Origin of the sequence: Rhodococcus zopfii NBRC 100606 = JCM 9919 (genome assembly GCF_001895025.1) — a bacterium.
Lineage (GTDB): Bacteria > Actinomycetota > Actinomycetes > Mycobacteriales > Mycobacteriaceae > Rhodococcus > Rhodococcus zopfii.
In genome coordinates this window covers 57,672-115,342 of the sequence record NZ_BCXI01000028.1, presented here as the reverse complement: position 1 = coordinate 115,342, position 57,671 = coordinate 57,672, and the positions used below count along the sequence as shown (strand labels likewise).

At 69.0% G+C, this 57,671-nt stretch carries 48 protein-coding genes and 1 pseudogene (2 of these 49 cut by a window edge); 12 read left to right on the top strand and 37 right to left on the bottom strand.

Annotated features, from left to right (window positions below):
- Positions 1–378, top strand: partial view of an acyltransferase family protein gene (locus RZ1_RS17960; RefSeq protein ID WP_072813847.1) — the final stretch only. The gene continues 1,683 nt to the left of window position 1, outside the view; 378 of the gene's 2,061 nt are visible here — the last part of the coding sequence; its start codon lies off the left edge, out of view; its stop codon occupies positions 376–378.
- A gap of 50 nt (positions 379–428) precedes the next feature.
- Positions 429–2,741 (top strand): glycogen debranching protein GlgX, encoded by a 2,313-nt coding sequence (gene glgX / locus RZ1_RS17955; protein WP_072813846.1) that lies wholly within the window; start codon positions 429–431, stop codon positions 2,739–2,741.
- A 249-nt stretch (positions 2,742–2,990) separates the two neighbouring features.
- On the opposite strand, the gene RZ1_RS17950 is transcribed toward glgX, so the two are convergent.
- Both RZ1_RS17950 and RZ1_RS17945 read right to left on the bottom strand, forming a co-directional pair.
- Positions 2,991–4,790: an ABC transporter ATP-binding protein gene (locus RZ1_RS17950; RefSeq protein ID WP_072813845.1), complete on the bottom strand. Its 1,800-nt coding sequence runs from the start codon at positions 4,788–4,790 to the stop codon at positions 2,991–2,993.
- Positions 4,787–6,562 (bottom strand): ABC transporter ATP-binding protein, encoded by a 1,776-nt coding sequence (locus RZ1_RS17945; protein ID WP_072813844.1) that lies wholly within the window; start codon positions 6,560–6,562, stop codon positions 4,787–4,789. Before RZ1_RS17945 ends, RZ1_RS17950 begins: the two co-directional genes overlap by 4 nt.
- 422 nt (positions 6,563–6,984) lie before the next feature.
- On the opposite strand from RZ1_RS17945, the gene treY reads away from it, so the two are divergent.
- Entirely contained in the window at positions 6,985–9,369 is a 2,385-nt protein-coding gene (treY, locus tag RZ1_RS17940) for a malto-oligosyltrehalose synthase (RefSeq protein ID WP_072813843.1), read from the top strand.
- 45 nt (positions 9,370–9,414) lie between these two features.
- On the opposite strand, the pseudogene RZ1_RS17935 reads toward treY, so the two are convergent.
- Together RZ1_RS17935 and RZ1_RS17930 are read right to left on the bottom strand one after the other, a co-directional pair.
- Positions 9,415–10,239: pseudogene (locus tag RZ1_RS17935) on the bottom strand (ABC transporter permease).
- Positions 10,236–11,231 carry an ABC transporter ATP-binding protein gene (locus RZ1_RS17930; RefSeq protein ID WP_238071817.1) on the bottom strand — a complete coding sequence of 332 codons (996 nt, stop codon included), beginning with the start codon at positions 11,229–11,231 and terminating at the stop codon, positions 10,236–10,238. Before RZ1_RS17930 ends, RZ1_RS17935 begins: the two are co-directional and overlap by 4 nt.
- Before the next feature lie 58 nt (positions 11,232–11,289).
- On the opposite strand from RZ1_RS17930, the gene RZ1_RS17925 reads away from it, so the two are divergent.
- A complete protein-coding gene (locus RZ1_RS17925) occupies positions 11,290–12,138 on the top strand; it encodes a TetR/AcrR family transcriptional regulator (protein ID WP_072813842.1) in 849 nt (282 codons plus the stop codon).
- On the opposite strand, the gene RZ1_RS17920 is transcribed toward RZ1_RS17925, so the two are convergent.
- The 5 genes from RZ1_RS17920 to RZ1_RS17900 form a co-directional block, all read right to left on the bottom strand.
- Positions 12,139–12,396 (bottom strand): chorismate mutase, encoded by a 258-nt coding sequence (locus RZ1_RS17920; RefSeq protein WP_072813841.1) that lies wholly within the window; start codon positions 12,394–12,396, stop codon positions 12,139–12,141.
- A 74-nt stretch (positions 12,397–12,470) separates the two neighbouring features.
- The gene (locus RZ1_RS17915; protein ID WP_072813840.1) at positions 12,471–13,304 is read right to left on the bottom strand and encodes an ABC transporter permease; all 834 of its coding nucleotides are present in this window, start codon (positions 13,302–13,304) and stop codon (positions 12,471–12,473) included.
- Positions 13,301–14,083 carry an ABC transporter permease gene (locus RZ1_RS17910; protein ID WP_072813839.1) on the bottom strand — a complete coding sequence of 261 codons (783 nt, stop codon included), beginning with the start codon at positions 14,081–14,083 and terminating at the stop codon, positions 13,301–13,303. Before RZ1_RS17910 ends, RZ1_RS17915 begins: the two co-directional genes overlap by 4 nt.
- Positions 14,080–15,045, bottom strand: a complete 966-nt coding sequence (locus tag RZ1_RS17905) for an ATP-binding cassette domain-containing protein (RefSeq protein ID WP_072813875.1) — start codon at positions 15,043–15,045, stop codon at positions 14,080–14,082. Before RZ1_RS17905 ends, RZ1_RS17910 begins: the two co-directional genes overlap by 4 nt.
- 123 nt (positions 15,046–15,168) lie before the next feature.
- The gene (locus RZ1_RS17900; RefSeq protein WP_478013426.1) at positions 15,169–15,768 is read right to left on the bottom strand and encodes a TIGR00725 family protein; all 600 of its coding nucleotides are present in this window, start codon (positions 15,766–15,768) and stop codon (positions 15,169–15,171) included.
- Between RZ1_RS17900 and RZ1_RS17895 the strand changes: the two genes are divergently transcribed.
- Positions 15,767–16,669 carry an alpha/beta fold hydrolase gene (locus RZ1_RS17895; RefSeq protein WP_072813837.1) on the top strand — a complete coding sequence of 301 codons (903 nt, stop codon included), beginning with the start codon at positions 15,767–15,769 and terminating at the stop codon, positions 16,667–16,669. The two genes, RZ1_RS17900 and RZ1_RS17895, sit on opposite strands and share 2 nt — an antisense overlap.
- A 6-nt stretch (positions 16,670–16,675) precedes the next feature.
- Here RZ1_RS17895 and RZ1_RS17890 read toward each other — a convergent pair whose 3' ends face one another.
- On the bottom strand, positions 16,676–17,296 hold the full coding sequence (locus RZ1_RS17890) for an FHA domain-containing protein (RefSeq protein WP_072813836.1): 621 nt from the start codon (positions 17,294–17,296) through the stop codon (positions 16,676–16,678).
- A gap of 73 nt (positions 17,297–17,369) precedes the next feature.
- On the opposite strand from RZ1_RS17890, the gene RZ1_RS17885 reads away from it, so the two are divergent.
- Positions 17,370–17,774, top strand: a complete 405-nt coding sequence (locus RZ1_RS17885) for a YchJ family protein (protein ID WP_072813835.1) — start codon at positions 17,370–17,372, stop codon at positions 17,772–17,774.
- Positions 17,775–17,884: 110 nt separating this feature from the next.
- Here RZ1_RS17885 and RZ1_RS17880 read toward each other — a convergent pair whose 3' ends face one another.
- On the bottom strand, positions 17,885–18,523 hold the full coding sequence (locus RZ1_RS17880) for a TetR/AcrR family transcriptional regulator (protein ID WP_072813834.1): 639 nt from the start codon (positions 18,521–18,523) through the stop codon (positions 17,885–17,887).
- 89 nt (positions 18,524–18,612) lie between these two features.
- Here RZ1_RS17880 and treZ point away from each other — a divergent pair, with 89 nt between their 5' ends.
- The gene (gene treZ / locus RZ1_RS17875; protein ID WP_072813833.1) at positions 18,613–20,373 is read left to right on the top strand and encodes a malto-oligosyltrehalose trehalohydrolase; all 1,761 of its coding nucleotides are present in this window, start codon (positions 18,613–18,615) and stop codon (positions 20,371–20,373) included.
- Between the two features lie 55 nt (positions 20,374–20,428).
- On the opposite strand, the gene RZ1_RS17870 is transcribed toward treZ, so the two are convergent.
- The gene (locus RZ1_RS17870; RefSeq protein ID WP_072813832.1) at positions 20,429–21,934 is read right to left on the bottom strand and encodes an MFS transporter; all 1,506 of its coding nucleotides are present in this window, start codon (positions 21,932–21,934) and stop codon (positions 20,429–20,431) included.
- A 109-nt stretch (positions 21,935–22,043) separates the two neighbouring features.
- Between RZ1_RS17870 and RZ1_RS17865 the strand changes: the two genes are divergently transcribed.
- On the top strand, positions 22,044–22,583 hold the full coding sequence (locus RZ1_RS17865; protein WP_072813831.1) for a TetR/AcrR family transcriptional regulator: 540 nt from the start codon (positions 22,044–22,046) through the stop codon (positions 22,581–22,583).
- A gap of 5 nt (positions 22,584–22,588) precedes the next feature.
- On the opposite strand, the gene ilvA is transcribed toward RZ1_RS17865, so the two are convergent.
- A complete protein-coding gene (ilvA, locus tag RZ1_RS17860; protein ID WP_072813874.1) occupies positions 22,589–23,896 on the bottom strand; it encodes a threonine ammonia-lyase IlvA in 1,308 nt (435 codons plus the stop codon).
- Positions 23,897–24,088: 192 nt separating this feature from the next.
- The gene (locus tag RZ1_RS17855; RefSeq protein ID WP_072813830.1) at positions 24,089–24,523 is read right to left on the bottom strand and encodes a nitroreductase family deazaflavin-dependent oxidoreductase; all 435 of its coding nucleotides are present in this window, start codon (positions 24,521–24,523) and stop codon (positions 24,089–24,091) included.
- Between the two features lie 118 nt (positions 24,524–24,641).
- On the opposite strand from RZ1_RS17855, the gene RZ1_RS17850 reads away from it, so the two are divergent.
- Entirely contained in the window at positions 24,642–24,866 is a 225-nt protein-coding gene (locus tag RZ1_RS17850; protein WP_072813829.1) for a hypothetical protein, read from the top strand.
- A gap of 27 nt (positions 24,867–24,893) precedes the next feature.
- Here RZ1_RS17850 and RZ1_RS17845 read toward each other — a convergent pair whose 3' ends face one another.
- Positions 24,894–26,471 carry an FMN-binding glutamate synthase family protein gene (locus RZ1_RS17845; protein ID WP_072813828.1) on the bottom strand — a complete coding sequence of 526 codons (1,578 nt, stop codon included), beginning with the start codon at positions 26,469–26,471 and terminating at the stop codon, positions 24,894–24,896.
- Between the two features lie 293 nt (positions 26,472–26,764).
- Between RZ1_RS17845 and mgtA the strand changes: the two genes are divergently transcribed.
- A complete protein-coding gene (gene mgtA / locus RZ1_RS17840; RefSeq protein ID WP_072813827.1) occupies positions 26,765–29,398 on the top strand; it encodes a magnesium-translocating P-type ATPase in 2,634 nt (877 codons plus the stop codon).
- Between the two features lie 58 nt (positions 29,399–29,456).
- Here the strand turns inward: mgtA and dnaE are convergent, their stop codons facing one another.
- Positions 29,457–32,993: a DNA polymerase III subunit alpha gene (gene dnaE, locus RZ1_RS17835; protein ID WP_072813826.1), complete on the bottom strand. Its 3,537-nt coding sequence runs from the start codon at positions 32,991–32,993 to the stop codon at positions 29,457–29,459.
- A gap of 194 nt (positions 32,994–33,187) precedes the next feature.
- Between dnaE and RZ1_RS17830 the strand changes: the two genes are divergently transcribed.
- The gene (locus tag RZ1_RS17830) at positions 33,188–34,444 is read left to right on the top strand and encodes a TPR repeat domain-containing protein (RefSeq protein WP_072813825.1); all 1,257 of its coding nucleotides are present in this window, start codon (positions 33,188–33,190) and stop codon (positions 34,442–34,444) included.
- Between the two features lie 635 nt (positions 34,445–35,079).
- Here the strand turns inward: RZ1_RS17830 and rarD are convergent.
- The 5 genes from rarD to lspA all read right to left on the bottom strand — a co-directional run bounded on the left by rarD (position 35,080) and on the right by lspA (position 38,691).
- A complete protein-coding gene (gene rarD, locus RZ1_RS17825; protein WP_072813824.1) occupies positions 35,080–36,006 on the bottom strand; it encodes an EamA family transporter RarD in 927 nt (308 codons plus the stop codon).
- A 138-nt stretch (positions 36,007–36,144) separates the two neighbouring features.
- Positions 36,145–36,489, bottom strand: a complete 345-nt coding sequence (locus RZ1_RS17820) for an Rv0313 family protein (RefSeq protein WP_072813823.1) — start codon at positions 36,487–36,489, stop codon at positions 36,145–36,147.
- 64 nt (positions 36,490–36,553) lie between these two features.
- The gene (locus RZ1_RS17815; RefSeq protein WP_072813873.1) at positions 36,554–37,210 is read right to left on the bottom strand and encodes a hypothetical protein; all 657 of its coding nucleotides are present in this window, start codon (positions 37,208–37,210) and stop codon (positions 36,554–36,556) included.
- Positions 37,211–37,222: 12 nt separating this feature from the next.
- Positions 37,223–38,131 carry an RluA family pseudouridine synthase gene (locus RZ1_RS17810; protein ID WP_174565220.1) on the bottom strand — a complete coding sequence of 303 codons (909 nt, stop codon included), beginning with the start codon at positions 38,129–38,131 and terminating at the stop codon, positions 37,223–37,225.
- A 17-nt stretch (positions 38,132–38,148) separates the two neighbouring features.
- Positions 38,149–38,691, bottom strand: a complete 543-nt coding sequence (gene lspA / locus RZ1_RS17805) for a signal peptidase II (protein ID WP_238071820.1) — start codon at positions 38,689–38,691, stop codon at positions 38,149–38,151.
- Positions 38,692–38,814: 123 nt separating this feature from the next.
- Between lspA and RZ1_RS17800 the strand changes: the two genes are divergently transcribed.
- A complete protein-coding gene (locus RZ1_RS17800) occupies positions 38,815–39,768 on the top strand; it encodes a hypothetical protein (protein WP_072813820.1) in 954 nt (317 codons plus the stop codon).
- A gap of 94 nt (positions 39,769–39,862) precedes the next feature.
- On the opposite strand, the gene RZ1_RS17795 is transcribed toward RZ1_RS17800, so the two are convergent.
- The 16 genes from RZ1_RS17795 to mraY form a co-directional block, all read right to left on the bottom strand.
- The gene (locus RZ1_RS17795; protein ID WP_072813872.1) at positions 39,863–40,357 is read right to left on the bottom strand and encodes a WKL family lipoprotein; all 495 of its coding nucleotides are present in this window, start codon (positions 40,355–40,357) and stop codon (positions 39,863–39,865) included.
- Between the two features lie 135 nt (positions 40,358–40,492).
- Positions 40,493–41,803 carry a DNA polymerase IV gene (locus tag RZ1_RS17790; protein WP_072813871.1) on the bottom strand — a complete coding sequence of 437 codons (1,311 nt, stop codon included), beginning with the start codon at positions 41,801–41,803 and terminating at the stop codon, positions 40,493–40,495.
- 110 nt (positions 41,804–41,913) lie between these two features.
- Positions 41,914–45,069 (bottom strand): isoleucine--tRNA ligase, encoded by a 3,156-nt coding sequence (ileS, locus tag RZ1_RS17785; RefSeq protein WP_072813819.1) that lies wholly within the window; start codon positions 45,067–45,069, stop codon positions 41,914–41,916.
- Positions 45,070–45,359: 290 nt separating this feature from the next.
- Positions 45,360–45,581, bottom strand: coding sequence for a hypothetical protein (locus tag RZ1_RS17780; protein WP_072813870.1), 222 nt, complete (start codon positions 45,579–45,581; stop codon positions 45,360–45,362).
- Between the two features lie 43 nt (positions 45,582–45,624).
- A complete protein-coding gene (wag31, locus tag RZ1_RS17775) occupies positions 45,625–46,476 on the bottom strand; it encodes a DivIVA-like cell division protein Wag31 (protein ID WP_072813818.1) in 852 nt (283 codons plus the stop codon).
- A gap of 257 nt (positions 46,477–46,733) precedes the next feature.
- Complete coding sequence (locus tag RZ1_RS17770; protein ID WP_072813817.1) at positions 46,734–47,024, bottom strand: YggT family protein; 291 nt, start codon at positions 47,022–47,024, stop codon at positions 46,734–46,736.
- 111 nt (positions 47,025–47,135) lie between these two features.
- Positions 47,136–47,807: a cell division protein SepF gene (locus RZ1_RS17765; RefSeq protein ID WP_072813816.1), complete on the bottom strand. Its 672-nt coding sequence runs from the start codon at positions 47,805–47,807 to the stop codon at positions 47,136–47,138.
- A 32-nt stretch (positions 47,808–47,839) separates the two neighbouring features.
- Complete coding sequence (locus tag RZ1_RS17760) at positions 47,840–48,580, bottom strand: YggS family pyridoxal phosphate-dependent enzyme (protein ID WP_072813815.1); 741 nt, start codon at positions 48,578–48,580, stop codon at positions 47,840–47,842.
- Positions 48,577–49,332, bottom strand: coding sequence for a peptidoglycan editing factor PgeF (gene pgeF, locus RZ1_RS17755; RefSeq protein ID WP_072813814.1), 756 nt, complete (start codon positions 49,330–49,332; stop codon positions 48,577–48,579). Before pgeF ends, RZ1_RS17760 begins: the two co-directional genes overlap by 4 nt.
- Positions 49,329–50,513 carry a cell division protein FtsZ gene (gene ftsZ, locus RZ1_RS17750; protein WP_072813813.1) on the bottom strand — a complete coding sequence of 395 codons (1,185 nt, stop codon included), beginning with the start codon at positions 50,511–50,513 and terminating at the stop codon, positions 49,329–49,331. The genes pgeF and ftsZ overlap by 4 nt, the downstream gene beginning before the upstream one ends.
- Positions 50,514–50,708: 195 nt before the next feature.
- Positions 50,709–51,347: a cell division protein FtsQ/DivIB gene (locus tag RZ1_RS17745; RefSeq protein ID WP_072813869.1), complete on the bottom strand. Its 639-nt coding sequence runs from the start codon at positions 51,345–51,347 to the stop codon at positions 50,709–50,711.
- A 95-nt stretch (positions 51,348–51,442) separates the two neighbouring features.
- Entirely contained in the window at positions 51,443–52,975 is a 1,533-nt protein-coding gene (murC, locus tag RZ1_RS17740; protein ID WP_072813812.1) for a UDP-N-acetylmuramate--L-alanine ligase, read from the bottom strand.
- Complete coding sequence (gene murG, locus RZ1_RS17735) at positions 52,972–54,114, bottom strand: undecaprenyldiphospho-muramoylpentapeptide beta-N-acetylglucosaminyltransferase (protein WP_072813811.1); 1,143 nt, start codon at positions 54,112–54,114, stop codon at positions 52,972–52,974. The genes murC and murG overlap by 4 nt, the downstream gene beginning before the upstream one ends.
- Positions 54,111–55,589: a putative lipid II flippase FtsW gene (gene ftsW, locus RZ1_RS17730; protein ID WP_072813868.1), complete on the bottom strand. Its 1,479-nt coding sequence runs from the start codon at positions 55,587–55,589 to the stop codon at positions 54,111–54,113. Before ftsW ends, murG begins: the two co-directional genes overlap by 4 nt.
- Positions 55,590–55,663: 74 nt before the next feature.
- Positions 55,664–57,292, bottom strand: a complete 1,629-nt coding sequence (gene murD, locus RZ1_RS17725) for a UDP-N-acetylmuramoyl-L-alanine--D-glutamate ligase (RefSeq protein WP_083583753.1) — start codon at positions 57,290–57,292, stop codon at positions 55,664–55,666.
- Between the two features lie 4 nt (positions 57,293–57,296).
- Positions 57,297–57,671 carry the final stretch of a phospho-N-acetylmuramoyl-pentapeptide-transferase gene (gene mraY, locus RZ1_RS17720; protein ID WP_072813810.1) on the bottom strand. Its footprint extends 705 nt past the window's final position, so the window shows 375 of its 1,080 coding nt (coding positions 706–1,080); its start codon lies off the right edge, out of view; the stop codon is at positions 57,297–57,299.

Sequence of the window (57,671 nt, the reverse complement as noted above, 5' to 3'; positions counted from 1 at the left end):
TGGTACGTGGCGCTGTGGGAGACGCTCACCTCGTACGACATCCAGGTTCTTGCGATCCGGGATACCCCGTGGCTGCAGGACGACGGCATCCCGTACCGCGCGTCGGATTGCCTCGCGCGGGGCGGCGACGCGTATGCGTGCGGGGTCGCGCGGGCGGATGCGCTCGACGTCGTCGATCCGGCTCGGGAAGCGGCGGCGCACTTGCCGACCGTCCATCCGCTGGATCTGTCCGATGTGGTGTGCCGCGCGGATCGCTGCCTGGCGGTGGAGGGCAACGTCCTGATCTACCGCGATCGCGACCACCTCACCACCGTGTACGTGCGCACCTTGGCGCCCGAGCTGGGCCGTCAGCTGCGCACGATCACCGACTGGTGGTGACGATCCGCTCACTGCGAGCACCGAGGACGTTCCGATTAGTGTTGGCCGGTATGGAACCCAGCGAACCGACCGCGACCGGTGACTCCCCCGACCAGGAGATACTGGTCTGGCCCGGTAGCCCGTACCCGCTGGGCGCCACCTACGACGGTGCCGGCACGAACTTCGCCGTGTTCTCGGAAGTCGCCGCGAAGGTGGAGTTGTGCCTGATCGCCCGCGACAACATCGAGACACGTATCCCGCTGGAGGAGGTCGACGGGTACGTGTGGCACGCGTATCTGCCGATGATCGCGCCCGGGCAGCGCTACGGCTACCGCGTGCACGGACCGTACGACCCGGCGCGAGGCCTGCGTTGCGATCCGAGCAAGCTGCTGCTCGATCCGTACGGCAAGGCATTCGACGGCTCGTTCGACGGTGACCCCTCGCTGTACTCGTATGCGGTCGCGGGGCCGGAGACGGACAGCGAAGCATCCGGCGCGGAGATTCCCGATGATGCGGCCACCGAAGATGCCGTGACGGGGGACGCCGACGGCGCAGAGCCCGCAGCCCCGGACACACCCGCCGAGGGCGGCGAGAGTGTCGACGAACAGCCCGACGAGGCCGGGGGATTTCCGCAACTCGATTCGCTCGGTCACACCATGACCACGGTGGTGATCAATCCGTTCTTCGACTGGGCCACCGACCGCCCACCGCGCCGGCCCTATCACGAGACGATCATCTACGAGGCACACGTCAAGGGCATGACGGCGTCGCACCCCGGCGTCCCGGAACAGTTGCGGGGAACCTATGCGGGACTGTCGCATCCGGTGATCATCGACCATCTGCGCGAGCTCGGGGTGACCGCGATCGAACTGATGCCGGTGCACCAGTTCATGCACGACCAGGTGCTACTCGACCAAGGGTTGCGAAACTACTGGGGTTACAACACGTTCGGATTCCTGGCCCCGCACACGGACTACTCGTCGTCGGCGAAGCCCAGCGCCGTCGTCGCGGAGTTCAAGGCGATGGTGCGCGCGTTCCACGAAGCGGGCATCGAGGTGATTCTCGACGTCGTCTACAACCACACCGCGGAAGGCAACCATCTCGGCCCGACCATCGCGTTCCGCGGCATCGACAACGCCGCCTACTACCGGCTCGTCGACGACGACAAGACCCACTACATGGACTACACGGGCACCGGAAACAGCCTCAACGCCCGCCACCCGCACACCCTGCAGTTGATCATGGATTCGCTGCGGTACTGGGTGACCGAGATGCACGTGGACGGGTTCCGCTTCGATCTGGCGTCGACGCTGGCCCGGGAGCTGCACGATGTGGACCGGCTGTCGGCGTTCTTCGATCTGGTGCAACAGGACCCGGTCGTCTCGCAGGTCAAGCTGATCGCCGAACCGTGGGACGTCGGCGAGGGCGGCTATCAGGTGGGCAACTTCCCCGGGTTGTGGACGGAATGGAACGGCAAGTTCCGCGACACGGTCCGTGACTACTGGCGCGGCGAACCGGCGACACTCGGCGAGTTCGCATCCCGGCTGACCGGTTCGTCGGATCTGTACGAGGCGACCGGACGGCGACCCGGCGCGTCGATCAACTTCGTCACCGCCCACGACGGGTTCACACTCGCGGACCTGGTGTCCTACAACGAGAAGCACAACGAGGCCAACGGCGAGGACAACCGCGACGGCGAATCGCACAACCGGTCATGGAACTGCGGCGCCGAAGGTCCCACCGACGACCCGGAGATCCTGGCGTTGCGGGCGCGGCAGCAACGCAACATCATGGCGACGCTGATGTTGTCGCAGGGCACCCCGATGCTCGCCCACGGCGACGAACTCGGGCGCTCGCAGCGCGGCAACAACAACGTCTACTGCCAGGACAACGAACTGGCGTGGATGGATTGGTCACCCGAGAGTGTGGATACGGACATGCTTGCGTTCACCCGCAACGTGATCCGGTTGCGCCGCGATCATCCCGTGTTCCGGCGGCGTCGATTCTTCGAGGGCCGGCCCATCCGCAGCGGCGACCAGTCCCGCGACATCGCGTGGCGCACGCCCGCCGGCGACGAGATGACCCCCGAGGACTGGGACAGCGGATTCGGCAAATCCCTCGCGGTGTTCCTCAACGGTGACGGCATCCCCGAGCCGGATCAGCGCGGGCAGCGCGTCGCCGACGACTCGTTCCTGCTGTGTTTCAACGCCCATCACGAGCCGATCGATTTCGTCGTCTCGTCCGGGCCCGACGATCCGGACTGGACTGCGGTGCTCGATACGGACAGCCCCGACGGCCTGCGTGAGTTGGCGGTCGCGCCGGGCGGGTCGGTGCAGGTGCAGGCCCGTTCGCTGCTGGTGCTGCGGCGGCCACGTAGCCACTGACCCGTGTCGTCCCACCCGACGAGATCGCCGGATATGTTTACGCGACGGAGACGGTCCGAGGGTGGCGATCATCCGCCGGACTGCTCGCATCGGGCGTTCATGCGATTCTGCACAGCCTCGTGCCTGCCGCGACACCGCGCTCGATGAGTGTTTCGGCACCCTCCGATGGCGTAGGAGCCGACGACGCCACCACCCTGCGCAGACCTGCAGGCCCAGATGCGCTCGGCCTCGATCTCGTCGAACCGCGGCCTACCGCCCAGCCCGGCCCCTCGACCATGCGGCCCACAACCGCGCGTACCGACCGTCGCGTCGTAGGAGCTCGTCGTGCGAGCCTTCCTCGACGACAGCGCCGTGATCCATCAGCACGACCCGGTCGGCGGAGGCGGCCTGACTGAGCCGGTGCGCGACGATCAGCGCCGATCGTCCCTCGAGCGCGGCCGCGGCGGATGCCTCGAGCACACCGGCACCGGCACTGCCCGCATCGGCGGTCGCCTCGTCGAGGATCACCAGCGCCGGATCGAGCAGCACCAGCCGGGCCAGCGCGACCTGCTGCACCTGCAGGGGTGACAGGTCGTGTCCGCCGGCGCCGACGATCGTCTCGATGCCCTCGGGCAGCAACTGCACCCACTCCCACGCGTGAACGCGCCGCAACGCCTCCCGGACCTGCCCGTCGGTGGCCTCCGCTGCCGCCATCCGCAGGTCGTCGGCGAGCGTCCCCGCGAACACGTGCACCTCCTGCGTCACGAGTGCGACGCGACGCGCGCGTTCCGATTCGTCGAGTTCCGCAAGGCCGGCACCGGCGAACCGCACGTCGCCGTGCCGGGGCCGGTGGATGCCCGCGAGAACCGCCGCGAGGGTGGTCTTGCCCGCACCGGACGCGCCGACCAGCGCGACGTGCTCGCCGTCCGCGATCGTCAGGGACACGCCCTCGAGCACCGGGGGCTTACCCGGGTACGCGAACGTGATGTCGCGGGCATCGAGGATCCGCTCCTGCGGCGTCGGCGCCGACACGCCGCCCGCACCGTCGTCGGACCTGAACCGCTCCCCCTCGACGGTCACCCCGACGATGCGCGCCAGCGACGCGGCCGCGGACTGCAGGTCGTCGGTCACCAGCAGCAGGTCGCCGATCGGGCCGAACAGGCGCAGGAAGAAGAGCATCGCCGCCGTCGCAGCACCGACGGTGAGCGCCCCGTTCCCGACGAGCAGATAACCGAGACCGAGAATCGTTGCCATTCCGACGAATTCGGCGAAGTTGAGGAGGGCGAAGAACCGATTCTGCACGAGCCGGGCTCGCATGCTCCACCGGACCACCTCCCACGAACGCCGCTCGATCCCGTCGAGCAGCCGCCCGGTCAACCCGAACGCCCGGGCGGAGTCGAGACCACGGACGGCACCGAGCACCTCGTGCGCGCGTTTCGCCATCGCCGCGCGCTCGGCCGTGTACACGCGCGGCGCCTCACGGACATACCGCCGCACCGCGAGCACATGAACCGGCAGCACCACCACGACGACGGCCAGAAACCGCCAGTCCAGCGCGGCCAGGCCGACGATCGTCGCAACGATCGTGAACAGCGATGTCGACAACGCCGGAACACCCTGCGAGATCGCGGTGCTCACGACGTCGACGTCGTCGGTGGCACGCGAGACGAGATCCCCGGTGCCGGCCGACTCCACCCGCGACAGCGGGAGTCGCAGCGCCGCGGCCAGCATGCGTTCGCGGAGCCGGGCGAGCACGGTTTCGAACAGCTGCGCCGACGCGGCGACGCCGGACCCGGTCAGCCCGGCCCCGGCGGCGGTCGCGACGGTCATGATCACGGCGAGGCGCCCCACCTCCGCGGCACCCCCGCCGTCGATGGCGATGTCGACCGTCCGGCCCAGCGCCCACGGCATCACGAGTCCGAGGACCGCGGCCGCCACCAGCAGCGCGACCACCCCGGCCAGGCGTACCCGGCTGCCGGACAACGCGGCGAAGAAGTGCATCGTCGTGGTGCGCGCGTCGGCGACGGGAAGCGGGCCGCCCGCTGCCGTTTCGGGAACGGTGGTGGTCATCGGGCGGCCTCCACGGGTGTGCCGGCCGGTCCGGCCGGGGGCAGGGCAGGTGCGTCGTCGGCGGTGCCGCGATGGACGAGACGCCCGCCCGCCAGGACGATCACCTCGTCGGCGGCGGACAGGTGTGCCGGGGCGTCGGTGAACACCAGGGTCAGGCCCCCGGCGCGGGCCCGAGCCAATCGCTCGGCGACGTTCGCCTCGGTGACGGAGTCGACGGCCGTGGTGGGGTCGACGAGCACGAGCACCGAGGAGTCCGCGGCGATCGCCCGGGCCAGCGCGACACGCTGGCGCTGACCACCGGACAGCAGCCGACCCGCTTCCCCGACCGAGGTCTCGAGACCGTCCGGCAAGGCTTCCACCACATCGTCACAGGCCGCGGCGAACACGGCGCGGGTGATTCGGGATTCGCGGTCCGCAGCATCCGGATCGACGGCGGCGGCGATGTTGTCGAGCACGGATCCTTCGAACAGCGCGGCGTGGTGCGGCGCGACGCGGACGGTCGCGATCGCGGTGTCCTCGTCGAGATCGAACAGGTCGGTGTCACCGATCCGGACGGAACCGGATTCGGGTGGGGCCGAGCGGGACAGCACGCCGACGAGCGCCGCGGTGGTCGGTGCGTCGGCGACCACCGCGACCAGCCCGGTCGCAGGCAGGTCGAGATCGAGGTCGCGCACCGGTCCGTGGGTTAGCGCATCGAGGCGGAGCGGACCCGACGCCGTATCTCCGGTGGTGGTGCCGATCGTGATCGACGGAGGCGCCTGGAGCACGGTCAGGATGCGGCGGGCCGAGGCGACCGCGGCCGCCCACACCGACCCGGCATTGGTGCCGAGAGCACCCAGCGGCCCCATGACGAACTGGGTGAGGCCGACGACGGTGATCAACTGTCCGACGGTGAGGCCACCGCCGACCGCCATCAGACCCGCTGCGACACCGATCGCGACGACGAACAGTCCCGAAACGGATTCGATCGCGCCGAGGTAGACGCCTTCGGAACGGGACGCGGCCAGCACCCCGCTCAAGGCGCGTCTGCTCGCGGCGCCGTAACGGCGAGCGGCGACCCGCTCGGCGCCGATGCCCTTGACCACACGGAATCCGGTGACGAGGTCGGTGGCGGTGCCGGCTGCTCGCGCGGCCATCTCCTGCTGATGTTCGCTGCGGGCGCGCAGCGAACCTCCGGCGCGGTCGAGTATCCACAGGATAGTGGGGGCACCGAGCAGCACCGCGACCCCGAGTGGCCACGAGATGGTCAGCAGCACGATGCCGGTGAAGACGACCGCGGCGATCTGGCCGATCGGGTACACGCCGATCGCGGACGCCATCGCCAGGCGCTGCACGTCCGATGTCGCGATCGACAGGGACACCCCGGGGAGCCGTGGCGGCCCTGCCATGCCCCGCGGATCGAGGATGCGGTCGGTGACGCGGGTACGCAGTTGGTGCTGCACCGCCTGCATTCCGAGCAACCCGATCCGGGATCCGATCCGGAACGAGAACGACAGCATCGCGAACACGGCGCCGAGCGCGACCAGCCACAACACGAGTTGGGTACCGTCCTGCGTCGCGATCGCCCGGTCGATCGCCGACCCCATGACGACCGGGACCAGCGCCTCGCCGACCTGGTGACCGATCATCAGCACCGCTGCGGGAAGCGTCATCCGGCGCGCCGCGAAGATCGTACGGACCGTCAACTGCCGTGCGGTGGTGTCCGCGTCGACCGGGATCGGTGGGGTCGGCACCGGTTCGGCGCGGTCGAAGGTCAGCGGGCGCAGCTTCATGGTTCCTCGGGGGTCGTGGTGGTTTCGCCTGCGGCCCACGCGGAGTCGGTACACACGGTTCGTGCCGCCACCCCGACGGGGGCGACGGCACAGCCACTAGGACACAGGCGTTTGCGGTCACTTGCCGACAGCGGCAGAGAACCGCGGACCGTACTCCTCGATGACCCACCCGGGACTGATCGGGGACGGGAAGGCGGCCTCGGTGCCGGACCGAAAGTGACCCTGCTCCCACGGGTGGGCGGTCGGCACGCAGCGATACCGCGATGGGAGCCGACTTCCATTCCGCCATCCTTGAGTTAGGTAAGGTTTAGATAAGAGCAGCTCAGGTTAACAGCGCGGACGCACCGCCTCAATCTCTTCCCCCGCCGGGTTGCGGTCGGCGTCGCGCGCGCTCGCGTCACCCGAACTAAGGTCTATTGGCCATGGAGCCTCCTGCACACCGGCGCGTTCCCGACGCTCCGGCCACGGTCCCGGTGCGGGCGACCTACCGCCTGCAGTTGCGGGGCGACGCACTGCGATTCGACGACGCCGCGGCGCTCGTCGACTACCTCGACGAACTCGGGGTCAGCCATCTCTATCTGTCTCCCGTCCTCACCGCCACGGTCGGATCGACACACGGCTACGACGTCACCGATCCGGCCACGGTCTCCGACGCTCTCGGCGGACGCGCTGGGCTCGCGGCTCTCGCCGCACGGGCACGCTCCCGCGGCATGGGACTGGTGATCGACATCGTGCCCAACCACGTGGGCGTCGCCGACGCCCGGCAGAACCGCTGGTGGTGGGATCTGCTGCGGTACGGACAGAACTCCCGGTACGCCCGGCACTTCGACGTCGACCGGGAATCGGACAACGGCGCCGACGGGAAGATCGCGCTGCCCGCGCTGGGCGCCGGTGACGGTCCCGACGACCTCACCGTCGACCGCACCGGACCCGAGCCGACGCTCGCCTACTACGACAAGCGGTTTCCGGTCACACCCGGCACCGACACCGGTTCCGCCGCCGAGGTTCACGCCCGGCAGGCCTACCGCCTGGTGCCGTGGAATTCCGGGCTGGTGGGCTATCGGAGGTTCTTCACGATCGACGATCTCGCCGCGGTGCGCGTGGAGGATCCTGCCGTGTTCGACGACGCGCACGCACAGGTCGCCGAGTGGGTGGCGGACGGACTGGTCGACGGGCTCCGCGTCGACCACCCGGACGGGCTAGCGAACCCGGCCGGCTACCTCGCCCGGCTCCGCACGCTGCTCGGGCCGGAACGCTGGCTGGTGATCGAGAAGATCCTCGGCGCCGAGGAACCACTCGACCCGACGCTGCCGGTGGACGGCACCACCGGTTACGACGCGTTGAACGAGCTTGCTGCCGTATTCGTCGATCCGCGTGGCGAATCCGCGCTGACCGACCTGTCCCGCACATGCACGGGCACGGCCGAGGACGCCGCATGGTTCCACGAGCAGGAGACGCGGTCGAAACGCGCCGTCCTGACCGACGGGCTCGCACCCGAGATGCGCCGGCTCGTGCGTGCGGCGCAGCGCGACGCGGGCACGACCGGCATCGAGGCGGAGCCGCTGCGCGAGGCGGCGGTCGCGGTCGCGGCGGCACTGCCCGTGTATCGGGCGGACTATGCGCCCCTGGCCGGGCTGCTGCCACGGATCGTCGGCGAAGTCGCGAATTCACGCCCGGACCTCGAACCTGCGCTGCAACTGCTCGCCCGGGCGCTGGCCGCGGGGGGCGACGCGGCGGCTCGATTCGGGCAGGTGTGCGGCGCCGCAACCGCGAAGGCGCTGGAGGATCGGCTGTTCTATCGCGCGTCACGGCTGATCGCGTTGCAGGAGGTCGGGGGGCATCCCGGGCGGTTCGCGATGCCGATCTCGCAGTTCCACCTGGCCTGGCAGGAACGGGCCCGGCGGTGGCCGCGGGCGATGACGTCCCTGTCGACGCACGACACGAAACGCAGCGAGGACGTCCGGGCGCGCATCTCGGTGCTCCCTCAGGTCGCGTCGCAGTGGGCGGCTCACCTCGCCGAGTGGGACAATCTCGCGCCGAGCCCCGACCCGGCATTCGGATCGTTCCTGTGGCAGACCCTGTTCGGGGTGTGGCCCGAGGACGGCACGGTCCGCGCCGAGCTGCGCGGACGGATCCACGAGTACACGCGAAAGGCACTGCGGGAAAACGGAACACGCACCACCTGGACGCAGGTCGACGACGAGTTCGAGGCGGCGGTCGCGGCATGGATCGATTCGGTGATCGACGGTCCGGTACACGGCGCGATGACCGCTTTCGTCGGCTCGGTCGCACCGCACGCCGCCGCGGTCTCGCTCGGCCAGAAACTGCTGCAACTGCTCGGACCCGGAATCCCCGACGTGTATCAGGGCACCGAACTGTGGGACGACTCGCTCGTCGACCCCGACAACCGGCGCCCGGTGGACTTCGATGCCCGCCGTCGGCTCCTCGCGGACCTCGACGCGGCGCCGCCGAAGTTCCGGGTCGTGCGCGAGGCACTGCAGCTGCGCCGGGCACGTCCGTCGAGTTTCGTCGACGGCGCGTACCTGCCGCTGCTCGCGTCGGGCCCGGCCGCCGGGCACGTCCTGGCGTTCGGACGCGGACCGGCCGCAGGTGATCTCGACGTGATCGCCGTGGCGACACTGCACACCGTGCCGCTCGGCGATATCGGCTGGGGTGGAACGGTTCTCGATCTCCCAGCGGGAACCTGGACGGACCGCCTCACGGGCCGGACGCTGGTCGGCTCGGTGCCGGTGAGCGAGCTGCTCGGAACGCTGCCCGTCGCGGCGCTCGAACGCACCGACGGTTGACGTCCTCCCCGGCGCACTCGACGTGTCCGTGCCAGGCACCTCGGCTCAGATCGTCCGGTCGACCGTGCGGATGCCGACCCACAACCCGACCGCGCAGGTGGCGAACGCGGCGACGAAGCCCCACGCGACGTCGCTGTCCCACAGCGTGCCGGTGAACAGCGCCCGCTCGGCGTCGACGACATAGGTCAGGGGATTCACCTTGGCCGCCGCCTGCATCCACCCGGGGCCGGCGTCGAGCGGCAGCATCATGCCCGCAAGCAGCAACAGCGGGAAGATCACGGACTGCTGCACGCCCCAGAACAGCCATTCCCGGCCCTTCGCGGCCAGGCCCAGCGCGTAGGACAGCGCCCCGAGGCCGACCCCGAAGACGCCGAGGATCAGCAGGCCCACGAGTACCTGCACCGGATAGAAGGTGAGGCCGAACGGGATTGCGACGACCGTGATGAGCAGTGCCTGCACGACGAGCGGCGCGAATTCTTTGAGTGCGCGCCCGACAAGGATCGACGACCGGTCCAGCGGAGTCGCGAGAATACGTTCGTAGGCACCGGTCATCAACTCGTACAAGAGGTTTCCGCCGACCATGCCGGTACCGAAGATCGCGATCATCACGAGGACACCAGGCAGGAATCACTGCAGTGCCGACTCCCCGTCGACCCCGCCGGCGCCGAGCATGCCGTCGAGGAGCGGTCCGAAGAGCGCGAGGAACACCAGCGGTTGCAGCAGCGAGAAGATCAGCGAGAACGGATCGCGGAGCACGACGAGGATCTCGCGGGTGAACACGGCCGCGGTGTCGTGCAGCCATTTGCGTAGCCGGGAGCGTTCGTTCAGGACGTCGGATTCGGCCGCGGTCCGGTCGATCACGTAGGTCATGCCGCCTCCTCGCGCAGGGACCTGCCGGTCAGATTCAAGAACACGTCGTCGAGCGAAGCGGGCTTCACGTCGGTGGATGCGACAGACACGCCCGCGGTGTCCAACGCCCGCATCAGCGGCGGGACGAGTTCCGGGCCGTTGTGCGTGGCGAGCACGAGCCGCACCGCGCCCGCGTCGGACACCGATTCGGTCACCGCCGCGACGACGGACGGGAGCACCGACCGTGCGGTCGCAGGGCTGTGCCCCGGAGCGAGCTCGACGGTGACGACGTCGTCGGCGTAGTCGCGCTTCAGCACCTCGGGCGCGGCGTCGGCGATGACGGTGCCGTGGTCGATCAGCACGATCCGCTCGGCCATCGCGTCCGCCTCGTCGAGGTAGTGGGTGGTGAGCAGCAGCGTCATGCCGTTCTCCTCGCGCAACCGCAGGACGTGTTCCCACAGGTTCGCGCGGGCATGCGGATCCAGGCCCGTGGTGGGCTCGTCCAGGAACAACAGGCGCGGATGGTTCATCAGGCCCATCGCGACGTCGAGCCGGCGCCGCTGCCCTCCGGACAGGGATTGCACGGTACGTTTTTCCAGGCCCGTCAGCTCGAGCGCCGCGAGCAGATCCGTCGCGCGCCGTTTCGCGACGTCGCCGGGGACGGAGTAGAACCGCGCCTGGTTCCGCAGCTCGTCGCCCACCCGGTACGAGTAGCCGCCGGCGCTGCCCTGCCCGACGTACCCGATGCGGGCGCGCACCGCGGCGGGTTCGCGCACGACGTCGCGACCGGCGACCTCGGCTGTTCCGGAGGTCGGCGTGAGCACCGAGGTCAGCATCCTGATCGTGGTGGATTTCCCGGCGCCGTTGGGGCCGAGGAAGGCCACGAGTTCCCCTTGGGCGACATCGATATCGACGCCCTTGACCGCCTCGACAGTCTCTTTCCTGCGACGAAAGGTCTTCGTGAGTCCCCTCGCCCGAATCGCATATTCCGTACGGTGTACCGATTCAGTCACGAGATCGACGGTACGCTGTACGAGATACACGCGCAACGGCATTTCCCGAGGAGTTCGAGTGGGCGAGACCGACCCGGCCGACAGCACCGCACCCCCGGCGGGCAACAAGCGATTCGCTCCGCTGTGGGATCCGCCGGCGCCCCCCACACGCGGCCGGCCCCCGCGAGTGAACCGCACGCAGGTGGTCGATGCCGCGGTCACGATCGCCGACGAGAGCGGGCTCGACGCGGTGTCGATGCGCTCGATCGCCCGGACGCTCGGCGTCGGCACGATGACCCTCTACTCGCACGTGCCGTCCCGGGACCATCTGATCGACGCGATGATCGACCGCGCCTACGCCGACTTCACCCTGCCCGATCCGGCGCTTCCGTGGCGGCCCGCGCTCGAGGCCTACGCACGCGGATACTTCTCGCTGCTGCGGGCCCATTCCTGGCTGCTGACCGTGAACACCTGGCGAATGCCTCTGGCGCCACACGTCTTCGACGCCGACGAGGCCGCCTTCCGCATCCTCGTCGACACCGGCCTCACGGCAAACCAGGTCGTCGAGACGATCGGCATCGTGAACCAGACCGTGTCCGGGTTCGCGCGCGCCGCCGACGCCGAGGTCACCGACGAACGCGACCAGGGCACCGACTACGAGGCGTACTGGTCCGCGCAGTCCGACTTCTGGGAGAACACCTTCGACCCGGCCCGCTATCCGACGATGACACGGTTGTGGACCGTCGGGGCGTTCGACGACGCCGCCACGCCGTTCGATCTGCGCATCGGCGCGCTGCTCGACACGATCGAGCTGCTCATCGAGCGGTCGAGCGGCTCCGGTAGTGCCGTGCCGTCGTTCGACGACTGCACGCGCATGCCCGGAACCGACCCGGCCGGGTGTGCGGGCACCGACTCGGCCGGCGCATAGTCAGCGCAGCCGCAGCAGGCTCATCGCCAGGGCGGTCCCGGATCCACCGAGTTCGGCGGTGTAGCGGCGGATCACGTCGAGATCGTGCGCGTGGGTCACCCGCGGCGATCCCGCGTCGACGCGCGCCGTCGCGATGCGCCGGGCCAGTTCCGTGCGCTGCAGCACGGCAGCGAGAATGTCGGCGTCGAGCCGATCCATCTCGTCGTAGAGCCGGTGGACGTCGAGTTCGGCGACGCCGGGTTCGATGATCGCGGTCACGTCATCTTCTCCTTCTGGTGATGGGAACCGATATTCGCTCCGACCGGGTGACGGGAACGTTCACCCGGTCACGGTCAGCACAGTGCGCGGCGGTACCTGCGCACGAGGGGGATCGCGCATCCGGCGATCAGCACGACCGACCACGTGAGTGTCCGGACGAGCGGTTCGGCGACGGGACCACCGAGCGAGAACGCCTGCATGGTCTCGACGGCCGCGGTCATCGGCTGGTTCTCCACGAGGGGGCGAATCCAGCCGGGATAGGCACTCACCGGAACGAAGCCCGGGTTGAAGAACAGCAACAGCGTGCACAGAAGCGAAATAGCTTCGACGACACCGGTATTCGACCAAGTGAGACCGACGGTGGTGACGAGGACCGCGAAGCCGACGCCGAACATCACCGGCACCGCCACGAATCCGAGCGCGGCGAGGGCGCCGGCGAGGGCGCCGGCGTGGAACCGGAATCCGAGCGCCATTCCGATCCCCACGATCACCGTGGTGGTCGCGGCGATCCGCACCGCCTCGGCGACCGAACGCGACAACAACGCCGACGCCCGGTGAACCGGCAACGTCCACAACCGTCCCGGCAGGCCCGCCTCGCATTCGCGGCGGAGAGTGATCGTTCCGGCGAGCGAGCCGAGCAACGCGCTCATCACCGCCACCATGGGTACCGTGCCGTACAGCGCGTCGTGTCCGGCGAAGGCCGTGACCTGCCGGCCCAGCACGACGTCGAGCATCACCAGCATCGCGACCGGATAGGCCAGGGTCTGCACGACGGTCATGGGATCCCGCCGCCAGCGGGTGAGCAGGCGACGGGACTGCAGCCAGGTGTGCGGCAGCAGCATCCGGATCGAGTTCTCCGCCGCAGGGTCGGCTGTCGTCACAGGAATCGTCGACGTCGTCGTGGTCATGCTCGCCTCCCGGTGACTCGCACCGACATCCATCCGGCGACCCCGAGCAGGGCGCCCAGCCACAGCAGCGTCGGAACCAGCAGGTGGGCGTCGAAGGTGCCGTCGGCCAGTGCGCGCAGCGTGATCGAGAACTGCGAGACCGGCTGATTGCGCACGATCGGCTGGGCCCAGTGCGGAAACTGTTCGAGGGGAAGGAATCCGCACGAGAACATGCCCAGGACCAATTGCGGAACGGCCAGCGCGCGGGTGGTGGCCTCGGGGCTGCGGGACAGCGCTCCCAGGAGATCGGCGGCGAAGGTGAGAGCCACCCCGATGGCCAGTGCCGTCGCGCAGAATGCAAGGGCGGCAGCAGGTCCGGCGTCGAACCGGAATCCGATCGCGTGGCCGCAGACCACGGCGACGACGAGCGCGAGAACGCAGCGCACGGTGCTCGCCGAGACCCGCGCCGCCACCGGAACACCCGCGGGGATCGGCATCGCCGCGAAACGCCGATCGACGCCGCGCACCGTGTCGGTCGCCGCGACGAACGCGGCGGTGATCGCGGTGAAGGACACCGCCTGCAAGGCGAGCAAGGGCATCAGGAACCGCCCGTACTCGACGCCGCCGCCGGAGAATCTCGTGACCACCGCGTGCAGCGGGACGTAGAACCCGAGGGTGAACACCACCGGTGCGATCAGCGCGGTCACCATCGATCCGCCGCGCAGTGCCGATCCCACACCGCGGGCAGTGAGGATCCACCACTGCCGAAGCGGCGTGTATTCGGGTGCGAGACTGCTCATGCCGCGACCTCCAGCGGCGCCGATCCGGTTCCGGTGAGGGCGAGGAACACCTCGTCCAGCGATGGGCGGCGCAGCGCGATGTCCGCGATCCGGAGGTGCCGGGCGTCGATCGCGGCGGCGACCCGAGCGAGAGTGCCTGCCCCGTCGAGCGCGGGGATGGAGACCCGATCGGTGCCGATCTCGACGGTCCCGGCGGGCGCGAAGATCCCGACGACGTCGGCGATCTCGGGGACGTCCCGCGGGCGCACCGGAACCACCTCGCAGACGCTGCCACCCACGCGGTCCTTGAGCCGGGCGGCCGTGTCGTCGGCGACGACGACGCCCCGGTCCACGACGACGATGCGGTCGGCGAGGAGGTCGGCTTCCTCGAGATATTGGGTCGTCAGCAGCGTCGTGATGCCCCTGGCCTTGAATCCGGAGACCAGATCCCACACCCGTTGCCGACTGCGTGGATCGAGCCCGGTGGTGGGTTCGTCGAGGAACACCACCTGTGGCGGGACGACAAGGCCGCACGCGATATCGATGCGGCGGCGCATGCCACCGGAATATCGGCCGACCGCCCGGTCCGCGGCGTCGTCGAGGTCGAACTCCGCGATCAGCTCGCGGGCGCGGGCGCGGGCGGCGCGTCGGGGCAGTCCGAGCAGCCGCGCGAACAGCACGAGGTTCTCGAATCCGGTGAGCGCGTCGTCGAGCGCGGCGTACTGCCCGGTGAGCATGATCGACCGCCGGACACCGGCCGCGTCGGCGACCACGTCGTGTCCGGCGACGACGGCCCACCCGGAGTCCGGACGCAACAGTGTCGAGAGGATGTTCACCACGGTGGTCTTGCCGGCCCCGTTCGGACCGAGAACTGCGAGGACTTCACCCGGAGCGGCGGCGAAGCTCACTCCGCGCAACGCCGGGATCGGGCCGAAGCTCTTGGTGACGTCTTCGACGAACAGGGACGGTGTTCGGTCCGGCACGGGGTCCTCCTGGCTGACGGCGGAAAGGCGTGATGTCCACGTTCTCCCGGCCGCGTCCTCCGCGATACCCACCCCAGAGGTGGTCCGGCACCACCTCGGTGACCTCCGTTTCCCCGGCAGCGTCTACTGCCGGCCCTCGAGCGGGTCCTTGCGCCAGAGCAGGGCGTGCAGGCATTCGACGGCCTCGTCGGGGTCGGCGACGGCCAGCACGCCCGGGCCTGGCATCTGCCAGCCCCCGATCGATACCACGGGGACTCCGGTCCGGACCGCGAGCGCGATCTCGCTCATGGTGCCCCAGCTTCCGCCGACCGCGATCAACGCATCGCTCGTGCGGACGAGCAGGGCGTTGCGCATCTCCCCCAGCCCGGTGGGAATCGACACCGTCAGATAGGGGTTGCCGTCGCCGCGTTCGTCGCCCGGCAGCAGCCCGACGGTGGTGCCGCCCGCCTCGATCGCTCCGCGCGACGCCGCCGCCATCACTCCGCCCAATCCGCCGGTCACGACGACCGCGCGCCGCCCGGCCAGCAACCCGCCGACGCGGCGGGCGACGCGGCGCTGCTCCGGGGTGGCGTCGCCGGGCCCGACGACACCGACATACCGCTGCTCCTGCATCTTTCGATTGTCCACCAACCCAAGGTGTTGTGGAGCCCACTCCGGGGGTGCGGACTTCCACCGCCGGGATCGGTCGTGGTCGGCGCGGTGCGGGCGCACCCTGATCGCCATGACCACCATTCGCAGTACCCGGCTCGTCCGGCGCGTCACGGTACTCGCGGACGACGGGGTGCCACTGGCCGTCCGAGAGGTCGGAGCCGCCACGGCGCCGCTGACCGTCGTGTTCGTCCACGGACACTGCAATCACACGGAAAGCTGGTCGCCGCTGCGGGATTCGCTTCTGCGCCTGACGGGCTCGTCGGTGCGGATGGTGTTCTTCGATCACCGTGGGCACGGCCGGTCCGGTGGCGCTCCCGCCGAGACGTACACCGTCGAGCAGGTGGGCCGGGATCTGGGAGCGGTACTGCGCGCGGTGGCGTCCGAACCGGTGGTGCTGGTCGGGCATTCGATGGGCGGCATGGCGATTCTGTCCTACGCGCGACAGCATCCGCACGAGATCGGCCGCCGGGTGGCGGGGATCGGCCTGATCGCTACGGCGGCCGGCGATCTGCACCGGTCCGGGCTCGGCCGGTATCTGCGCAGCCCGGCGGTGGAGCTGTTCCATCGGGCGGTGACCCGGGCGCCGGGCATCATGCAACGAGCGCTCCGGTTCGGCGGGCGCATGGGCGGACCGCTGGTGCGGGCCGCGGATCGTCGCGGCCCGGACAGCCGCTTTGCGGCGTTGATGAAGATCCTGCACAGCGACACGTCGGTGGTGACGATGGCCGGGTTCCTGCGTTCCTTCGCGGCCCTCGACGAGTCGGCGGCCCTGACGGTGCTCGCGGCGGTGCCGGCGCTGGTGCTGTGCGGTTCCACCGACGAGTGGACCCCGTTCGAACTGTCGGCCGGGCTGGCGTCCCGGCTGCCGCTCGCGGAGCTGGTGCGCGTCGACGGGGCCGGGCACTCGGTGATCGCCGAGCGGGCCGAGGAGGTCGCACACGCGCTGGCCGCGCTGTTGCGGCGGGTCGGCTGAGCAAGCTCAGAGGTCCCGTTCGGTGATGATGCCGCTGTGCAGGGCCAGCTCGGCGAGCCGCACCCGTTTGAGGTTCTGCGGCAGGTCCTCGACACCGAACTTGGTGAACAACGCGCGCAGGTGCGTCTTCACGGCGTCGACGCTCAGGTAGAGCTCCGCGGCGATCGCCTGGTTCGAGGCGGGGCTGGCGAATGCGGCACCGTGCTTGTACGGGCGGCACAGCGCGAGCAGCACACCGCGCTGCGTTTCGGTGACCGACCGGACCGTCGGCAGCTCCGACGCGACGCGGGTCGCTTCGTCCGGCCCGACCCCGATTTCCTGGAAGGTCAACCGGATCGAACCGATACGGATGCTGTCGCCCTCCCTCAACCGCCGCCGGCCGGTGATCCGCTCACCGTTGACGAACGTTCCGTTGCGCGACAATCCGTCGTCGACGATCGTCCAGTGCGTCCCGATCCATTCGACGACCGCGTGCAGTCGCGACACTTCCTCGTCGCCGGTGAACGGGACGTCCGAGTCCGGTGACCGGCCGATGGTGACGCGCGGCGTCGCGGGCGACAGCTCGTAGCGATGCTGCCGTCCCTGCCTGTCGATGTAGCTCAGTCGTGACTCGATACCGACGCTCACTGCGACCTCCCGAAGACGGAATCAATCGTGCCCGTCGGCGATTGCCTCGGCAAGAGCGGCGATAATAGGGCTCGTGAACCGTCGACGTACCCGAGTCCCTACCGCCGATTCCCCGTGCCCGTGTGGTGGCGGGTTGCCGTTCGGTGAGTGCTGCGGGCCGCTCCTGGACGGTGCGGACGCACCGACCGCGGAGCGGTTGATGCGGTCGCGGTACACGGCGTTCGCGGTCGGGAACGTCGAGCATCTGAACCGCACGTGGCATCCGGCGGGCCGTCCGGCCCGGCTCGAGCTCGATCCGGGCCAGCGGTGGACCGGGCTCGAGATCCTGCGCACGACCGGCGGCGGTTTCCTGCACACCGAGGGCACCGTCGAATTCCGCGCCCACTACACGTACGACGGCGTCGAGGACACACTGCACGAACACAGCCGGTTCGTGCGCGAGGACGGTCGCTGGGTGTATCTGGACGCCCTGCCCTGACTGTGCCCCGCGGAGGGGGCTACCCTCCGCACCCGCTCGGGCGCCGGTCGCTTCCCTGTGCCGATCGTGTCGGCGTACGACCGGGATCCGAGCGGATGCGCTCTCCCGCCTCACCGCAGGAGCGTCGCGCGCAGGGTGTCCGTCAACCACGACCGGTACTGCTCGACGTCCCAGCCGCAGCTGCGGCGCAGCAGCGCGTGCACCTGGGGTGAGCTGAGCGTGAAGAGCACATCCGCGGCGTGCTCGACGCGCACCCCGTCGCGGAGCAGACCGCTCGCGCGCAGGCCCTCGGCGATCGTGCGGGCGTTCTCGGCCGTCGCGCGGGCGTCCTCGTCGGCGAAGCGCCGCATGTCCGGGTCCGCGCCCGAGGACTCCACCGACGTCATGAGCAGGCCCCCGGCCCGTTCGAGCATGTCGGTGCCGAACCCGACCACGTGCTCGAGGATCAGGTCGGCGTCGGAACCCCGGTGGGCGGCCGGCCTCCTCGGCGGACCGGTGGTGTCACCGGTGCCGGCCACCGCGTTGTCGAGGGCGTCGCGGAACAGTTCCGATTTGCCGCCGGGAAACGCGGTGAACACGGTCCGGACCGCGACCCCCGCCTCCTCGGCGATCTGCTTGACGGTGGTGCTGACGTAGCCGTCGCGGACGAACAACCGCGCACCCGCGGCACGGATCGTGGCGCGGGTACGGCGGGCGGCTTCTTCCCGAAGCGGGGACGTGTACGTCCGCTTCGCGGTGTTCTCGGACATCGGAGCAACCCTAACCCATCGGATGCACCCACTGTGCATCCGAATCGTGTGGAGCTGCGCGTATCTCGCGGAGCGGGCATGCTGGATCCGTGCGCACCTTCGAGGTCTGGGCCCCGCTTCCCGAATCCGTCCGCCTGCACATCGACGGCACCGAACATCCCATGGTCCGCGACAGCCACGGCTGGTGGCGCACCGAGGTCGACGCCTCCCCCGGCGATCGCTACGGCTTCGTCGTGGACGGCAGCGGAACGGACGACGAGACCGTGCTGCCGGATCCGCGCTCGCCGCGGCAACCCGACGGCGTGCACGGCCCGTCCCAGCTGCACGAGCTCGATCCCGCGGTCTGGACCGACTCGGCCTGGACGGGCCGGCAACTGCCGGGCAGCGTCGTCTACGAGCTGCACATCGGCACGTTCACCGCCGCCGGCACGCTCGACGCGGCGATCGAACATCTCGACGAACTCGTCGACCTCGGAGTCGGCTTCGTCGAACTGATGCCCGTCAACGCGTTCAACGGCACCCACGGCTGGGGTTACGACGGGGTGCTCTGGTACGCGGTGCACGAACCGTACGGCGGGCCGGACGCGCTGCAGCGGTTCGTCGACGCCGCGCACGCGCGCGGGCTCGGGGTCGTGCTCGACGTGGTGTACAACCATCTCGGCCCGTCCGGGAACTATCTGGGCCGCTTCGGCCCCTATCTCACCGGCGGCGCCGGGACCTGGGGCGAGACGGTGAACCTCGACGGTCCCGGGTCGGCGGAGGTCCGTCGCTACATCATCGACAACGCCCTGCGCTGGTTCCGCGACTTCCACATCGACGCACTGCGGCTGGACGCGGTCCACGCGCTCGTGGATCACACCGCCACGCATGTGCTCGAGGATCTCTCCACCGAAACCTTCCGGCTTTCGGTTCATCTGGGGCGCCCGCTGACGCTCATCGCCGAAAGCGACCTCAACGATCCGCGCTTGATCACCCCGCGATCCGCGGGTGGGTACGGACTACACGCGCAATGGGACGACGACATCCACCACGCCGTGCATGCGGCGGTGTCCGGCGAACGGCAGGGCTACTACGGAGATTTCGGGTCGCTGGAGTGCCTGGCCCGTACCCTGCAACACGGCTTCTTCCACGCCGGAACGTACTCGAGCTTCCGCGGTCGCGTCCACGGGCGCCCGCTCGATGTGCGCCGCACTCCGGCCAGTTCCCTGCTGGCCTACACGTGCACCCACGATCAGGTGGGCAACCGCGCGCGCGGCGACCGGCCGGGCCGGTATCTCGATCACGGACAGCTCGCCGTCAGGGCCGCGCTCGTGCTCACCTCCCCGTACACGCCGATGCTGTTCATGGGCGAGGAGTGGGGTGCGACCACCCCGTTCCGGTACTTCACCTCGCATCCGGAACCGGAGCTCGCCGCGGCGGTGATCGACGGCCGGCGACGGGAGTTCGCCGAACACGGCTGGGACACCGGCGACGTGCCCGACCCGCAGGATCCGGAGACCTTCCACGGTTCCGTGCTGAACCGGGCCGAGCGCACCGAGCCGGAGCATGCCCGGCTGCTGGCGTGCTACCGGGATCTGCTCGCGTTGCGCCGGTCCCGTGCCGAGCTGACCGATCCGTGGCTCGAGAACCTGCAGGTCGACTACGACGAAGACGAGCGCTGGATCGTCGTGCACCGCGGGAGGATTCGCGTCGCCTGCAATCTCGGAGCCGAGCCGATCACCGTTCCGGTCGGCGGTGTCCCGCTGATGTGGTGGGACGAACCGGTCGTCAACCGGACGCGCTCGGCCGCGCTGATCCCCGGCCATTCGTTCGCGGTGCTCGACGGCGACGTCGACCACCACGACCGGTGAGCTCGCCGCGGCGCCGCATCGTCACAGCGCCGCTCCGTCTCAGCGCCGCTCCGTCTCAGCGCCGCAGCATCCGCCATGTGAACAGTGCGGTCACCGCGAGGATGACGGCGGTGGCGGCCGAGGCGCTGTGCATTCCCGCGACGAACGCCTCGCGCCCCTCCTCGAGCAGCGCACGAGCCGCGGTGTCCGGCAGGTGCCGCGCCGTCTCCACGAGATTGCCGAGGGTGTCGAGCCCCTCGTTCGAGGGGAACAACTCGGCGAGGCGGCCCTGGTAGGTCGCGCTGACGACGCTGCCGAGCACTGCCACACCCAGCGCCAGCCCCAGTTCGTATGCGGTTTCGGACACCGCGGATGCCGCGCCCGCACGATCCGGCGGCGCGGCGGCCACCACGAGATCGGTGGTGAGAGTCAGTGCGACGCCGACGCCCGCGCCGACCAGGGTGAAGCCGGCGACGAACACTCCGGCGCCGCCGTCGGCACCGAGCGCGAGCAGCGCCCCTGCCCCGGCTGCGGCAAGGCCGAGTGAGCATGCCAGGACCCCGCCGATCGGGAGCCGGCGGGTGAGCGGTCCGGCGGCGAGCGAGCCGAGCGCGCTGGCGGCGGTTCCCGGGAGCATGAGCAGTCCGGCGGTCAGGGGGCTCACGTCGAGCACGAGCTGCAGATATTGCGATCCGAAGAACAGCACCCCGGCCAGCGCGAACACCGAGAGCAGGTTGGCCGCCACAGCGGTGGAGAAGGTCCGCTCGGCGAACAGCGACAGGTCCAGCAACGGCGAGGTCGTGGCGCGCTGACGGTGGACGAAGAACAGCGCCGCGAGGACGCCGATGCCACCGGCAATCAGGTATTCCGGTTGCGGGCCGTGCAGCGCGGACTCCTTGACCGCGTAGACCAGTGGCAACACGGCGGCCAGCGACGCGATCGCGCCGACGAGATCGAAGCGGCCCGGCGCCGGGTCCCGGGACTCGGGGATCAGGCGCGGCGCGGCGATGACGAGGACCGCCATGATCGGCAGATTCACGAGAAACACCGAGCCCCACCAGAAGTGCTCGAGCAACCATCCGCCGACGAGCGGTCCGGCCGCGGCGCCTCCGGCCGCCATCGCGCTCCACACGCCGATCGCGAGTGTGCGCTGACGGGCGTCGGCAAACATGTGCCGGATCAGGCCGAGCGTCGCGGGCATCAGGGTGGCTCCGGCGATACCCTGCAGAACCCGCGCCGCGATGAGCATCTCGGGATCGACCGCCCAGGCGGCCAGCACGGAGGCGGCGGCGAATCCGATCGCACCCACCAGCAGCAGGCGTCGGCGCCCGATGCGGTCGCCGAGGACGCCCATGGTCACGAGCAGACCCGCGACGGCGAACGAGTACACGTCGATGATCCACAGCAGTTGCACGCCGGTGGGGGCGAGATCGGCGCTGATGAACGGCAGGGCGAGATCGAGCACGGTCGCATCGATCGCGATGAGCAGCACCGCGCACGCGAGCACGGCGAGGCCCAGCCAGGTGCGGGCGTCGGCCCGCGCCGGGGCGTCGGTGATTGCGGTGCCGGTGTGTTCGCGCATGACTACTTCCTGGGAATACGGGGGTTACTGAACCGTCCAGCCGGTACAGCAAATGCCAGGGTAGCAGCGGACCGTCCGGCCGGTACAGTCGATTGACTAGGCTCACACCATGGCCTCCGACACCCGCGACCGGATCCTCGACGCACTCGAACGCACGCTGCTCGACGTCGGCCTCACCCAGGTCACCCTCGAATCGGTGGCCGCCGCGGCGGGCGTGTCGAAAGGTGGCCTGCTGTACCACTTCCCGACCAAGGAGGCGATGCTCGCCGCCCTGGTGCGCCGGCTCGGCACCCGCAGCGACGAGCAACTCGCCGAAGCCGTCGCCGGCGGCACCCGGGTCGCCGAGTGGTACCTGGCCTACCCGGACGACCTCGGCGACGCCGCGGAGATCTCACTGTTTCGATCGATGGTGGCTGCGATGCGCAGCGCCGACGGTCAGCACGACGAGGTGCAACGCGCCGTCGTCGACGTGATGCGGTCGTGGGACGACGGGCTCCGGGCCGAGTTCGACGATCCCGTCACCGCCGAGATCGTACGGCTCGTCGGCGACGGCATCTACCTCGGCGCCCTGCTCGGACTACCGCGGCCGGACCCCGAGCTGCACCGCGCGATCATCGACCGGCTGCTCAGCCGCGACGACCCACGCTGATCGGCTCAGGTCAGGTAGCGGTACGCGGGCGAGCCCGGTTCGAGCCGCTGCACCTGCAGCCGCGATGCATCCATGCGCGCAAGCAACGGGGCAAGACCGTCGGCCCCACCGAGCTCGATACCGACGAGTGCGGCACCCGTCTCCCGGTTGTTGCGCTTGACATATTCGAACAGGGTGATGTCGTCGTCCGGTCCGAGCACCTCGTCGAGGAACCGCCGCAACGCGCCGGGCTCCTGCGGGAAGTCGACGAGGAAGTAGTGCTTGAGTCCGCGGTGCACCAGCGACCGCTCGATGACCTCGCCGTACCGGGAGACGTCGTTGTTGCCTCCGGAGATCAGGCACACGATCGTCGAACCCGGCTCCGCGGCGATGTGTTCGAGCGCCGCGACCGAGAGCGCGCCGGCGGGTTCGGCGATGACACCCTCGTTCTGATACAGCTCGAGCATCGCGGTGCAGACCGCCCCCTCGTCGACCTGGGTCATCCCGAAGGGACCGGTGCCGAGCGTGTCCTGGCGGATCGTCGCGACCAACGGCAGGTTCGCGTGCGACACCACCTCGGCGCCCAGACCGGACACCACCGAGTAGGGCACGTCCCCGATCCGCTGGACCGCGGCGCCGTCGACGAACGGTTCGACCTCCGGCAGCGTCACCGGACCGCCCGCGACGAGCGCGGCGGTCATGGACGCGGCACCGGCCGGTTCCACCCCGACGATCGAGGTGCTCGGCGACTTCTCGTGCAGGTAGGCCGCGATGCCCGCCAGCAGTCCCCCGCCGCCGACCGGCACGACCACCAGATCCGGCGCTGCCGGCAACTGCGCGAGGATCTCGCGGGCGATCGTGCCCTGCCCGGCCGCGGTGCGGACGTCGTCGAACGGCGCGACCATCGTCGCGCCGGTGCGCTCGACGTCGGCTCGGGCCGCTGCGGCGGCGGCATCGAAGGTGTCGCCGATGGGGATGAGCTCGACGAACTCGCCGCCGTGGACACGGATCCGGTCACACTTCTGCTTCGGGGTGCGCGCCGGGACGTAGATGCGCCCGGTGATGCCCATGGAGCGGCACGCGTACGCCACGCCCTGCGCGTGGTTTCCGGCGCTGGCCGTCACGACACCCGCCGCCCGTTCGGCGTCGCTGAGCTGGGCCATCACGTTGTAGGCGCCGCGCAGCTTGAACGAGCGCACCCGCGTGAGATCCTCACGCTTGAGGTAGACGTTCGCGCCGGTCAGAGCAGACAGTCGCGGGCAGTGTTCGAGTGGAGTCGGTGCCACCGCCGGGGAAATTCGCTCCGCTGCCGCATCGATGTCGGCCACGTTCATCACGGGCGCGTGTGTCGGTTCTGCGGTGTGCGGGTAGGTGGTCACCCGTCAATGCTGCCACCCGCGTCGCCGATCATCCAAAGCAGTACCCGTCACGACGTGAACCGGGACGGGCGTGGCGGGTGGCGAAGGTTCGGCTTCGCCACCCGCACGACCTCCCGGCACACTGCAGTCGGGCGGCTGCCGTCCGGGCTACCGGGGTTCGAGAACGAACACGGGGATCTGACGGTCCGTCTTCGTCTGATAGTCGGCGTAGTCGGGGAATGCCGCGACCGCGCGTTCCCACCACACGGCTTTCTCCTCACCGTGGACCTCGCGGGCGGTCATGTCCTGCACCCGGGGACCGTCGCGCAGTTCGACGCGCGGGTCTGCGAGGACGTTGTAGTACCAGACAGGGTTCTTCGGTGCGCCGCCCAGCGATGCCACGACCGCGTAGGCGCCGTCGTGCTCGACGCGCATCAGCGGTGTCTTGCGCAGCTTGCCGGTCCTGGCGCCCCGCGTGGTGAGGATGACCACCGGCATGCCGTTCATGGTGGTGCCCGCGGTACCGCCCGACGACTCGTACTGTTCGACCTGGTCCGCGGCCCACTTCGACGGGCTGGGTTCGTATTCTCCGATCAGGGGCATACGGACCAGTCAACACGCTTCTGTGAGACGACACACGGCAGGCGGAAAGTTCGTTGACCCGAATTCTCGACTGAGACTACCCTGAAGGCAGACTTTCCGAGACCGTAGGAGCATCTTGATGGCCACACTCGGCACCCCCGCTCGCCCCGCCCGGCACGTCGCCGGCATCGATCTCGCCGGGACCGAGTGGCCGCTCTACAAGATCGAAGCCGTGATCGTCGGCGCCCTGATGCTGCTCGCACTGTTCGTCATCACCGGTTCCGCGCAGACGGCCGTGCTCTCCGCGGCGGCGGCCGCGACCGTCACGTGGTGGGTCCGGCTGGCCTACTACCGCCGCGCATAGGGCCCGCGCACAGACCCCCGTCGTCGGTCAGGGCTTCGTCTGTGCACCGGGCGATCCGGTGCCGCCCGGGCCCTGGCTGGGGGAGGCAGTCATGATGCGGGCGATCGCGTCGCGGTCGGCGACACCGGGAAGACCCCAGCCCTCCCGATAGCCGTACAACTCGGCGAGTGTCACCGAACGCCGATTGCCGTCCGCGACTTCGACGTCCTCTGCGGTGATCAGGCTCGGATGTGCCACGCCGCACGCCTCCGCGACCTTCAACACCTCGCGCCGCAACGCCCGCAGATACTGTTCGACCCGTTCGGCCTTCGACGGGACGTCCAAACCTCTTGACAGCCAGGCATTCTGGGTGGCCACCCCGGTGGGGCACCGGTCGGTGTGACACTTCTGCGCCTGGATACAACCCACCGCGAACATCGGCTCACGAGCGACGTTGACCATGTCGCAACCCAGAGCCATTGCCGCCACGGCATTGTCAGGCATCCCGAGTTTGCCCGATCCGATGAAGGTCACGCGGTCGGCGACCCCGGCCTCGGCGAATTGCCGATAGACCCGGGCGAAACCGCTGCGGAACGGCAACGACATGGAATCCGCGAACACGAGCGGCGCCGCCCCTGTACCGCCCTCGCCGCCGTCGACGGTGACGAAGTCGACGCCGCGATGACCGTCGCGCATCGCATCGGCAAGCAACCGCCAGAACGCCGGGTCGCCGACCGCCGACTTGACCCCGACGGGGAGACCGGTGGCCGAAGCGAGCATCTCCACGAAATCGAGCATGCTGTCGACATCGTGGAAGGCCGTGTGCCTGGACGGGCTCACCACGTCGCGACCCACCGGCACACCGCGGATCTCGGCGATCTCCGCCGTCACCTTGGCGCCCGGCAACAGGCCGCCGAGGCCGGGTTTGGCGCCCTGACTCAACTTGATCTCGATGGCCTTGACCGGTGCCGACTCGGTGAGCGCGAGAAGCCGGTCGAGGTCGAATCGGCCCTCGCTGTCGCGGCAACCGAAGTACGCGGTGCCGATCTGGAAGATCAGATCAGCACCGTTGCGGTGGTACCGCGACAGACCGCCCTCCCCCGTGTTGTGCATGCACCCGGCCGCGGCCGCCCCTTTGTTCAAAGCCACCACGGCCGCCGACGACAACGATCCGAAACTCATCGCCGAGACGTTGACGAACGATTCCGGCCGGAACGCCTTCGCACGACCGCGTGGTCCCCCGAGGATCTTCGCCGACGGAACCGTCAGTCCTTCGCCGCTGTGAGGCGCTCCGGACGGCGCGATCCGCGAGAACGTGCGGTGCTTGATGATCGTGTATCCGTCGGTGAACTCGATGTCGTTGTCCGTGCCGAAGCCGAAGGTGTCGTTCTCCCTCTTCGACACGGCATACACCCAGTGCCGTTGGTCGCGGGTGAACGGACGCTCCTCGTCGTTGCGGGTGACGATGTACTGACGCAGTTCGGGGCCGAGAGACTCCAGCAGGTATCGACCGTGCCCGATGACGGGAAAGTTCCTCAGCAGCGCGTGCCTGCGCTGCAGCAGGTCGTACGACGCCACCGCAGCCAACGTGGCAGCCGGGATTCCGAGAGCCTTCGACCAGTCCATGGACCCACCGTAGGACCGTTGCCACGCACGTACATCGAGATGCGCAGATACCGGTCCCCGCCGTGTTCACCGCGGTTCAGGCACTACCACCGATCCCGTTCATGATCTTCGCCTCGCAAGAATGCCCGAGGATTGACGCATTCCATGCTGGGTCGGCGACCGTCGTAGCGTTCGAGTACTGCACTACCCGAATACCGAGCGCACAATCACGCTCGACCATCGGCGGCTCACGCAGCCGGACCGCGGGGTACTTGTTACGCTCCCGAGGTCCTGCAGCGTCGGCTCTGGAGGCCATGATCGAGTCCATCAGTCCTGGGTGTGCCGCATCGACGTCGGTGCCGGAGCTGATGTCGCTGTTGCGCACCGACCCCGGCGGACTGACCTCCATCGAGGCAGCCGCGCGCCTGTCGAGCCACGGACCCAACGCCATCCGTACCCGCCGGGTCAGCGCCTGGGCCGTACTGAAACGTCAGCTGAACAATGCGGTTCTGATCCTGCTGGCGGTCACCGCGGCCGTGTCGGGATTTCTCGGCGACGGCACGCAGGCGATCATCATCGGGATCATCCTGCTGACCAGCATCGGACTGGGATTCTTCAACGAGTACCGCGCCGAACGCGCCACCGAGGCGCTGCATTCGGGAGTGCGGCACAGCGCACTGGTGCGACGCGACGGCAACTTCGTCAAGGTCGACGTGACCCAGCTGGTACCCGGCGACGTCATCCGTTTGACGTTGGGTGAGGCGGTGCCGGCAGATGTCCGGCTCTCCGAGGTCAGCGGCCTGGAATGCAATGAAGGCATCCTGACCGGTGAGTCGATGACTGCGGAGAAGTCGGTGGATGCGGTGGCGGCGGACACCGCCCTGGCCGATTGCAGCGATCTCGCGTTCATGGGAACGATCGTCAGTGCGGGAGACGCAACCGGAGTGGTCTACGCAACCGGTGCGGATGCCCAGTTCGGGCGCATCGCCGCGAGGTTGGGTCAGCGCCAGCCGGAGACGGACTTCCAGGCGGGCCTACGGAAGTTCTCATACCTGCTGCTGTACGTCGCACTGACATTGACGGTGTTCATCCTGCTGGCCAATCTGATGTTGCGCAGGCCGGTGATCGATTCGGTGCTGTTCGCGTTGGCGATCGCGGTCGGCATCACCCCACAGTTGCTACCGGCGGTGGTCAGCAGCAGCCTCGCATCGGGTGCACGTGACCTCGCCAAACGGAAGGTCCTGGTCAAACGGCTGGTCAGCATCGAGGACCTCGGCGACATCGACGTGCTGATCACCGACAAGACCGGGACGCTGACCGAAGGCCACATCAGTTTCATCGATGCGGTCGGTCCATCGGGATCACATTCCGACCTGGTGCTGCGGTACGGCATGCTGGCCACCGACGTGGATCCGGCGACCGGCGGCGCCAGCGGAAACGACATGGACGGCGCACTGTGGGGGTCGCAGCCCGCCGCGACGACTGCCGGTGTCGAACGGGTGGCGGCGTTGCCGTTCGACCACATCCGGCGGGCGACGTCGGTGCTGGTCGACGATCCGCAGATGTCGCCACCCGCGCGGATGCTGGTGACCAAGGGAGCACCCGAGCAGATCCTTGCCCGGTGCGTGAATGTGCCCGACGCCGCTCACCTCACCCTCGACAGACTGTTCGGCGACGGACGACGCGTTGTCGCCGTGGCCACCAAGCCGGCGCCGGGCCGGACCGGGTTGACCGCCGCCGACGAGGTGGGCCTGACCCTGGCGGGATTTCTCTCGTTTGCGGACAACCCCAAGCACGCCGCTCGGGAATCGCTGGCGAAACTTGCCGCGCTGGAGATCGACGTCAAGGTTGCGACAGGCGACAATCCCCAGGTTGCAGAGAAGGTGTGTGCCGATCTCGGTCTGGTTTCCAAAGGTGCGATCACCGGGGTCGAGATGGACAGGCTCGACGGCGCGGCATTCGACCGGATGGTCGCCGAGACCACCGTCTTCGCGAGGGCCACACCCGAGCAGAAGGAGCGGGTGATCATCTCGGCGCGCAAGCAGGGCCGCTCGGTCGGCTACCTCGGCGACGGAGTCAACGACGCGCTGGCCCTGCATGCCGCCGACGTCGGAGTTTCGGTCGACTCGGCGACCGACATCGCGAAGGATGCCGCCGACGTGGTGCTGCTCGAGAAGGATCTCGGGGTGCTCGCCGATGGTGTCTCGGAAGGCAGGCGCATCTTCGCGAACACCATCAAATACGTGCTGATGGGCACCTCGAGCAATTTCGGCAACATGTTCAGTGCCGCAGCGGCGTCGGCGGTGCTGCCGTTCCTGCCGATGCTGCCCGGGCAGATCCTGCTGAACAACCTGCTGTACGACAGTTCGCAGCTCGCCATCCCGAGCGATCGGGTCGATCCCGAACAGTTGCACGCGCCGGCGCACTGGAACATCGCGTTCATCCGGCGGTTCATGCTGACATTCGGCCCGATCAGCTCACTGTTCGACTTTCTCACTTTCGGATTGATGATCGGTGTGCTGCATGCCGGCCCGCCGGAGTTCCGCACCGGCTGGTTCGTCGAATCGCTGGCCACGCAGACGCTGATCATCTTCGTCATCCGCACCCGGAAGATCCCGTTCTTCCGCAGCAGACCCGGTGGATGGCTGGTCGTAACCACACTGAGCGTCATCGCCATCGGGATCGGCCTGACGTTGTCACCGTTGGGTCCCCGGCTCGGATTCGCCCCACTGCCGTGGCAGTTCTTCCTTGCGTTGGTGGTGCTGACCATCGCCTATCTCGTCCTGGTCGAGTTCACCAAGAAGGTGTTCTACGAGGACCCGATGCACCTGGCCGGTCAGCCCAGACGGACCCGAGGAACGAAACATCGCATCGAGCGACGGGCAGCGCGGTTCGTGCACCATCCCCGCGCGTCGCGCCCGACCGCCCCGGAACCGGCGGCCGCGTGACCGCCGCCGACGCGGCCCGTATCCGGCCGAGATTCCCTCTCCGAACCGGAGACCCGCGCTAGCTGCTCAGGCAGCCCGGGCCGAGGAGCGCCTTGAGATCACCCATCAACGCCGACGACGGTTCCACCCGGAGGCTGTCGTCGACCTTGAGCAAGGTGATCTTGCTGCCGGAGATCAGCCGCACGTGCACGTCCGAGGTGCCCGGATGCCGGGTCAGGACGTTCTTGAGCGCGCCCACCTTGTCGGGTGTGCACAGCCGTGTCGGCATCGACACCGACAGCGGCTTGGCGACACCGACCTGCGAAAGATCCGGTACCGCAAGATCGTTGGCGATCAAGGAGATCCGGTCGTCGCGGATCGAGACGCGCGCCTTGACCAACACCACCGAGTCCTCGACGACATCCATCCCGTACACAGAGTAGGACTGCGGGAAGAACAGCACCTCGATTCCACCGGACAGATCCTCGATCTGCGCGGACGCCCACGCCAGACCGTTCTTGTTGATGCGCCGATTCACCGAGGCGAGAATGCCACCGACGGTGACCTGGTGGCCGTCCTTGACGTCACCCTCGAGAATGGCCGGTATCTGGGTGTCGGCCTGCGCGGCGAGCACGTGCTCGATGCCGTTGAGGGGATGCCCGGAAACGTACAGACCCAGCATTTCCCGTTCCAAGGCGAGCCGGTGCTTGGTGTCCCACTCCTCGTCGGGAATCCGGACATTGAACACCGATGCCACCGATTCGTCGGCGTCCGCGCCGCCGAACAGGTCGAACTGGCCGATGGCCTCTGCCTTCTTGGTGCTCATCACCGCGTCGATCGCGTCGGCGTGCACGAGCATCAGGCCCTTGCGGGGATGGCCGAGCGAGTCGAAGGCCCCGGCCTTGATGAGCGATTCGGTGACCTTCTTCGAACAGGCGACGGTGTCGATCTTGCCGAGATAGTCGGAGAAGTCGGTGAACGCACCCTTCTCCTGACGAGCCTTGATGATGGACGCGACGACGTTGGCACCGACGTTGCGCACCGCGCCCATACCGAACCGGATGTCCTCACCGACCGCGGCGAAGTCGACGCGCGAGGCGTTGACGTCCGGCGGGAGCACTGTGATGCCCATCTTGCGGCAGTCCGCGAGATACAGCGCCGCCTTGTCCTTGTCGTCGCCGACGGACGTGAGCAGGCCGGCCATGTACTCGGCGGGGTAGTTGGCCTTGAGGTAGGCGGTCCAGAAGGACACCAGGCCGTAGCCGGCGGCGTGCGACTTGTTGAACGCGTAGCCGGCGAACGGCAGAACGGTGTCCCACAGGGCGGTGATCGCCGCCTGCGAGAAGCCGTTGTCCTTCATGCCCTCCGCGAAGCCGTCGTAGGCCTCGTCGAGGATCTCCTTCTTCTTCTTACCCATCGCGCGACGCAGCAGGTCGGCCTGGCCGAGGCTGTACCCGGCAACCTTCTGCGCGATCTGCATGATCTGCTCCTGATACACGATCAGGCCGAACGTGTCCTTCAGGATGTCGCGCAGCGGTTCCTCGAGCTCGGGGTGGATCGGCTTGACCTCTTGCCGATCGTTCTTTCGGTCCGCGTAGTCGTTGTGGGCGTTCATGCCCATCGGGCCGGGGCGATACAGCGCGAGGACGGCGACGATGTCGTCGAAGCCGGTCGGCTGCATACGTCGCAGCAGGTCGCGCATCGCGCTGCCGTCGAGCTGGAACACACCGAGCGTGTCGCCGCGTGCCAGCAGCTCGTAGGTCGCCTCGTCCTCGAGCGGGAGCGTGTCGAGGTCGATGTCGATCCCGCGGTTCTCCTTGATCAGCTCGATCGCATCGCCGATGACGGTGAGGTTGCGCAGACCCAGGAAGTCCATCTTCAGCAGGCCGATGGCCTCGCACGACGGGTAGTCCCAGCCGGTGATGATCGCGCCGTCCTGGGCGCGTTTCCATACCGGGATCGCGTCCATCAGCGGCTCGGACGACATGATCACCGCGCAGGCGTGCACGCCGGCATTGCGGATCAGTCCCTCGAGGCCGAGCGCGGTGTCATAGATCTTCTTGACGTCCGGGTTCGAGTCGATCAGCGCGCGAACTTCGACGGCTTCCTTGTATCGCTCGTGGTTCGGATCGGTGATGCCCGACACCGAGATATCCTTCGCCATGATCGGCGGCGGCAATGCCTTGGTGATCTGGTCGGCGATCGCGAAGCCCGGCTGCCCGAACTGGACACGCGCCGAGTCCTTGATCGCGGCCTTCGTCTTGATGGTGCCGAACGTGATGACCTGGGCGACCTTGTCGGTGCCCCACTTCTCCGACGCGTAGCGCACCATCTCGCCGCGGCGACGATCGTCGAAGTCGATATCGATATCCGGCATGGAGACACGTTCGGGGTTGAGGAACCGCTCGAACAGCAGACCGTGCGGGATGGGGTCGATGTTCGTGATGCCCATCGCGTAGGCGACGAGCGACCCGGCGGCCGAACCACGGCCCGGGCCGACCCGGATACCGACGTTCTTGGCGTGGTTGATGAGGTCGCCGACCACGAGGAAGTAGGCGGGGAACCCCATCTCGTTGATGACGCCGATCTCGTAGTCGGCGCGCGCGAGGTACTCCTGCGGCGGGCCGTCCGGGAACCGCCGGTCGAGGCCACGCAACACCTCGTGCCGCAGGAAGCTCTCCTGGGTGTGCCCCTCGGGCACGGGGAAGATCGGCATGCGGTCGCGGTGCTTCCACACGTCCTCGTAGGACTGCACACGCTCACCGATGAGCACCGAGTTGTCGCACGCACCGGGGACCTCCGAGTCCCAGATGGCCCGCATCTCCGCGGCGGACTTGAGGTAGTAGCCGTCGCCGTCGAACTTGAAGCGGGTCGGATCCGAGAGCGTCTTGCCGGTCTGGATGCACAGCAGCGCCTCGTGGTTCTCGGCGGCATCCTTGGTGACGTAATGGCAGTCGTTCGTCGCGAGCGGGGGGATGTCGAGCTTGCGTCCGATCTCGAGCAGGCCCTCGCGGACGCGGCGCTCGATGGACAGGCCGTGATCCATCAGTTCGAGGAAGAAGTTGTCCTTGCCCCAGATCTCCTGCCACTTCGCGGCGGCCTCGAGAGCCTCGCGGTCGTGACCGAGACGCAGTCGCGTCTGGATCTCGCCGGACGGGCAGCCCGTCGTGGCGATGATGCCCTCGGCGTGCGCCGCGATGAGTTCCTCGTCCATGCGGGCCCACTTGCCGAGCTGACCTTCGATCGAGGCGAGCGAGGACAGCTTGAACAGGTTCCGCAGGCCCGTCGCGTTCTCCGCGACCATCGTCATGTGGGTGTAGGAGCCCGAGCCGGACACGTCGTCGGACTTCTGGCTGCGGTCGCCCCACAGCACGCGCTTCGTGTTGAACCGGGACTCCGGTGCGATGTACGCCTCGATGCCGATGATCGGCTTGATCCCGAATTTTGTCGCCGCGTTGTAGAACTCGCTTGCGCCGTACATGTTTCCGTGGTCGGTCATGCCGACCGCCGCCATCCCTAGCCGCTCGGCCTCCTTGAACAGGGGTCCGACCTTCGCGGCGCCGTCGAGCATCGAGTACTCGGTGTGGTTGTGCAGATGAACGAACGAGTCAGCCACGCGTGTCACTCCCGGAAAGTCAGTGGGCACCGATGAGTGTAGGCCCCTGCGGCGACGCATTCGGTCAGCCACACCGCGCCTGCTGCGGGTCCGCGTCCTCGGCATGGCGACCGTCACACACCTGTGTGTAGGCTGCCGTCTGCGTCGGGGTCGGGGACCCTGCATTCGGGATGAACCCGACACCGCAGGGGACGATGTGTGATCTTGTTCTGTTCGGCACGGGTCTGTTCTCCGAGCACTGGCGGGCGGTCGCGGTGAAGGTCGATCCGGAGGTGCTCGCCGCGTTCGCCACCACCCTCATGAACCACGGGGACGAGGTCCGCCGCGCGGGAAGCTCTCGACTATGTCCGGGAGCGGTACGGCACGCTCGGGGTCGACGGTTCGTGACACTTTCCGAGAAGCTGGGTTCGGAAGGTGCTGCCGACGGGCAGCGGCTCCTTGCGAACGGTCCGGCGCTCGCCGCCGGACCCGAGGCCGGCCTCGGCGGTATGCCGACGAGGGTGGCAGAGCTCCTCGGCAAGCCGGCCACCACCGGCGTGGTGGTGGGCAATCCCCCCGCTGTTTCTCACCGCCGTTCCGGACGCGGGTCTGCTCGACCGGTTCGCGCAGTCGTACGGGGCCGGAGCGCGGCGTTGCAACAGGGCAATCCGATCGATCGCGTACTCCTGGAACGGGCCGGTGAGTCGGCCGCCCTCGATCCGGGACCCCGAAGCGCCGTCGAACTACGGGACGCCGGATCGACGACGTTCGACGGACTCCCCGAGCATCTGGTCACCGCCTGTGGACGTGACCAGGAGAGCGTGCACGGGATGGTGGTCGATCCGGACAGTCGCGAGGACAAAATTCTCCCTCTTCTGCAACAAGATCGGTCGAACTCCGGCGAGGCTTCGGTGTCGCGGATGTTCGAGTGGGTCGCATCCGATGCGACAGCGGGCGACGACGACCCCGTGACGATCGAACGTGCTACGCGCGCAGGCGAAATCGCCTTCGGCCTCTCCCAATTGCCGGCCGGCCATCACGCGGATCTACTCGATGTTCCCGGGTCCGAAGGAAAGTCGATCGGTGAACTGAATCCTGCTGTGACCCAAGGTCTCGCACAGGCCGTGGCGCCCTATCTGGCCGACATAGTCGGGGTTCCCAGCGAGGAAACCGGAACACACGGATACGGGGCACTCGGCTTCCGGAACGCGCCACTGCTCTACGCAGTGCTGTCGAGCGACGTCGACGCGGCCGGACATCTGACCGCACAGGCGTCGACGTCGGTCGCGTCGCTGGAGCAGGCGTGGGCGACATCCGGTGCAACGAACACCGATTCGCGGATCCACTACGCCGCGGACAGGAAGCGCATGTCCCAGTCCGCGGGGAAGAAGTATCAACGACAGAACCAACTACAACGGGTGGACCCGCACCGGAACCTTCTACGCGCACATCCTATCTATCAAGCCTGTTGACCACGGTTTGCAAGCAATGGTCTGCGAGGGCAACTACTCATTGATGACCAACACACCTGAAGGAGCCTGGAAGAATTTCGGAACACGCGTCCCGCGTGCGACTCTCATAGACCTCGCTCCCGGCCCCGACGGGGCTACCGATCGGACACGCACTGCAGGCGGCGCCGACCGCGCACCTCGGACCGACATGTTCGGCGGATGGACCATCACTCGCCACGCCTTCTCGACCCGCAACTACAACGACGCCCTCGCCTGCGTGGACAAGTTCCCGGATCCACCAGAAACACGCCCCACGCGCATCAACGAAAGGTTCACAGCCCCGTACCCAACCCTGCCGCCGTTCCCGGGCTGGCCAACCTCCCCGTCATGAGCGATCAGACTCCGGCGACTGGGCACCTTGCCGCAGCGAAGCCATCACCAGGACCCACCCGCAAACGCGTGATCGCGCTTCTCGCCGCGACACTCGCCGACTCGGGATGCAACGCAGATCAGGCGAGCGCGGAATGCGGATACCGACCGCATAACCAGACCCGCACGCATCAGCGAAACACTCACCACCCGTACCCGACCCTGCCGTCCTATCCGGGATGGCCGGATTCGACACACTGACTGTGCCGAACCGGACGGTCCGTGCTTCAGCGGTCGACGTCTACGTCGTCGACGATCACGCGGCGGGGCGCGCGACGAGCACGCCTCAGCGCGTCCGCGCTGTAGATCACCAGCGCCAACCAGATGAGCGAGAACCCGATCCATCGCGACGCGGGCATGGCTTCGTGCAGAACCAGCACACCCCACGCCATCTGCAGGCTCGGCGTCAGATACTGCAGCATTCCCAGCGTTGCGAGCGGCACCCGCTGCGCCGCCGCCCCGAACAGCAACAACGGAACTGCGGTGACGAGACCGGCCGAGACGAGCAGAAACGCGTGGCCAGGGCCCTCGCCGAGAAAGGTGCCGGTACCCGTCCCCGCGAGGAACAGCAGATAGCCGAGCGCGAACGGCACCGCGACCACCCCTTCCCCGGTGAGGGAAGTGCGCGGATCGAGGGGCACGATCTTCTTGATCACGCCGTACAACGCGAACGACAATGCCAGTGTCAGCGCGATGATCGGCGGTCGTCCGTAGTCGACAGTGATGACGACGACCGCAATCGTGGCGAGCAGCAGCGCCGCTATTTGCGCTCGGCACAACCGCTCCCGAAAGAACAGCACACCGAACAGCACACTGACCAACGGGTTGATGAAGTAACCGAGCGCGGTTTCCACGACACGGCCGGACATCACGCCGTAGATGTAGGTTCCCCAGTTCACGGCGATCGCCGCCGACGCCGTCGCGACCAGCGCCCACGTCCGAAGACCCAACCCGCGCAAGGTGCCGAGCTTGCCCAGTACCGCGAGCAACAGCAGCATGAGCAGCAACGTCCACAACACCCGGTGCGCGAGGATCTCGATCGCCCCGGCCGGTGCCAGGAGCCCGAAGAACGCCGGGAACATACCCCAGGCCAGGTAGGCGCCGATCCCGCACAGGACTCCGATGTTGTTGGAAGTACGGTCGACGACGCTCACCCGCCAACCCTATTCCTCCGCGACGGTACCGGCCGGGACCACCTGCCAGCGTTCCCGCCGTCGCGGCAGACAGCCGCACGCTGCCGGCCGCGCGCGGCTGTCTGCTGGCTCGGCGGCTACGGCGCTCCGCGCGGACAGCTAGCCACTGTCGTCGAGTACGCCGACGCTCACGCCGTAGGGCAGGAAGCGCACGGACCGGGTCGGATCCGTGTTGTTCTTGTGCGCGCGCAGCGCGTCGAGTTCGGTGCGATACACCTGCTCGACCCGGGCGAGACCGTCGGCATCGACCGAGTAGACCGCCCACACGCCGTCACCGGCGCTGCCGGTCGTTTGGGGTTCGGGGGCACGACGCGGTGCCGAGCCACTCGGTTGGCCGAGGAATTTGACGAACTGATCCTGCAACTGCCGGAACTGTTCACCTGCCTCGCGGATCACGCGGTCGATGTCGTCGGGGTCGAATCCGAACGGCCGGTCGTTGTCCATCACGGACCTCCTGGCGGAGACGAGCCCGCCGGCGTGGCGGGGCCTGTCTCCAGTGTGCCGCGGCTCAGGGTTCACCGTCGTCGGGTCCGGGAGCCACGACCTCGACCTGCTCGGGGAGCAGCGGCGACACCGCGAACCTGCCCGCGACCGCGTCGGTGGGTAGTGCCTCCACCGCCCGCACGGCCGGGGCCGATTCGAGGGTGTGCAGTTGCGCACCTGTGGCCCGCACGACGAGCCCGACGACACACGCGCAGCCTTCGGCGAGCCGATGCGCCGACGCCGCCGCGACCCGCGCCGCGCGATCGTTCCCACTCGCCGGGATCTGCAGCCGTCCCACCGCCACCGCCGGTGCGCGACGCAGCGCTTCGGGATTCTGCGGCACCGCGACCGTCACCAGCGGTGTCTGGACCCGGTCGATCGGGACCCGGAACAGCACCTGCGCGACCCGCATCTCCGCGCCGAGCTCGGCAGTGAGGTCGGCGACCGCACCGACGTCGAGCGGAGCGGTGAACGACACGAGCGCCCACCGCGGGGCGTCCGGGTCGACCGGATCGTCGAGGCTCTCGGCGGCGCGGGTCAGGTAGTCGGCGACAAGTTCACCCGAGTCCGGACCGAGGGCGTCCGAACGAACCGACGCGGGCCGCACCGGATGGAGGACCCCCGCCAGCAGCACAGCGAGGACCAGTATCGCCACGGACGCCCACGGCAGCACCCGACGGATCACGACGACCGCTCAGGCGCTGCGCAGCACGCTGAGCGCATGCTGGAGGTCTGCGGGGTACTTGCTGGTGATCTCCACCCAGTGGCCCTGCGTAGGGTGTGCAAACCCGAGCGATCGGGCGTGCAGCCATTGCCGTTCCAATCCGAGACGGGCAGCCAGACGCGGGTCGGCGCCGTAGGTCAGATCGCCGCAGCAGGGGTGGCGCAGTGCCGAGAAGTGCACCCGGATCTGGTGGGTGCGCCCGGTTTCGAGGTGGATGTCGAGCAGGCTCGCCGCCTGGAACGCCTCGACTGTGTCGTAGTGCGTGATGCTGGGCTTGCCGTCCGCGGTGACCGCGAACTTCCAGTCGTTACCGCGGTGCCGGCCGATGGGCGCGTCGATGGTGCCGCTGCTCGGGTCCGGGTGTCCCTGCACGAGGGCGTGGTACCGCTTGTCGATGGTGCGTTGCTTGAAGGCCCGCTTGAGCACCGTGTAGGCGCGTTCCGAGGTAGCCACCACCATGACACCCGAGGTGCCCACGTCGAGGCGGTGGACGATGCCCTGTCGCTCGTGGGCGCCGGACGTAGAGATCCGGAATCCGGCGGCGGCCAGGCCTCCGACGACGGTCGGGCCGGTCCAGCCGACACTGGCGTGCGCGGCGACCCCGACGGGCTTGTCGACGGCGACGATGTCGTCGTCGGCGTACAGGATCTCCATCCCCTCGACGGGCTGTGCTTCGATGGTCAGCGGCCGCGGGGGTTCCGGCAGTTCCACCTCGAGCCACGATCCGGCGGACAGGCGATCCGACTTGCCTGCGGCCGAACCGTCGACGACGATTGCGCCTTCCTCGGCGAGCGCGGCGACCGCGGTCCGCGACAGTCCGAGCAGGCGGGCCAGTCCCGCGTCGACCCTCATCCCGTCGAGCCCGTCCGGTACGGGCATCGCCCGGGTTTCTCTCACTAGCGTGCTCCCTTTTCCGTTTCCTCGGCTGCGCCCTCGTCGTCCGTTCTGCCCGCGCGCGACCCGTCCGGATCGATCCCGAACACGGTGAGCGCCACGAGCAGGATCGCTCCGCACACGATCGCCGAGTCGGCGACGTTGAACACCGGCCACCATCCGACCGACACGAAGTCGACGACGTGTCCCTGCAAGGGGCCGGGTGAACGGAAGATCCGATCGACAAGGTTACCGAGTGCGCCGCCGAGGACGAGGCCCAGACCCAGTGCCCACCATCCGGACTGCAACGTGCGGCCGATCTTGATGACGCCGATGACCACGGCGATCGCGACGATCGTCAACACCCAGGTCATTCCGGTCGCCATGGAGAACGCGGCCCCGGGATTGCGCACCAGCGTCAGGGTGACGGTGTCGCCGATGATCGAGATCGGATCCCGGGGATCGATTTTGGCAACGGCGAAAACCTTGGTGATCAGGTCGAGCGCGAAGACCACGACGGCCACCGTCAGCAGCGCGATCAGCCGTCGTCCGGCCGGTGCGGCCACGGCGTTCGGCTCCGGTGGTTCGAGGCTGGGATCTTCGCGGGCGGCGTCGTCGGTCACCGTGCCATCATCCCCCACCCCGCCGAGTGGACGGCCACCCCACCCGGCGTCGCTACCCTGGGGGGCGTGCCAGTGCTGTCCAGATTCGCCCCCACGAGACCCCGCGCTCTCGCTGCCGTCCTGTCCTTGACCGCCGTTGTTGCCGGATGCAGCGGTTCCCCGGACGGGGCGGCGACCGTTGTCGGTCCCACATCCACCGAGGTCACCGTGCCGGTATCGGCGGTGACCACTACGGTGCTCGACCCGGGTGCCGAGCCGCGCGACGTGATGCGTCTGACGCCGGCGCTGGACACGGTGCAGCAGATCGATCTGACCACCAGCTCCCAGGTCTTCCAACAGATCGGTGATCAGCCCCGCCAGGACTTCTCGTCACCGGAGGTCACACTGCCGCTGACTGCCACGGTCACACAGGCGGTGTCGGATGCGGATCCCAGCACGATCGTGGATCTGACGTTGGGCGAGGCGACCTCCCCCGATGGGTCCCTGATGTCCGCGTTCGCGTCGGCGTCCGGGTCCGGTGCGGGCCTGACGATCGGGCCGAACGGCGCCGTCAGCGCGCTGCGGCTACGTCCGGCACCGAACGCCCCCGACGCCGCGCGCGCCGCGATCGAGCAGGCGTTCTATCAGGCGGTGTACCGGATGGTGTCGTTCCCCGACACCCCTGTCGGTGTCGGTGCGGTATGGGAGATCCACCAGCAGGTGATGAGCGGTATCACCCTCGACCAGGTGAGCACCGCGACGCTGGTGTCGCGGGACGGCGATCGTCTCACCGTCCGGGTGAGCATCGTGCAGACACCGCAGGACTCGGCCTGGGAGCTGCCCAACGGAGCCGGCCATCTGAACATCGATTCGTTCACGATGGCCGGCGACGGAATCCTCACGATCGATCCGGCGCAACCGCTCCCGGTGGACGGCGAACTCACCCTCACCGGGGACCAGGCGTACAGCGACCCCGAGGGGACCACCGAGCTCGCCCAGTCCCTCCAGGACCGGGTGCACTGGCAGGCTCGTCAACCCTGACCTGCGCGGGCGTCCCCGACGCGAACCCGGCGAGGGCCGGAGCGGATGTCCGCTCCGGCCCTCGCTGTGTCCGGAAGATCAGGCGCTCGGAAGATCAGGCGCAGGCAGGCGACTGCAGCGACGCCATGGCGACGATGCCGCACGCGCTGTTCTTCGAGAGCTTCCACACGCCGTCCTCGGCAACGAAGTCGACGGTGCCGGTGGCGACCTGATCGCCGATCTTGGTCTCGATGCCGGCGGTGGCGGTGCCGTTCTCGTTGTCGTTGACATCGAGGACGGTGACCTGGGCTCCGGCCTGCTTGGCGGCGGCCGCGACCTGGTCGATCAGGGCCGGATCGGCGGCGGCGCCCTCGACCAGGTTCGTCTTCTGGTCGGCGGGAACGGTCTCGTCGAATGCCTCCGCGAGCATGGCGTTGAGGTCCTCCACCGTCGGCACCGGCGGGTACGCGGCGGCCTCGGTGGTGGTGGTCGTCGCCGTGGTGGTCTTCGCGGTCGTGGTCGTGCTGTCACCTTCGTCCGAGCTGCAGGCGGACATCGTGAGGGCGGCAGCCAGTGCCACCGTGGCGACGGTGATCTTGCGAAGCTTCAACTTGTCGTCCTTCTCGTTCTCGATCGTGCACGTGGTCGTGCTCGGGTCATCCAGCAGCGGATGCTCCACCGGGACAGCGGATCGGACGCAAGCGTACCCGGCGGCGATAAGAACTCGATGAGAGCCGGGAGATCTTCAGCCGAGGCTGGAGAGCGGGTCGGCGACGACGAGGGACGGGTCGTCCTCGTCGAGGGTCCGGGCCGGTCCGGGGCCCGTGGTGCGGGTCTCGAATCGCACCGTCACCCGCCCGTGCCCGGCGCCCTGTATCCAGCCGTGCCCGAACTCGGGGTGGCTCACGTCGGTGCCGGGATGCCACCGCGACCGCGGTTCCCCGGCGCGCTGCAGTACCGGTCGCGGCCCGGGCTCGTCCTCGTCGTCATGATCGGCCGATCGGTCCAGTTCCGGGAACAGCGAGTCCTGCCGGATCGTCGACAGGCCGGCGAATCCGACTCCGACCAATCTGATGGGCCCGATCTCGAGGGGGTCGAGGGCGAGGCGTTGCGCCGCGCCGGTCAGGGTCGGCAGGTCCTCGGTGGCGTACGGCAGCGTCGATGACCGCGTGAGAATGCTCATGTCCGTCTTGCGCAGTTTGAGGACGACGGTGCGGGCGGCACGCCCGTCCTTCCGCAACCGGGAATGCGCGGCGACCACGCTGCCGGCGACCGCTCGTCGCAGGTCGCTCATCGTGACGATGTCGGTCGCGAACGTGGTTTCGGCGCTGACCTGTTTCGCTTCGGCGCGTTCGGCGACCGGGCGGTCGTCGATTCCGTTCGCCAACCGGTGCAGACCGGGCCCGACGGTGGTACCGAGAATGGACGCGGCCTCGGCCACCGGCAGGGCGGCGAGGTCGCCGATGGTATCGATGCCGAGCCGCCGCAGCCTGTCCTCGGCGACCGGTCCGATTCCCCACAGCTTCCGTACCGGCAGGCCGTGCAGGAGGGCGCGCTCCTCGTCGGGCCGCACGACGAACATGCCGTCGGGTTTCGCGAGGCCCGAACCGATCTTGGCGATCTGTTTGCCCGATCCCGCGCCGATCGACGCCACCAGCCCGGTGCGGTCGAGCACCGTCCTCCGCAACCGCGCACAGAAGTGTTCGACCGCGGCAACGCTCGCGCCGGCGAGCTCGGCGGGCTCGGCGAACGCCTCGTCCATCGACAATGTTTCGAGGATCGGCACGTGGGACCGCAAGGTTTCGAACACCGCGTCGCTGAGCTCCCGATACACGATGCCGCGCGGGGGCAGGACCACCGCGGACGGCCCCACGAGCCTGCGGGCCCGGCTCATCGGCATCGCCGATCGAGCCCCGTACACACGGGCCTCGTAACTGGCGCCTGCCACCACGCCGCGCGCCCCGAGCCCACCGACGAGCACCGGCCGACCCCGCAGGGTCGGCCGGGTCAACTGCTCGGCGGACGCGAAGAACGCGTCGAGGTCCAGGTGCAGCACCCAACGCCGGTTCACTGTGACGGGCACCGGTTCAGGGTAGTTCGAGGCACCGACCGACCTCGTGCGCGGTTCCGGTAGCGGGTGCTACCGGAACCGCGCACGGGCGGGGGTCAGGCCTTGGTGATCGCGGCGCGAACGCCTTCCCCGAGATCGACGGCCGCGTCACCCGCGACACCCAGCTCGAAGGTCGTCGCGAGGACCTCTCCGGCGATCAGGTCGCGGTGACGGGCCGCCCACTCGGCACGATCGGCGGGCACCTCGAACACCACCGAGATGCGGTCGGACACCTCGAGTCCGAGGTTGCGGCGAGCGTCCTGCAGTTCGCGGACACGGTCCTTCGCCCAGCCCTCCGCCTCGAGCTCTTCGGTGACCGTCGAATCGAGTACGACCAGGCCGCTGCCACCGGGCAGGGCGGTGGTCGACTCGGGTTCGGCGGCGACGAGCCGGCTCGTGTACTCCTCGGGCAGCAGCGCGATCCCGGCGGCGGTCACGGTGCCGTCGGCGGATTCGGTCCAGTCGCCGGACTTCACGGCCTTGATGACCTTCTGCACGTCCTTGCCGAGGCGCGGACCCGCTGCGCGTGCGTTGACCACGACCTCGAATCGGCCGTGCGCCTCGACATCGTCGGTGAGCTCGACGTGCTTGACGTTGACCTCGTCGCCGATCAGCTCGACGAACGGCTCGAGGCTCGCCGAGCCGGGTGTCGCGACGGTGACGCCCGGCAGCGGCAGACGCACCCGCAGGTGCTGAGCCTTGCGCAGCGACAGCACGGTCGAGCACACCGCCCGCACCTCGTCCATCGCCGCGACGAGCTCGGCGTCGGCGGGGATGTCGCCGGCCTCGGGCCAGTCCTCGAGATGGACGGAGCGGCCACCGGTCAGGCCGCGCCAGATCACCTCGGTCGCCATCGGCAGCAGCGGCGCCGCGAGGCGCGTGACGACTTCGAGGACGGTGTGCAGGGTGTCGATCGCGTCGGTGTCCTCGTCCCAGAACCGGTTCCGGGAGCGGCGCACGTACCAGTTGGTCAGGGCGTCGCAGAACGTGCGCAATTCGTCGCACGCACGAGCGATGTCGACCACCTCGAGTGCCTCGGTGATCACGTCGCGGGTCTCGGCGAGCTTGGCGAGGATGTAGCGGTCGAGCACGTGCGGCGAATCGGTGCGCCACGTGCCGGGCTTCGACGCGTACAGCTGCAGGAAGCTCCACGCGTTCCACAGCGGCAGCAGCGCCTGCCGCACGCCCTCGCGGATGCCCTGCTCGGTGACGACGAGGTTACCGCCGCGCAGGATGGGTGAGGACATGAGGAACCACCGCATCGCGTCGGAGCCGTCGCGCGCGAACACCTCGTTGACGTCCGGGTAGTTGCCCTTGGACTTGCTCATCTTCAGGCCGTCGTCACCCAGCACGATGCCGTGCGCGGCAACGCATTTGAAGGCGGGCCGGTCGAACAGCGCGGTCGCGAGCACATGCAGCGTGTAGAACCATCCGCGTGTCTGCCCGTTGTACTCGACGATGAAATCGCCCGGGTAGTGCGTCTCGAACCAATCCTGGTTCTCGAACGGGTAGTGCACCTGAGCGAACGGCATCGACCCCGACTCGAACCAGCAGTCGAGCACCTCGGGCACACGCCGCATCGTCGAACGGCCCGTCGGGTCGTCCGGGTTCGGTCGCGTGAGCTGGTCGATCATCGGCCGGTGCAGATCGTCCGGGCGCACCCCGAAGTCCGCCGCGAGTTGGTCGAGCGAGCCGTACACGTCGAGGCGCGGGTAGGCGGGGTCGTCCGACACCCACACCGGGATGGGGCTGCCCCAGTAGCGGTTCCGGCTGATGTTCCAGTCGCGGGCACCTTCGAGCCACTTACCGAACTGGCCGTCACGGATGTGTTCGGGCACCCACGTGATCTCCTGGTTCAGCTCCACCATCCGGTCGCGGAATCGGGTGACGGCCACGAACCACGACGGCACCGCCATGTAGATCAGCGGCTGGCCGGAACGCCACGAGTGCGGGTAGGAGTGCTCGATCGTCTCGTGCCGCAGCAGCTTGCCGGCTGCCTTGAGGTCCTTGATGATCACCGGGTTCGCGTCGAAGACCTGCAGGCCCTCGTACGGCGGCACCATCGCGGTGAATCTTCCGCCCGGATCCAGCGGCTGCACCAGTTCGATGCCGTTGCGCTGGCAGTACTCCATGTCCTCCTCACCGAAGGCGGGAGCCAGGTGCACGATACCGGTGCCGGATTCGGTGGTGACGTAGTCGGCGGCGATCACCTGGTGCGCGTTGTCGCGGCCGGTGAAGAAGTCGAACGGCGGTTCGTAGGCGAGGCCGACCAGGTCGGCGCCGGTGTACTCGGCGAGCACCTCCGGCTCGTCGCCCAGCTCGCGGGTGTAGTGGCCGAGCCGGTCCTTCGCGAGCAGGTACGTCTTCTGCTCACCGTCGCCGTCGACACGCACCGCGACGTACGTGATCTCCGGATGCACGGCGATCGCGAGGTTCGACGGCAGCGTCCACGGCGTGGTGGTCCAGATCAGGGCGTTGGCGCCGTCGAGTTCGGTGCCGGGCGCGCGCAGCACCATGTCGACGGTGACGGCCGGGTCCTGACGCATCTTGTAGGCGTCGTCGAGCCGGGTCTCCTGGTTGGACAGCGGCGTCTGCTCGTACCAGGAGTACGGCAGAACCCGGAATCCCTGGTAGATCAGGCCCTTGTCGTACAGGGACTTGAAGGCCCACATGACGGACTCCATGAAGTCCAGGTCGAGGGTCTTGTAGTCGTTGTCGAAATCGACCCAGCGCGCCTGGCGGGTGACGTAGTCGCGCCACTCCCCCGTGTACCGCAGCACCGACTGCTTGCAGTACGCGTTGAACTCGGCCAGACCCATCGTGTCGATCTCGGACTTGTCCTTGATCCCGAGCTGCTTCTCGGCCTCGAGCTCGGCGGGCAGTCCGTGACAGTCCCAGCCGAAGCGGCGGTCGACCTTCTTGCCGCGCATCGTCTGGAACCGCGGCACCAGGTCCTTGACGTAGCCGGTGAGCAGGTGCCCGTAGTGCGGCAGACCGTTCGCGAACGGCGGGCCGTCGTAGAACACGAACTCGTCGGCGCCTTCGCGGTGCGCGAGTGACGCGCGGAACGTGTCGTCCTCCGCCCAGCGGGCCAGCACACGCTGCTCGAGGTCGGGGAAGTCGACACCCGAGTCCTTGGTGACGCCGAAGTCGACGCGCGGGTATCCGCCGGTCGCTGCGGAATTCTCGGTCGCTGCAGATTTCTCGGTCACTGCGGGGCTCCTCCGTGCCTGGACGTGCTCGGCACGGGGACGATCACCACGCACCGTGCGCTGCGACCGCGGTACCACCCCGCTTGCACCGTCCGGTCGGGACCGGACGGGCCACTCGTGCAGGCTGTGACGGGCCCACCCGTTCGGTTCTACTGAGTTGCGCCGCCACGGGCGGATCAACCGTTCTTCCGAAAGCTCCCCGGTGATGGCCGGATCATCGCCTCCCCGGACGTGCCGGGGTTTCGTCCATTCCCGGCCGAACCGGGACTCACCCATTGTAGGACGTACTGTCAGTCGGTTCGATCACGGTCGCCGTCGGACCGTCGCGATCGTCGATCGGTAGGCGCGGCGGGAGCGGCACGCGTGCCGGTCAGCGCACTGACCAGCAGCAGGACCGCCCCCACCACACACACCACGATGCAGGCCCAGGCCCAGGCGACCGAGCCGGTCATCACCGCGACGACCAGCAGGCCGAATCCGATGGCTGCGAGAACGAGAGTCACCACGAGCACGTCGAATCCTCTTCCGAGGTTCGGCACCGGACCAGGCGCTCGATCAGTTGCTGCCCTTGGCGAACGAAGTGGATCCGAACGACGACGAACCCGACCCGTTGAACGTGTCCTCGTCACCGTCGACCGGCACCGCGGAACCGCGCTGCTCGAGCTCTTCGAGCTGCGACTCCAGGTACGACTTCAGGCGCACGCGGTACTCGCGCTCGAACGTCTTGAGCCGCTCGATACGACCCTCGAGCACCGAACGCTGCTGGTTGATGGTCGCCATGATCTCGGTGTGCTTCTTCTCCGCGTCCGCCTGCAACGCGTCGGCCTTCTCCTTGGCCTGACGCAACTGCGTCTCGGAGCGGGTCCGGGCATCGGCCAGCATCGCGTCGGACTTCTGGCGCGCGTCAGCGATCATCGCCTCGCTGCGGGTCCGGGCGTCCGAAACCAGCTGCTCGGAGTTGGTGCGGGCATTGCGCACGAGCTCCTCGGCCTCGGACTTGGCGTCGCTGGTGAGCCGGTCCGCCATCTCCTGGGCGAGTCCGATCACCTTGGCGGCCTGCATGCTGGAGTCGCCGCCGGCCGGGGCAGCAGCCGCCACGGGGGCCGGTGCGGGCGCCGGAACCGGGACCGGTTCCGGCTTCGGAGTCTCCACCACTCGCGCGGGTTCCGGTTTCGGAGCTGCGGCCGGAACCTGCCCGCCCGAGCGCGCGTTCTTCTTCGCGTCGGCGAGTTCCTGATCGAGCTCCGCCACCCGCTGGCGCAGGTCGGCGTTCTCCTCGATGAGGCTCGTCAGCTCCTGCTCGACGAGGTCGAGGAAGGCATCCACCTCGTCCTCGTTGTAGCCACGCTTCCCGATCGGAGGCTTGCTGAACGCGACATTGTGCACATCAGCTGGTGTCAGCGGCATGGAAGGGTCCCTTCACGCGTCGTGTAAGCGGTCAAGCAGCGTTCAGCGATATCCACATTCGGGTCGAAAATCGACGATCCGGTCGATATACGCAGTCGTGTGGATATCCGCAGTACCGTCGATATCGACGACCCTGCCGAAAGCCACAGTGCAGTCGATACCTGTAATGCGTCACGCGTATCGACCCCACTGTATCTGGCATTCCATTCTGGCACAGAGCACCGTTCGCGCAGCCTGCGCAATGCGGGTGTCGGCCATCAGGCCATGCCTCCGCGCGGGATGAATGCCATCAGGAAATAGACGATGAACAGCAAGACCATGATGGACAGATCGAGCCGCACGCCCCCCAGCGAAAGCGGGGGGATGAGCCGCCGGAGCAGCTTCACGGGCGGATCCGTGACCGTGAAGATCGCTTCGAGGACCACGACGACGAAACCCGTCGGTTTCCAGTCCCGTGCAAAGGTCCGGATGAACTCGACGATGATTCGCCCGATCAACAGGAGCCAGAAAATGAAGAGCAGGAACCAGAGCACCTCGAATACGGCCACCCGCCCACTCTGCCCGACGAAGACGGATCGATCAAAACCGAAACGCCCGGCGCACGGTGATCTGCACCATGCGCCGGGCGTTCCGGAGGCTCGGGTCGGCCCTGCCGGCGGTCACTGCTGGCTGTAGAAGCCCGTCTCGGCGATACGGCGACGTTCCTCGGCGGAGACGTCGATGTCGGCCGGCGACAGCAGGAACACCTTTGTGGCGACCTTGTCGAACGAACCGCGCAGCGCGAAGGCCAGGCCGGCCGCGAAGTCGACGAGCCGCTTCGCGTCCGCGTTGCTCATCTCGACCAGGTCCATGATGACCGGGGTGCCGTCACGGAACCGTTCCCCGATCGTGCGGGCCTCACCGTAGTCGCGCGGGCGCAGGGTGGTGATCTTCGACAACGGACCTCCCTCGTCGAACAGGGCACCGCGGCGAGCTTCGGCGCGTTCGAGTCGCGACTCCCCCGCCAGCGAGGATCGGCCGGGGGCGCGGGTCGGTGCAGAAGCGGCGCGCGGCGCGCGCGCCGAGATCGGCTCGACCCGCGCCGGGCGGGCCGGAGCGTCGTACCGATCGAAATCGTCCTGAGGGAACTCGTGGACGGGCTCATCCCGACGCGACGGCGGGTAGTCGTCGCGGTGGGAGGGACCGTATCCACCGGAATACGACGGATCGCTGTACTCGCGTTCGCGGTCACGTTCACGGCGTGCGCTCGCCGGATCATCGAGGTAGTCGTCCTCGTAGTCTTCGAGCGGCACCATCCCGAAGTAGGCCTTGAACTTGTGGAGTGTGCTCATCGATCGCCCTTCCCTCGCGCGGCGGTTGAAGATCAGGCTAACGGTCGTCGACCCAACACAGCGGTTCCGACACGCACGCATGTCGAACCCCACCGAACCGCCTGCTCTAGATCACCGGACATCCCGGCCGACAACTCGGTCGCCCCGGGGTGGCTGCGCAGTACGTCCGCGTGCATGCCCGCAAGCTGCTCGAACGCGGCGTCGGGGTCCCAGCCGAGTGGGGGAACCCCCATCAGCCCCGCCAGTTCCAGTTCGTCCGCGCCGGCCACCGCGGCCGCCAACGCATCGAGATCGGCCGCGACCACACCCCCGCGCTGCGGATCGGCGTCCAGGCTGACCTGCAGCAACACCCGGATCGGGGTGGTGCGGTCGCCGGACTCGCGCGCGGCGCGCACCCCGGCCGCGACCGCGTCGGCGAGCCGGATGCTGTCGACGGAGTGGATCGTGTGCGCCCATCGGGCCACCGCGCGCGCCTTGTTGCGTTGCAGCCGCCCGATCATGTGCCAGGCGACATCGGGATCGATGACCGACTCGCGGAATCGGGCGATTTTCGCACCGGCCTCCTGCTCGCGGGATTCCCCGAAGGAACGGCACCCCAGTTCGTACAGCAGCACCGCATCCGATGCCGGGAAGTACTTCGTCACCGGCAGCAGCGCCACGTCGCCGGGCGCGCGGCCGGCGGCCCGGGCCGCCTCGTCCAGACGACGACGCACCGCCGCCAGCGCCTCGGCGAGCTCGGCGCGCCGAGCGTCCACGGCGCCGTGCTCGCTCATTCGGTGCTCTCCGCAGCCGCCGGGGGCTGTTCCTCGAGCCAGATCACCGATGCGAGCCGGCCCGTGGGGTCCGAACGCCGGTGACTGAACAGCATGGTGTCCTCGATAGTGCACCGCGGATCCTCCGCCACCGCGGAGACGCCGAGGTCCAGCAGCTGCCGGCGCAGACCGGCCCGCAGATCCAGGCCGGGGGTGCCCTTCACGGTGCGGGTGGCGCTGCCGGGCAGGTGCGCTTCGACGTCGTCACGCATCGCCGCGGGAACCTCGTAGCGGCGGCCGCTCGCGGCCGGTCCGAGGAACGCACCGATCCGCTCGGGCCGCGCACCGAGCTCGACCATGGCCTCCACGACCGCCGGCACGATGCCGATGCGGGCACCGATCCGGCCGGCGTGGGCGGCGGCGGCGACCCCGGCTTCCTCGTCGGCCAGCAGGACCGACACACAGTCGGCGCTGAGGGTCACCAGAGCGAGACCGACCTCGCGGGTGACCAGGGCATCGGTCGCGGGCACCGGACCGTCCACCGGACCGTCCACGACCGTGACGTTGCGGCTGTGGATCTGTTCCATCCACACGAACCGCTCGGGGGGCAGTCCGATCACCGACGCGAGGCGGCGTCGGTTCGCGGCGACGGCGGCCGGGTCGTCGCCGACGTGGTCGCCCAGATTGAACGAGTCGTACGGGGGTGCGGACACACCCCCGGCACGCGTGGTGACGACTCTGCGGGCGCGGAGTGTGTTCTGCGACACCGTCACCGTCGCATGAAGATCGGCACGTCGACGTCGTCGTCGCCGTCCTCGTCGTCGACGGGCACCGGACGCGGCTGCACGCTGCCGGGCGCGCCGACGGCACCGGCGCCGGTGGGTGCGGCGTCCCGGGCGGTTTCCTCGGCCCGATCGCTGCGGCCGAGTTCCCCGGCGCGGGCCGGGCTGATCGTGCCGGTACGCGCGGCCGGCTGGGCGGGTGCCTCGACCGGGCGCCGGGCCGGGGTTCCCCCGTCGAATCCGGCAGCGATGACCGTGACGCGAACCTCGTCGCCGAGGGAGTCGTCGATCACCGTGCCGAAGATGATGTTGGCGTCGATGTGCGCGGCTTCCTGCACGAGCGACGCCGCCTCGTTGATCTCGAAGAGACCGAGGTCGGAGCCACCGGCGATGGACAGCAGCACGCCGCGGGCGCCTTCCATCGACGCCTCGAGCAGCGGCGAGTTGATGGCAGCCTCGGCCGCCTTGATGGCCCGGCCCTCCCCGCGCGCCGAACCGATGCCCATGAGGGCGCTGCCGGCACCCGACATGACGCCCTTCACGTCGGCGAAGTCGACGTTGATCAGACCGGGTGTGGTGATGAGATCGGTGATGCCCTGGACACCGTTGAGCAGCACCTCGTCGGCGGAGCGAAACGCATCCATGAGGCTGACGGCGGCGTCGCCGAGCTGGAGCAGCCGGTCGTTGGGGATCACGATGAGCGTGTCGCACGATTCGCGCAGCGTCTGGATGCCGGTGTCGGCCTGGCCGCCGCGGCGCTTGCCCTCGAACGAGAACGGCCGGGTGACGACACCGACCGTCAACGCACCGAGCTTGCGCGCGATGCTGGCGACGACCGGCGCCCCACCGGTACCGGTTCCGCCGCCCTCGCCGGCGGTGACGAACACCATGTCGGCACCCTTGAGCACCTCCTCGATCTCGTCCTTGTGATCCTCGGCGGCCTTCCGGCCGACCTCGGGATCGGCGCCTGCCCCGAGTCCGCGGGTCAGTTCGCGGCCGACGTCGAGCTTGACGTCGGCGTCGGACATGAGAAGTGCCTGCGCGTCGGTGTTGACCGCGATGAACTCGACTCCCTTGAGTCCCTGCTCGATCATGCGGTTGACCGCGTTCACGCCGCCACCGCCGATACCGACGACCTTGATTACGGCGAGGTAGTTGTGCGGGGGCGTCATGGGCTCTCGCCTTCCTGGTTTCGGGTCACGCTTCGATCGATCGTTGTCTCGAACATGCTGGGCCACCGGGCAAACCCTCAACCACAGGTTGAAGGTTATGTCAAGTAACCGGACTGAGGCGAAACGCTATGGCACTGCGACCGCCATATGCCAGCAGACGCGCCGACGAGTCGCCACGAATTTCCGCGCATCGTGTCACCGCACCGTCGGCAGGTCCGGGCCGGCCACGTCGTAGGTCTGGCCCGGCTGGGTGAGCAGGTGGATCACAACAGCCGCCTTCCGGTCCGACCGGTCCGTTCCACCCCACACCACGACCCGGCCGTCGAGCAGCGTCAGCGAGATGTCCGTCGGGGACGCCGCGGCCACCTCTGTCACCTGGAAACGCAGCTCGGGAGGCAAGAACCCGAGCACCTCGAGCGCCGCGGCCGTCGCCGGATCGCCGGTACCGGGGGTGGCGGTGACGAGTCGCGGGGTCTGCATCGGCGGCGGTTCCACCGCGAAGTCGACTCCCTCGGCGTCGACCGAATGCGTGCCGTCGGGTGCGTCGAAGTACACCTCGGCGACCCGTTCGGTCACCGTGACCCGCACGGTCGACGGGTACACGCGCTGTACCCGCACCTCGGCGGCACGCGGCAGTTCCGCCACGCGTTGCGCCGCAGCCGCGGTGTCCACCCGCAGCAGCGGCGTTCCCTCCGCGACGGCGAGCTGCGAGAGCACGTCCTCCCGCGGAATCGTCTCCGCCCCGACGATCTCGACCGTCCGCACCGACAGCAGCGGCGACAGCCAGGCGACCGCGATGATCCCGAGCACACCGATCACCACCCCGGCCCCGATGAACACCGTGCGCAGCCGGACCGACCGGCCGGAAGGCCGGCGCGCGGCCGCGCGTGCGGCGCGCTTCCGGGCCGCGGAGCGGGTCGGTGTCTCGGTCACGATCTGCCCGACCCCGATCCGCCCACCGGCCCCACCCGGAACCGGCCCGGCTTGCTGCGCAACGCGTCGAGGATCTGACGTCCCAGCATCGTCACATCGCCGGCACCCATCGTGATGACGACGTCGCCGGGCCGGCTCAGTTGCGCCACCTGACGCGGCACCAGGGACAGGTCCGGCTGGTAGTGCACGGGCTTCGATACCGACTGTGCGACCAGCGCGCCGCTCACACCCGGAATCGGCTCCTCGCGGGCGCCGTAGACGTCGAGTACGACGACCTCGTCGGCGAGGTCGAGCGCAGAACCGAACTGCGCCGCGAACGTCTCCGTCCGCGAATACAGGTGTGGCTGGAACACGACGATCACGCGGGGACGTTCCGTGCCCGACGCGGCGTACCGCAGCGGCTCGCCCGCCACGAGCTCCGCGGCGGCGGCCAGCACCGCCCGCACCTCCGTCGGGTGGTGAGCGTAGTCGTCGAACACCCGCACACCGTGCTCCCGCCCGCTGTACTGGAAGCGCCGGTGGACACCGCCGAATCCGGCCAGACCCTCGATGGCCTCGTCGACCGGCGCACCGGCCTCGAGCGCGGCGAGCAGGGCCGCCAGCGCGTTGAGAGCCATGTGGCGTCCGGGCACCGACAGTCGTACCGTGCGCGGGGTGTCCTCACCGGCGAGGTGGAACTCGGCGACCCCTCCGACGTCCTTGGCCTCCCAGGCCACCAACCGCACCGCGACGGGGACACCGTCGACGCGCTCGCCGGTGCCGATCGTGTCGGCGGAGCCGTAACCGGCGACGCGCAGACCCGGGATGTCACGTTCGACCACGCGGCGGGCCAGTGCCGCCGAACCCGGATCGTCCAGGCACACCACGAGAAGCCCCCCGGGCGCGATACGGGCGACGAAGTCGTCGAACACCTGCGTATACGCCTCGGCGGTACCGAAGAAGTCCAGGTGATCGGCCTCGACGTTCGTCACGATCACCACGTTCGGGTCGTACTGCAGCAGCGATCCGTCGCTCTCGTCGGCTTCGGCGACGAAGACGTCGCCGCTGCCGTGGTGCGCGTTCGTGCCGGACTCGTTCAGCTCGCCGCCGACCGCGAACGACGGATCGAAGCCGCAGTGCTGCAGCGTGACCACGAGCATCGACGTCGTCGACGTCTTGCCGTGGGTACCGGAGACCAGAAACGTGCGGTGCCCGCGCATCAGCGAAGCGAGCACGGCCGGGCGCAACAGCACCGGGATGCCCCGTTCGCGCGCCGCGACCAGCTCCGGATTGTCCTTGGGGATGGCGGCGTGGGTGGTCACCACCGCGGTCGGCCCGCCGTCGAGCAGGTCCAGTGCGCTCGCGTCGTGCCCGATGCGGACCGTCGCCCCCCGCGCGCGCAGGGCCAGCACGCCGCGACTCTCCTTGGCATCCGATCCCGACACCTGGCCGCCGCGAGCCAGCAGGATCCGCGCGATGCCGGACATCCCGGCCCCACCGATGCCCACCATGTGCACCCGCTCCAGTTCGGCGGGTAGCTGCTCGCTCATCGATCACTCCTGTTCGTGCCCGTACCGGCCACGTCGAGCACGATCCGGGCGACTTCGTCTGCCGCGCTTCGGTGGCCGGCGCCGGCGGCGCAACGCCCCATCTCGGAGAGCCGCTGTGCGTCGCCGAGCAGCGGGACCACCGAGTCCACCACGAACGCCGGCGTCAGGTCGGCATCCGAAACGATCATTCCACCCCCGGCCGCGACGACCGGACGGGCGTTCAATTCCTGCTCACCGTTGCCGTGCGGGAGCGGCACATACACCGCGGGCAGCCCCACCGCCGACACCTCGGCAACGGTCATTGCCCCGGACCGGCAGATCACCGCGTCCGCGGCGGAATAGGCCAGGTCCATGCGTTCGAGGTAGGGCACCGCCACGTACGGGAAGCGGTCGTGATCGGGGTGCTCGGGCACGTCGAGGGTGTTCTTCGGGCCGTGCGCGTGCAGCACCGAGATCCCGGCTCCGGCCAGCGCGGCGGCGGCGCCGGATACCGCGTCGTTGAGCGAGCGCGCACCCTGCGAGCCCCCGAAGACGAGGAGTACGGGGCCCTCGGCGGGGAGACCGAAATGCCGGCGGGCCTCGGCACGCAGCGCCGTCCGGTCCAGGCCGGTGATCGACGCGCGCACCGGGATCCCGACGATCTCGGCCTCGCCGCGGCGCACGATGCCCGACCCCGCGACCGCCGCCAGCACACGGGACGCCCGCAGCGCACCGATCTTGTTCGCGATGCCCGCGCTGGCGTTCGCCTCGTGCACGACGACAGGGATGCGGCGGCGGCCGCGACCGGCCGCGAGGTACGCGGGCAGGGCGACGTACCCGCCGAAACCGACGATGACGTCGGCGTCGACACGGTCGAGGACTTCACGGGTGCGCCGCACCGACGCGATCACCCGGCCCGGCAGTTTCAGCAGGTCCATCGTGGGCTTCCGCGGCAACGGAACCGGCGGAATCAGTTCGAGAGGGTAGCCGCGCTGCGGGACCAGGGTGGTTTCGAGGCCGCGGTCGGTGCCGAGGGCCGTCACGGTCGCGCCGGGTACGAGCGCCCGGATCGCGTCGGCGACCGCCAGGGCCGGCTCGATGTGCCCGGCGGTGCCACCCCCGGCTACAACCACGGACAGGGTGGACTGCTCCCCACTCACCTACGGTTTCCTCGCTCTCCGGTTCGTCGGTCTGTGCCATCGCCGTTCGTGCGACTGCTGTTCGTGCGCCTGCCATTCGCAGTACGACCGCTGTTCGCGGCGCGGCCGTTCGCGGTGCGGCCCGTCCCCCGCCGGGTTTCCTCCGCGGCGCGGGCACGGCCGGCCCGCTGGTCCGCGGCACGCGGTTTGGTGTCGCGCTCGCGAGGGGCCCGGCCGCGCCCCTCGCCCTCGAGACGCGTCCGGGTCGCGGCGGCTCCGCCGCGTCGGGGAGCGGGCACCTTCGCCGCCGCGACACGCATCGGCAGATAGGCCTCCGGTTTACGGAGGCGCAGCAGCCGGCCGAACCGGCCGTCCTGACCGGCGTGCAGCGCAGCGATGGCTTCCGGTTCGTGTCGTGCGGCGTTCGCGATCAACCCGAACATGAGCAGGGTTGTGGCGGTGGACGTTCCGCCCGCGGACACGAGCGGAAGCTGCAGGCCCGTGACGGGCAGCAGGCCGACCACATAGCCGATATTGATGAACGCCTGCCCGATGATCCATGTCGTGGCGGTCGCGGTGAACAGCCGCAGGAACGGATCGACCGAGCGCATCGCGATGCGTAACCCCACGTATGCGAACAGGCCGAACAGACCGAGAACCGCGACCCCACCGAGGAAGCCGAGTTCCTCGCCGATGATCGCGAAGATGAAGTCGTTGTGTGCGTTGGGCAGGTAGCTCCATTTGGCGCGGCTCTGCCCGAGACCGCGACCCCAGATGCCGCCGTCGGCGAGGGAGAACTTCGCCTGACGCGCCTGGTAGCCGATGCCCTGCGGGTCCTCTCCAGGGTTCAGGAAAGCCCGCACCCGCGCCGAGCGGTATCCGGCGGTGAGAGCGAGGACGACCGCGAACGCGGACGCGGTGCCGACAATCCCGAGGAACACCCGCAGCGGCAAACCTGCGAACCACAGCAGGGCGAGCACGATGATCGCGAGGGAAATGGTGGTGCCGAGGTCGGGCTGGAGCACGATCAGGCCGGTCACGATGAGCGCCGCCGGGATCAGCGGGATCAGCATGTCCTTGAGCGTGCTGTGCTCACCTCGCCGCGTCGCGAGCAGGTGCGCGCCCCACACCGCGAATGCGATCTTCGCCAGTTCGGACGGCTGCACCGAGATGCCACCGATCACGAACCAGCCGCGGGTGCCCTGTGATTCGGTGCCGATTCCGGGGATGAGCACGAGCGCGAGCATCACGACGGTCACGGCCAGCGCCGGGAACGACAGCTTGCGCAGCATCCGCACCGGGACCTGCAACGCGACGTAGAACACGGCGAAACCGAGGATCGCGAAGATCACCTGGGAGGTGAACAACCCGTACGCCGATCCGGCGCTGGCGACCGCCTCGACACTCGACGACGAGAGCACCATGACCAGGCCGAGCACGGTGAGCAGCACCGCGATGGTGACGACCAGGTGGAAGGACGCGAGCGGCCGGGCCATCCACAGGCCGACGCGCCCACGGGCGGTCGCGGCGCTCTGGGTGGATGCCGGCGAACCGCCGGGCGCGGTGGTGGTCACCGCCCCGACCCGCCCCCGTGCCGGTCGTCGACACCGTCCCGATCGTCGACACCGTCCCGATCGTCGACACCGTCCCGATCGTCGACACCGTGCGGCTCGTCGCCCCCGTGCAGCTCGTCGACCGCCGCGGCGAAGCTGCGGCCGCGCTGCGCATAGTCCGCGAACATGTCCAGCGAGGCTGCGGCCGGGGCCAGCAGCACCGCGTCGCCCGGTGACGCCAGCGCCGCGGCTTCGCGGACCGCGACCCGCATCGCGGCGGGGCCGTCGGCACCCGGCAGCGGAAGCCTGCGCAGGACGTCACCCGCCACGGCGCCGCTCGGCCCGGTGTTGCTCGATTCGGATTCACTCGGTCCGGGGCTGCTCACCGTCTCATCGTCGCGCGTGTCGACGTGGACGACGGGGACCTGCGGGGCGTGTCGCGCGAGGGCTTCGGCGATACGGTCGGCGTCGCGTCCGAGCAGCACGACCGCGCGCAGCCGCGGCGCGACTTCCGCGACGAGGTCGTCGACCTGCGCGCCCTTGAGCAGTCCACCGGCCACCCACACCACGCTGTCGCGGGCGAGCAGCGACGTGCGCGCCGCGTGCGGGTTGGTGGCCTTCGAATCGTCGATGTACTCGACGCCGTCGACGGTGCCGACCGGCGCAGCGCGGTGCGGCCCGACCCGGTGCCGGCGCAGACCGTCGTGGACCGCGGATTCGGGGACGTCGATCGACCGGGCCAGTGCCGCGGCGGCCAGCGCATCGGACAGACCGGCCGGGCCCGCAGGTGAGACGTCGGCGACGGCGGCGAGCACCGCGGAATCCGCGAAGGCACGGTCCACCAGGACGTCCCCGCTGACGCCGAGTTCCCCGCGCTGCGGGTAGCCGAGGGTGAATCCGACGGTGACGACGGCCCGCGACCGGTCGCGCAGCCCCCCGGCGATCGGATCGTCGAGGCCGAGCACCCCGACGGTGCCGGTGAGCACGCGGGCCTTCGCGTCGATGTAACCCTCGATGCCCCCATGCCAGTCGAGATGATCCTCGGCGATGTTGAGGATGACGCCGGCGGCAGGCTGCACGGACGGCGCCCAGTGCAGCTGGAACGACGACAGTTCGACGGCGAGAACCTCGGCGCGCGGCTCGGTGCGCCGCAGCGCGTCGAGGATCGGCAGACCGATGTTGCCGCAGGCCACGGACGGCAGACCCGCGGCCTCGAGGATCGCATGGAGCATCATCGTCGTCGTGGTCTTGCCGTTGGTTCCGGTCACCACGAGCCAGCGGCGCGGCGGACCGTAGATCTCGGCGCGGTCGACGCGCCAGGACAACTCGACGTCGCCCCAGATGGGGACCGCGGCACCCGCGGCGTGTGAGAGCAGCGGTGCGTCGGGCGCGAACCCGGGGCTTGTGACGACCAGCGCGAACCGGCGCAGCGCTTCCGGGTCCGCGTCCGCCTCGGCGACCAGTTCGTCGAGGTCGACGGTGTCGGCGCCGAGTTCACGGCAGCGGTCGAGGGCGTCGGCGTTGCGGTCGGTCACCGTCACCTGCGCCCCGAGATCGGTGAGCGGGGCGACGACGGCGCGTCCGGAGATCCCGGCACCCGCGACGAGCACCCGCGTGCCGCGCAGCCATTCCAGTTCGTGCGTCACCGCGTCAGTCCCCGATCGCCGCTAGATATTCGCTGTAGAACAGGGCCATGCCGACGGCCGAGGCGATGGCCGCGAGCAGCCAGAATCGGATGATCACCGTTGTTTCGGCCCAGCCACCGAGTTCGAAGTGGTGGTGGAACGGCGCCATCCGGAATACCCGCCTGCGGCTGGATCTGAACACCGCAACCTGAATGACCACCGACGCGGCTTCGGCGACGAACAGTGCACCGATGACGACCATGAGCAGTTCGGTGCGGGTGGTGACCGACAGGCCGGCGAGCATGCCGCCGAGCGCGAGCGAACCGGTGTCGCCCATGAAGATCTTGGCGGGTGCGGCGTTCCACCACAGGAAGCCGATGCACGCGGCGGCGCCGGCGGC

What these genes read in the sequence shown, in the direction of transcription:
- mgtA (WP_072813827.1), top strand. Translation starts at nt 26,765, where the DNA reads ATGATCGAGTCCATCAGTCCTGGGTGTGCCGCATCGACGTCGGTGCCG.
- RZ1_RS17845 (WP_072813828.1), bottom strand. Translation starts at nt 26,471, where the DNA reads ATGGACTGGTCGAAGGCTCTCGGAATCCCGGCTGCCACGTTGGCTGCG.
- RZ1_RS17855 (WP_072813830.1), bottom strand. Translation starts at nt 24,523, where the DNA reads ATGCCCCTGATCGGAGAATACGAACCCAGCCCGTCGAAGTGGGCCGCG.
- RZ1_RS17915 (WP_072813840.1), bottom strand. Translation starts at nt 13,304, where the DNA reads ATGACCACGACGACGTCGACGATTCCTGTGACGACAGCCGACCCTGCG.
- RZ1_RS17810 (WP_174565220.1), bottom strand. Translation starts at nt 38,131, where the DNA reads ATGCCCGTACCGGACGGGCTCGACGGGATGAGGGTCGACGCGGGACTG.
- RZ1_RS17865 (WP_072813831.1), top strand. Translation starts at nt 22,044, where the DNA reads ATGGCCTCCGACACCCGCGACCGGATCCTCGACGCACTCGAACGCACG.
- RZ1_RS17820 (WP_072813823.1), bottom strand. Translation starts at nt 36,489, where the DNA reads ATGGACAACGACCGGCCGTTCGGATTCGACCCCGACGACATCGACCGC.
- glgX (WP_072813846.1), top strand. Translation starts at nt 429, where the DNA reads ATGGAACCCAGCGAACCGACCGCGACCGGTGACTCCCCCGACCAGGAG.
- murC (WP_072813812.1), bottom strand. Translation starts at nt 52,975, where the DNA reads ATGAGCGAGCAGCTACCCGCCGAACTGGAGCGGGTGCACATGGTGGGC.
- ftsZ (WP_072813813.1), bottom strand. Translation starts at nt 50,513, where the DNA reads ATGACGCCCCCGCACAACTACCTCGCCGTAATCAAGGTCGTCGGTATC.
- ftsW (WP_072813868.1), bottom strand. Translation starts at nt 55,589, where the DNA reads ATGGCCCGGCCGCTCGCGTCCTTCCACCTGGTCGTCACCATCGCGGTG.
- RZ1_RS17760 (WP_072813815.1), bottom strand. Translation starts at nt 48,580, where the DNA reads ATGAGCGAGCACGGCGCCGTGGACGCTCGGCGCGCCGAGCTCGCCGAG.
- wag31 (WP_072813818.1), bottom strand. Translation starts at nt 46,476, where the DNA reads ATGCCGCTGACACCAGCTGATGTGCACAATGTCGCGTTCAGCAAGCCT.
- RZ1_RS17895 (WP_072813837.1), top strand. Translation starts at nt 15,767, where the DNA reads ATGACCACCATTCGCAGTACCCGGCTCGTCCGGCGCGTCACGGTACTC.
- ilvA (WP_072813874.1), bottom strand. Translation starts at nt 23,896, where the DNA reads ATGAACGTGGCCGACATCGATGCGGCAGCGGAGCGAATTTCCCCGGCG.
- RZ1_RS17910 (WP_072813839.1), bottom strand. Translation starts at nt 14,083, where the DNA reads ATGAGCAGTCTCGCACCCGAATACACGCCGCTTCGGCAGTGGTGGATC.
- RZ1_RS17880 (WP_072813834.1), bottom strand. Translation starts at nt 18,523, where the DNA reads ATGTCCGAGAACACCGCGAAGCGGACGTACACGTCCCCGCTTCGGGAA.
- RZ1_RS17850 (WP_072813829.1), top strand. Translation starts at nt 24,642, where the DNA reads ATGGCCACACTCGGCACCCCCGCTCGCCCCGCCCGGCACGTCGCCGGC.
- RZ1_RS17945 (WP_072813844.1), bottom strand. Translation starts at nt 6,562, where the DNA reads ATGAAGCTGCGCCCGCTGACCTTCGACCGCGCCGAACCGGTGCCGACC.
- RZ1_RS17830 (WP_072813825.1), top strand. Translation starts at nt 33,188, where the DNA reads ATGTGTGATCTTGTTCTGTTCGGCACGGGTCTGTTCTCCGAGCACTGG.
- RZ1_RS17950 (WP_072813845.1), bottom strand. Translation starts at nt 4,790, where the DNA reads ATGACCACCACCGTTCCCGAAACGGCAGCGGGCGGCCCGCTTCCCGTC.
- RZ1_RS17765 (WP_072813816.1), bottom strand. Translation starts at nt 47,807, where the DNA reads ATGAGCACACTCCACAAGTTCAAGGCCTACTTCGGGATGGTGCCGCTC.
- RZ1_RS17900 (WP_478013426.1), bottom strand. Translation starts at nt 15,768, where the DNA reads ATGGCGATCAGGGTGCGCCCGCACCGCGCCGACCACGACCGATCCCGG.
- treY (WP_072813843.1), top strand. Translation starts at nt 6,985, where the DNA reads ATGGAGCCTCCTGCACACCGGCGCGTTCCCGACGCTCCGGCCACGGTC.
- RZ1_RS17870 (WP_072813832.1), bottom strand. Translation starts at nt 21,934, where the DNA reads ATGCGCGAACACACCGGCACCGCAATCACCGACGCCCCGGCGCGGGCC.